At 62.9% G+C, this 41,993-nt stretch carries 42 protein-coding genes, 1 tRNA gene and 1 riboswitch (1 of these 44 cut by a window edge); of the genes, 14 read left to right on the top strand and 29 right to left on the bottom strand.

All coding sequences use genetic code 11. The features are described 5' to 3' along the window. Positions 1-2: 2 nt before the first annotated feature. Positions 3-75, bottom strand: a tRNA-Val gene (locus tag AC07PQ_RS20650). A gap of 160 nt (positions 76-235) precedes the next feature. On the opposite strand from AC07PQ_RS20650, the gene rdgC reads away from it, so the two are divergent. From rdgC to sugE, 3 genes are all read left to right on the top strand, one after another. Beyond that, the gene (gene rdgC, locus AC07PQ_RS20645; RefSeq protein ID WP_009045083.1) at positions 236-1,156 is read left to right on the top strand and encodes a recombination-associated protein RdgC; all 921 of its coding nucleotides are present in this window, start codon (positions 236-238) and stop codon (positions 1,154-1,156) included. Between the two features lie 125 nt (positions 1,157-1,281). Then, complete coding sequence (locus tag AC07PQ_RS20640) at positions 1,282-2,247, top strand: bile acid:sodium symporter family protein (RefSeq protein WP_087092417.1); 966 nt, start codon at positions 1,282-1,284, stop codon at positions 2,245-2,247. A 118-nt stretch (positions 2,248-2,365) separates the two neighbouring features. After that, complete coding sequence (gene sugE / locus AC07PQ_RS20635) at positions 2,366-2,683, top strand: quaternary ammonium compound efflux SMR transporter SugE (RefSeq protein ID WP_007927818.1); 318 nt, start codon at positions 2,366-2,368, stop codon at positions 2,681-2,683. A gap of 64 nt (positions 2,684-2,747) precedes the next feature. On the opposite strand, the gene AC07PQ_RS20630 is transcribed toward sugE, so the two are convergent. The 3 genes from AC07PQ_RS20630 to AC07PQ_RS20620 all read right to left on the bottom strand — a co-directional run bounded on the left by AC07PQ_RS20630 (position 2,748) and on the right by AC07PQ_RS20620 (position 7,212). Beyond that, positions 2,748-4,622 carry an MFS transporter gene (locus tag AC07PQ_RS20630; RefSeq protein WP_493186017.1) on the bottom strand — a complete coding sequence of 625 codons (1,875 nt, stop codon included), beginning with the start codon at positions 4,620-4,622 and terminating at the stop codon, positions 2,748-2,750. Between the two features lie 84 nt (positions 4,623-4,706). Continuing rightward, entirely contained in the window at positions 4,707-5,855 is a 1,149-nt protein-coding gene (locus tag AC07PQ_RS20625; RefSeq protein WP_493186018.1) for a TDT family transporter, read from the bottom strand. A 151-nt stretch (positions 5,856-6,006) separates the two neighbouring features. Next, entirely contained in the window at positions 6,007-7,212 is a 1,206-nt protein-coding gene (locus tag AC07PQ_RS20620) for an MFS transporter (RefSeq protein ID WP_493186019.1), read from the bottom strand. Positions 7,213-7,303: 91 nt separating this feature from the next. Between AC07PQ_RS20620 and AC07PQ_RS20615 the strand changes: the two genes are divergently transcribed. Together AC07PQ_RS20615 and AC07PQ_RS20610 are read left to right on the top strand one after the other, a co-directional pair. Beyond that, on the top strand, positions 7,304-7,849 hold the full coding sequence (locus tag AC07PQ_RS20615) for a TetR/AcrR family transcriptional regulator (RefSeq protein ID WP_493186020.1): 546 nt from the start codon (positions 7,304-7,306) through the stop codon (positions 7,847-7,849). Between the two features lie 199 nt (positions 7,850-8,048). Continuing rightward, positions 8,049-11,519, top strand: coding sequence for a hybrid sensor histidine kinase/response regulator (locus tag AC07PQ_RS20610; RefSeq protein ID WP_007927812.1), 3,471 nt, complete (start codon positions 8,049-8,051; stop codon positions 11,517-11,519). Between the two features lie 15 nt (positions 11,520-11,534). Here the strand turns inward: AC07PQ_RS20610 and AC07PQ_RS20605 are convergent, their stop codons facing one another. Both AC07PQ_RS20605 and AC07PQ_RS20600 read right to left on the bottom strand, forming a co-directional pair. Further along, positions 11,535-12,902, bottom strand: coding sequence for a DNA recombination protein RmuC (locus AC07PQ_RS20605; protein ID WP_162136176.1), 1,368 nt, complete (start codon positions 12,900-12,902; stop codon positions 11,535-11,537). 175 nt (positions 12,903-13,077) lie between these two features. Further along, on the bottom strand, positions 13,078-13,401 hold the full coding sequence (locus AC07PQ_RS20600) for an SEL1-like repeat protein (protein WP_037035088.1): 324 nt from the start codon (positions 13,399-13,401) through the stop codon (positions 13,078-13,080). A gap of 941 nt (positions 13,402-14,342) precedes the next feature. Here AC07PQ_RS20600 and AC07PQ_RS20595 point away from each other — a divergent pair. The 3 genes from AC07PQ_RS20595 to AC07PQ_RS20585 all read left to right on the top strand — a co-directional run bounded on the left by AC07PQ_RS20595 (position 14,343) and on the right by AC07PQ_RS20585 (position 16,752). Further along, positions 14,343-14,567 (top strand): hypothetical protein, encoded by a 225-nt coding sequence (locus tag AC07PQ_RS20595; RefSeq protein ID WP_007927809.1) that lies wholly within the window; start codon positions 14,343-14,345, stop codon positions 14,565-14,567. Between the two features lie 273 nt (positions 14,568-14,840). Then, a complete protein-coding gene (locus AC07PQ_RS20590; RefSeq protein WP_007927808.1) occupies positions 14,841-15,323 on the top strand; it encodes a hypothetical protein in 483 nt (160 codons plus the stop codon). A gap of 145 nt (positions 15,324-15,468) precedes the next feature. Beyond that, on the top strand, positions 15,469-16,752 hold the full coding sequence (locus AC07PQ_RS20585; protein ID WP_493186021.1) for an OmpP1/FadL family transporter: 1,284 nt from the start codon (positions 15,469-15,471) through the stop codon (positions 16,750-16,752). Between the two features lie 73 nt (positions 16,753-16,825). Here the strand turns inward: AC07PQ_RS20585 and AC07PQ_RS20580 are convergent, their stop codons facing one another. The 14 genes from AC07PQ_RS20580 to cobO all read right to left on the bottom strand — a co-directional run bounded on the left by AC07PQ_RS20580 (position 16,826) and on the right by cobO (position 28,166). After that, a complete protein-coding gene (locus tag AC07PQ_RS20580; protein WP_007927806.1) occupies positions 16,826-17,377 on the bottom strand; it encodes a glutathione peroxidase in 552 nt (183 codons plus the stop codon). Positions 17,378-17,407: 30 nt separating this feature from the next. Continuing rightward, a complete protein-coding gene (locus AC07PQ_RS20575; protein WP_007927805.1) occupies positions 17,408-17,569 on the bottom strand; it encodes a hypothetical protein in 162 nt (53 codons plus the stop codon). Then, entirely contained in the window at positions 17,566-18,768 is a 1,203-nt protein-coding gene (locus tag AC07PQ_RS20570) for an MFS transporter (RefSeq protein ID WP_007927804.1), read from the bottom strand. Before AC07PQ_RS20570 ends, AC07PQ_RS20575 begins: the two co-directional genes overlap by 4 nt. A gap of 51 nt (positions 18,769-18,819) precedes the next feature. Continuing rightward, positions 18,820-19,224 carry a MarR family winged helix-turn-helix transcriptional regulator gene (locus tag AC07PQ_RS20565; RefSeq protein WP_007927803.1) on the bottom strand — a complete coding sequence of 135 codons (405 nt, stop codon included), beginning with the start codon at positions 19,222-19,224 and terminating at the stop codon, positions 18,820-18,822. Positions 19,225-19,306: 82 nt separating this feature from the next. After that, on the bottom strand, positions 19,307-20,038 hold the full coding sequence (locus AC07PQ_RS20560; RefSeq protein ID WP_493186022.1) for an adenosylcobinamide-GDP ribazoletransferase: 732 nt from the start codon (positions 20,036-20,038) through the stop codon (positions 19,307-19,309). 2 nt (positions 20,039-20,040) lie between these two features. Further along, the gene (gene cobC / locus AC07PQ_RS20555) at positions 20,041-20,616 is read right to left on the bottom strand and encodes an alpha-ribazole phosphatase family protein (protein ID WP_007927801.1); all 576 of its coding nucleotides are present in this window, start codon (positions 20,614-20,616) and stop codon (positions 20,041-20,043) included. After that, the gene (gene cobT / locus AC07PQ_RS20550) at positions 20,613-21,668 is read right to left on the bottom strand and encodes a nicotinate-nucleotide--dimethylbenzimidazole phosphoribosyltransferase (RefSeq protein ID WP_007927799.1); all 1,056 of its coding nucleotides are present in this window, start codon (positions 21,666-21,668) and stop codon (positions 20,613-20,615) included. Before cobT ends, cobC begins: the two co-directional genes overlap by 4 nt. Next, entirely contained in the window at positions 21,665-22,186 is a 522-nt protein-coding gene (gene cobU / locus AC07PQ_RS20545; RefSeq protein ID WP_007927797.1) for a bifunctional adenosylcobinamide kinase/adenosylcobinamide-phosphate guanylyltransferase, read from the bottom strand. The genes cobT and cobU overlap by 4 nt, the downstream gene beginning before the upstream one ends. A gap of 61 nt (positions 22,187-22,247) precedes the next feature. Further along, the gene (locus tag AC07PQ_RS20540; RefSeq protein WP_493186023.1) at positions 22,248-23,699 is read right to left on the bottom strand and encodes a cobyric acid synthase; all 1,452 of its coding nucleotides are present in this window, start codon (positions 23,697-23,699) and stop codon (positions 22,248-22,250) included. After that, positions 23,696-24,688: a threonine-phosphate decarboxylase CobD gene (cobD, locus tag AC07PQ_RS20535; protein ID WP_007927793.1), complete on the bottom strand. Its 993-nt coding sequence runs from the start codon at positions 24,686-24,688 to the stop codon at positions 23,696-23,698. The genes AC07PQ_RS20540 and cobD overlap by 4 nt, the downstream gene beginning before the upstream one ends. Next, positions 24,681-25,589: an adenosylcobinamide-phosphate synthase CbiB gene (gene cbiB / locus AC07PQ_RS20530; protein ID WP_007927792.1), complete on the bottom strand. Its 909-nt coding sequence runs from the start codon at positions 25,587-25,589 to the stop codon at positions 24,681-24,683. The genes cobD and cbiB overlap by 8 nt, the downstream gene beginning before the upstream one ends. Then, positions 25,586-26,236, bottom strand: coding sequence for a 5,6-dimethylbenzimidazole synthase (gene bluB / locus AC07PQ_RS20525; protein WP_493186024.1), 651 nt, complete (start codon positions 26,234-26,236; stop codon positions 25,586-25,588). The genes cbiB and bluB overlap by 4 nt, the downstream gene beginning before the upstream one ends. Continuing rightward, positions 26,233-27,558: a cobyrinic acid a,c-diamide synthase CobB gene (locus AC07PQ_RS20520; protein ID WP_007927788.1), complete on the bottom strand. Its 1,326-nt coding sequence runs from the start codon at positions 27,556-27,558 to the stop codon at positions 26,233-26,235. The genes bluB and AC07PQ_RS20520 overlap by 4 nt, the downstream gene beginning before the upstream one ends. Then, positions 27,555-28,166, bottom strand: a complete 612-nt coding sequence (gene cobO / locus AC07PQ_RS20515) for a cob(I)yrinic acid a,c-diamide adenosyltransferase (RefSeq protein WP_007927786.1) — start codon at positions 28,164-28,166, stop codon at positions 27,555-27,557. Before cobO ends, AC07PQ_RS20520 begins: the two co-directional genes overlap by 4 nt. 80 nt (positions 28,167-28,246) lie before the next feature. Then, a riboswitch (cobalamin riboswitch) is annotated at positions 28,247-28,482 on the bottom strand. A gap of 163 nt (positions 28,483-28,645) precedes the next feature. On the opposite strand from cobO, the gene AC07PQ_RS20510 reads away from it, so the two are divergent. Both AC07PQ_RS20510 and AC07PQ_RS20505 read left to right on the top strand, forming a co-directional pair. Then, a complete protein-coding gene (locus AC07PQ_RS20510) occupies positions 28,646-29,227 on the top strand; it encodes a hypothetical protein (protein WP_007927784.1) in 582 nt (193 codons plus the stop codon). Between the two features lie 72 nt (positions 29,228-29,299). Further along, the gene (locus tag AC07PQ_RS20505; protein ID WP_493186025.1) at positions 29,300-30,619 is read left to right on the top strand and encodes a PQQ-dependent sugar dehydrogenase; all 1,320 of its coding nucleotides are present in this window, start codon (positions 29,300-29,302) and stop codon (positions 30,617-30,619) included. A 2-nt stretch (positions 30,620-30,621) separates the two neighbouring features. On the opposite strand, the gene AC07PQ_RS20500 is transcribed toward AC07PQ_RS20505, so the two are convergent. The 6 genes from AC07PQ_RS20500 to AC07PQ_RS20475 form a co-directional block, all read right to left on the bottom strand. Next, entirely contained in the window at positions 30,622-31,284 is a 663-nt protein-coding gene (locus AC07PQ_RS20500) for a class I SAM-dependent methyltransferase (RefSeq protein WP_007927780.1), read from the bottom strand. A gap of 24 nt (positions 31,285-31,308) precedes the next feature. After that, positions 31,309-31,842 (bottom strand): C40 family peptidase, encoded by a 534-nt coding sequence (locus AC07PQ_RS20495; RefSeq protein ID WP_007927778.1) that lies wholly within the window; start codon positions 31,840-31,842, stop codon positions 31,309-31,311. Positions 31,843-32,007: 165 nt separating this feature from the next. Then, on the bottom strand, positions 32,008-32,631 hold the full coding sequence (locus AC07PQ_RS20490) for a C40 family peptidase (RefSeq protein ID WP_025805656.1): 624 nt from the start codon (positions 32,629-32,631) through the stop codon (positions 32,008-32,010). Positions 32,632-32,844: 213 nt separating this feature from the next. Beyond that, positions 32,845-33,549 carry a DnaA regulatory inactivator Hda gene (gene hda, locus AC07PQ_RS20485; protein ID WP_007898944.1) on the bottom strand — a complete coding sequence of 235 codons (705 nt, stop codon included), beginning with the start codon at positions 33,547-33,549 and terminating at the stop codon, positions 32,845-32,847. Positions 33,550-33,777: 228 nt separating this feature from the next. Further along, positions 33,778-34,851, bottom strand: a complete 1,074-nt coding sequence (locus AC07PQ_RS20480; protein ID WP_493186026.1) for an AI-2E family transporter — start codon at positions 34,849-34,851, stop codon at positions 33,778-33,780. 32 nt (positions 34,852-34,883) lie between these two features. Next, the gene (locus AC07PQ_RS20475; RefSeq protein WP_493186027.1) at positions 34,884-35,915 is read right to left on the bottom strand and encodes a DUF2066 domain-containing protein; all 1,032 of its coding nucleotides are present in this window, start codon (positions 35,913-35,915) and stop codon (positions 34,884-34,886) included. Between the two features lie 386 nt (positions 35,916-36,301). Between AC07PQ_RS20475 and purM the strand changes: the two genes are divergently transcribed. The 4 genes from purM (at position 36,302) to AC07PQ_RS20455 (ending at position 39,262) form a co-directional block, all read left to right on the top strand. Beyond that, a complete protein-coding gene (purM, locus tag AC07PQ_RS20470) occupies positions 36,302-37,360 on the top strand; it encodes a phosphoribosylformylglycinamidine cyclo-ligase (protein WP_007927774.1) in 1,059 nt (352 codons plus the stop codon). Between the two features lie 11 nt (positions 37,361-37,371). Next, entirely contained in the window at positions 37,372-38,022 is a 651-nt protein-coding gene (gene purN / locus AC07PQ_RS20465) for a phosphoribosylglycinamide formyltransferase (protein ID WP_493186166.1), read from the top strand. An 8-nt stretch (positions 38,023-38,030) separates the two neighbouring features. Next, on the top strand, positions 38,031-38,744 hold the full coding sequence (locus AC07PQ_RS20460) for a DUF3108 domain-containing protein (protein ID WP_007927772.1): 714 nt from the start codon (positions 38,031-38,033) through the stop codon (positions 38,742-38,744). Between the two features lie 329 nt (positions 38,745-39,073). After that, positions 39,074-39,262: a hypothetical protein gene (locus AC07PQ_RS20455; protein WP_025805664.1), complete on the top strand. Its 189-nt coding sequence runs from the start codon at positions 39,074-39,076 to the stop codon at positions 39,260-39,262. Between the two features lie 94 nt (positions 39,263-39,356). Here AC07PQ_RS20455 and AC07PQ_RS20450 read toward each other — a convergent pair whose 3' ends face one another. The 3 genes from AC07PQ_RS20450 to relA form a co-directional block, all read right to left on the bottom strand. After that, positions 39,357-39,896 carry a DUF2058 domain-containing protein gene (locus AC07PQ_RS20450; protein ID WP_007927770.1) on the bottom strand — a complete coding sequence of 180 codons (540 nt, stop codon included), beginning with the start codon at positions 39,894-39,896 and terminating at the stop codon, positions 39,357-39,359. Between the two features lie 27 nt (positions 39,897-39,923). After that, complete coding sequence (mazG, locus tag AC07PQ_RS20445) at positions 39,924-40,757, bottom strand: nucleoside triphosphate pyrophosphohydrolase (protein WP_493186028.1); 834 nt, start codon at positions 40,755-40,757, stop codon at positions 39,924-39,926. Positions 40,758-40,883: 126 nt separating this feature from the next. Next, a protein-coding gene (gene relA, locus AC07PQ_RS20440; protein ID WP_007927768.1) for a GTP diphosphokinase crosses the window boundary here: on the bottom strand, positions 40,884-41,993 show its 3' end. It continues 1,134 nt past the right edge of the window; the window shows 1,110 of its 2,244 coding nt (coding positions 1,135-2,244); the start codon falls outside the window, past its right edge; its stop codon occupies positions 40,884-40,886.

Here is a 41,993-nt window from a genome sequence, read left to right as displayed (position 1 = left end):
GGTGGGTGATGACGGGATCGAACCGCCGACCCTCTGCTTGTAAGGCAGATGCTCTCCCGGCTGAGCTAATCACCCTTCACGTTCGGTGTGGCGCGCATTCTACGGAGCGCCCCCTACTCTGGCAAGCACTTTTTAAAATAATTTTTTCAGGCCTTCCAAAGGCTTAGCGGAGGGTTGGCCTATGGAGCTGCGCGGAGAATAATGCCCCCCTTTGTATAAAGGAGAGATTCACCCCATGTGGTTCAAGAACCTGCTTATCTATCGCCTGACCCAAGATCTGCCCTTTGATGCTGAGGCGCTGGAAACCGCACTGGCCACCAAACTGGCGCGTCCATGTGCAAGCCAGGAGTTGACCACTTACGGTTTCGTCGCGCCATTCGGCAAAGGCGAAGATGCGCCGCTGGTGCACGTCAGCCAGGACTTCCTGCTGGTCGCCGCGCGCAAGGAAGAACGTATTCTGCCTGGCAGCGTGGTGCGCGACGCGGTCAAGGAAAAGGTCGAAGAGATCGAAGCCGAGCAAATGCGCAAGGTCTATAAAAAGGAACGCGATCAGATCAAGGATGAAATCATCCAGGCATTCCTGCCGCGCGCCTTTATCCGCCGCTCCTCGACTTTCGCCGCCATAGCGCCGAAACAGGGCCTGATCCTGGTCAACTCGGCCAGCCCGAAACGCGCCGAAGACCTGCTCTCCACCCTGCGCGAAGTGCTTGGCACCCTGCCGGTGCGTCCGCTGACCGTGAAGACCGCGCCGACCGCGATCATGACCGACTGGGTGAAAACCCAACAAGCCGCCGACGACTTCTTCGTGCTCGACGAGTGCGAGCTGCGCGACACCCATGAAGACGGCGGTATCGTCCGTTGCAAGCGCCAGGACCTGACCAGCGAAGAAATCCAGCTACATCTGAGCACCGGCAAGGTGGTCACCCAATTGTCCCTGGCCTGGCAGGACAAACTGTCCTTCATGCTCGACGACAAGATGACGGTCAAGCGCCTGAAGTTCGAAGACCTGCTGCAGGATCAGGCGGAGCAGGACGGTGGCGACGAAGCCCTCGGCCAGCTGGATGCCAGCTTTACCCTGATGATGCTGACCTTCGGCGATTTCCTCCCGGCGCTGTTCGAAGCCCTGGGTGGCGAAGAGATTCCACAAGGCATCTAACCTTGTAGCAGCCCGCTTGCTGGCGACGGGCCGCCTCCGGCCTAATCGCCAACTCGCTCGCTCCTGCAGGAGCACCACAGACGCCACCGCTTTCGGTGGCGTTTTCATATAAGAAGGAACAGGCCATGCGTGCACTGGCAGCATTAAGTCGTTTTGTCGGCAATACTTTTGCCTACTGGGTTCTGATTTTCGCGGTGGTGGCGTTCTTGCAGCCGGACTGGTTCATCGGCCTCAAGGGCGCCATCGTGCCGCTGCTGGGCCTGGTGATGTTCGGCATGGGCCTGACCCTGAAGCTCGAAGACTTCGCCGAAGTCGCGCGCCATCCGTGGCGTGTGGCCCTGGGCGTGGTCGCGCACTTCGTGATCATGCCGGGCGTGGCCTGGTTGCTGTGCCAGGTATTCCACCTGCCGCCAGAAATCGCCGTCGGCGTGATCCTGGTCGGCTGCTGCCCGAGCGGTACGTCGTCCAACGTCATGACCTGGCTGGCCCGCGGCGATCTGGCGCTGTCAGTGGCGATCGCCGCCGTCACCACCCTGCTGGCGCCGCTGCTGACCCCGGCCCTGATCTGGCTGCTGGCCTCAGCCTGGCTGCCGGTCTCGTTCATGGAGTTGTTCTGGTCGATCCTGCAAGTGGTACTGCTGCCGATCGTGCTCGGGGTGATTGCCCAGCGTGTGCTTGGCGACCGGGTACGGCATGCGGTGGAGGTATTGCCGCTGGTGTCGGTGGTCAGCATCGTGATCATCGTCACCGCGGTGGTGGCCGCCAGCCAGGCGAAAATCGCCGAGTCCGGCCTGCTGATCATGGCCGTGGTGATGCTGCATAACAGCTTCGGTTACCTGCTGGGTTACTTCACCGGCCGCCTGTTCAAGCTGCCGTTGGCGCAACGCAAATCCCTGGCCCTGGAAGTCGGCATGCAGAACTCCGGCCTCGGCGCCGCCCTGGCCAGTGCGCACTTCTCGCCGCTGGCGGCGGTGCCGAGCGCATTGTTCAGCGTCTGGCACAACATTTCCGGGGCGCTGCTTTCCACTTGGTTCCGCCGCATGAGCGAAAAGGACGACCGCGCACTGGCTGCCCAGCAGGCGAGCGACTGAGGAGAAACCTTGATCCCCGGATTAATGATGGGCACTATACTGCGCAACGCGGGGACGACCCCGCGGCTCGATCGAGTCATTAATCTGGGGACGACCCCGTCAATCGATGGAGGTCATCATGTCCTGGATCATTCTGTTTTTCGCCGGCCTGTTTGAAGTGGGCTGGGCCGTCGGCCTCAAGTACACCGACGGTTTCAGTCGCCCTCTCCCCACCGCCCTGACCATCGCCGCCATGGCGGTCAGCCTCGGCCTGCTGGGGCTGGCCATGAAAGAGCTGCCGCTGGGCACTGCCTATGCCATCTGGACCGGGGTCGGCGCGGTCGGCACGGTGATCGCCGGGATCATTCTGTTCGGTGAGTCCATGGCGCTGTTCCGCCTGGCCAGCGTGGCGCTGATCATTACCGGGCTGATCGGCTTGAAGGTCAGCGCGGCCTGATACAAGCAAACGCCCCAACCAAAACGCCCACAACTCTGTGGGCGCTTTTATAGGCGCTGGAAACCTAGCGCACGCTACCGCGCAGCTCACCGACCAGGGTTTGCAAACGGGCCGGTTCGGCACTGTCGGCGGTCACGGCCGAACCCGCCACCAGGGTCACTCGCGACCACAGGCGGCGGAACAGTCCCTTGCTTGGATCGCGGCTGAAAAAGCTGCCCCACAGCCCCCGCAACGCCAGCGGAATCACCGGCACCGGCGTCTCTTCGAGAATCCGCGTCAGCCCGCCCTTGAACTCATTGATCTCGCCATCGGCGGTCAGCTTGCCTTCCGGGAAGATACACACCAGCTCGCCATCCTTGAGGTAGCGGGCAATCTGGGTGAACGCCCTTTCGTAGATCTGGATGTCCTCGTTGCGCCCGGCAATCGGAATGGTCCCGGCGGTACGGAAGATGAAGTTGAGCACCGGCAGGTTGTAGATCTTGTAATACATCACGAAACGAATCGGCCGCCGCACCGCGCCGCCGATCAGCAAGGCATCGACGAAGGACACGTGATTGCATACCAGCAACGCCGCGCCTTCGTCCGGGATCGCCTCCAGGTTGCGGTGCTCGACCCGATACATGGAATGGCTGAGCAGCCAGATCATGAAACGCATGCTGAACTCGGGGACGATCTTGAAGATGTAGGCGTTGACCGCGATGTTCAGCAGCGACACCACCAGGAACAGCTGCGGGATCGACAGTTTGGCCAGGCTCAGCAAGACGATCGAGACAATCGCCGACACCACCATGAACAGCGCGTTGAGAATGTTGTTCGCGGCAATCACCCGCGCCCGCTCGTTCTCCGGGGTCCGCGACTGAATCAGTGCATACAGCGGCACGATGTAGAAACCACCGAAGATGCCCAGGCCGAGAATATCGATCAGCACCCACCAGGCATGGCCATGACCGAGTACCTCGAGCCAGCTGTACCCCGCCTCGCTTGGCGGGATCCCGCCGGAATGCCACCACAGCAGCAGACCGAACACCGTCAGGCCGAACGAGCCAAAAGGTACCAGGCCGATCTCGACCTTACGCCCCGAGAGTTTCTCGCACAGCATGGAACCGGCGGCGATGCCCACCGAGAACACCGTGAGGATCAGCGTGACCACTGTCTCGTCGCCGTGCATCCACTCCTTGGCATAGGCCGGAATCTGCGTCAGGTAGATCGCCCCGACAAACCAGAACCACGAGTTGCCGACGATCGAGCGCGACACGGCCGGCGTCTGCCCTAGGCCCAGGCGCAGGGTGGCCCAGGACTGGCTGAAGATGTTCCAGTTCAGACGCATGTCCGGGGTGGCCGCCGCAGCCCGGGGGATGCCCCGGCTGGCGAGGTAACCAAGCACGGCGACAGCAATGATCGCCGTCGAGACAATCGGTGCGTAATGGGCGGAGGACATCATGATCCCGGCGCCTATGGTGCCAGCGAGAATCGCCAGGAAAGTGCCCATTTCCACCAGGCCGTTGCCCCCCACCAGCTCTTCCTCTCGTAGCGCCTGGGGCAGGATCGAATATTTCACCGGGCCGAACAGCGCCGAGTGGGTGCCCATGGCGAACAGCGCCAGCAGCATCAGCGACAGGTGATCGAAGACAAACCCCACCGCCCCCACGGCCATGATCACGATCTCGCCGAGCTTGATCAGGCGGATCAACGCATCCTTGGCGAACTTCTCGCCGAATTGCCCGGCCAGCGCCGAGAACAGGAAGAACGGCAGGATAAACAGCAAGGCGCAGAGGTTGACCCAGATCGAGCGGTCACCCTCGATGGCCAGCTTGTAGAGAATGGCGAGGATCAGCGACTGCTTGAAGATGTTGTCGTTGAACGCACCGAGGGACTGGGTAATGAAGAACGGCAGGAAACGCCGCGTACGAAGCAAGGTGAACTGTGAGGGGTGACTCATCTTCCATGTCCCTGAGTGGCTTGGATGCTGTTATTGGATTATCGATCTTCGATCCAGGCCACAACCTTACCTAAAGTTCGCGGATTATTTCGCTAATCCTGCGATGCAAGGCGAAACGAACAACTCACCCCGATAAGCGCCCAGCAGCGTGCGCTTGCCCACCAACAGCCACATCAGTGCCAGCGCCAGGACCAACAGGCTGCCGAACACCGCGAAAAACGTCAGGTTCAGGGTAGCGGCCAGTTTCAGGGTGGTCAGGGCATAGACCCCCAGCGGGAAGGTGAACCCCCACCAGCCGAGGTTGAACGGAATGCCGTCGCGCAGGTAACGCAGGGTGATCAGCAGCGCCGTCAGCATCCACCACAGGCCGAAACCCCACAGGGTGATACCGGCCACCAGGCCCAGGCCCTCGGCGATTTCGCCCATTGCGGCCATGCCGTTGGCGGCGAAGATCGCTGGAGCGTCCGCGCCCAGCAGCAACATGCCCAGGGCCCCCGTGCCGATCGGCCCCAGGGCCAGCCAGCTCGAGGCAGCCATGCTTTCGTGAGGCAGCTTATGCAAGGCCATGCGCAGCAGGAGAATGGTCAGGATGCTGAAAGCCACCGGCAGCGAGAAGGCCCAGAGCACATAGCTGGTCACCAGCATCACCAGTTGCGAATGCGCGTCCACCAGATGCGGCGCCAGCAGCCCGCCACTGGCGGCAGCGACTTCGGCCGCGACCACCGGCAATAGCCAGACCGCGGTCATCTGGTCGATACGGTGCTCCTGGCGGGTGAACATCATGTAGGGAATCAACACCCCGCAAGCCAGCGACAGCGCCACATCCAGCCACCACAGCAGCTCGGCCAACTGCACCACGCCGTCACCCCAGCGCGGTACGCCGAACAGCAGGAAACCGTTGATGATGGTGGCCAGGCCCATGGGGATGGTGCCGAAGAACATCGAGACCGTGGAATGCCCGAAAATCCGCCGGGCTTCGTCGAAGAACATTACCCAGCGTGCCGCATAGGCCGCGCTGAACACTACGAACAGCCCGATGGTGAACAGCCACAGTCCCTCGGCCAACAGGTGCAGGCCCGGGATCCGCAGCGGCAACTGGGCCAGCGCCAGAGCCAGCACGCCGGTGCCCATGGTGGCCGCGAACCAGTTGGGGGTGAAATGGCGGATGGCTTCGCGAGGATGTTGCAGCTGGCTCAAGGGCCGTCCGGTTCTGAGGGTATTGGGGCATGTCATGGTGTGATCTCCTGTCCTCCGATGAGGTGGAGCCCATGGTAGAACCGGATCGAATATCTATATAACGGGTAATTTCTCTATCTGTTATCTATTTTATAAATAAAAGGGCTAGACACTGTCTGCACTTCAACCATCGGCACCCGCGTCGCGCTCAACTTTCCTGGGCGACACAGGCCTTGGCGGTTCGCTGACGCAGCAACCCCAGCAAAGCGCCAAGGGACAACAGGATCAACACCGCGCCATAACCATCGGTGGTCGCGATCAGGCCGAAACTGCGCGTCAGGTTTCCCGCCAACAGGGATGGCAGGCAGAACGCCAGATAACTCAGGACATAAAACGCCGACATCAACCCCGCCCGCTCATGGGGCAAGGCCAGCGGCATCACACTGCGCAGAGCGCCGAGGAACCCGGAGCCAAAACCTCCGCCCGTGACCAGGGTGCCAAGGAAGAACAGCGGCAGGCTGGCGGTATGCACGGCGATGAGAATTAGGCTGATGCCGACGGCCAACAGGCTCGCGCCCAACCGCAAAACCTTGTCGGCCGGACGATGGCGCAGGGAAACAATCATCAGGGCACCGCTCAGCGTCAGCACCGCCACCAGGCCGCCGCCGATCAGGTTCGAGGTCGAGCCCGTCGCAGCGCGCACCAGCGATGGCGCCAATGACAGAAAGAACCCGCCCACGGCCCACACCGCCACATCCACCGGTAACGCCAACCACAGCGCCCGTCGCGCCTGGGGCGGTACATGCAGCGAGGGCCGCAGGGAAGCCCAGACACCGGCCTGGGCAGTGACCGTCTCCGGCAAACGCCAGACGTACAGCGCCTGGGCGACAAACAGCCCCAGCAGCAACCAGTAGGCCAGTTGCAGCGGCAACGGCGCATATTCCACCAGCAAGCCACTGCCCATCGCCCCGCACGCCATGCCCAGCAAGGGCGCCACGCTGTTGACCAACGGCCCCTGCTGGCGGTCGGTATCCAGCAGCGCCGCCCCCAGCACACTGGTGGCCATGCCGGTGGCGAAGCCCTGCATCACCCGGGCAGCAATCAGCCAGGCCACGCTGTCGGCCTGGATGAACAGCAGCATCGCCAGTATGTCCAGCAGCAACGCCACGAAGATCACCGGCTTGCGTCCCAGATAATCCGAAAGCGAGCCGACGGTCAGCAGCGCCGCCAGCAGGCTCAAGGCGTAGACGCCGAAGATCAGGGTCAAGGTCGCCGACGAGAATTGCAGCACCTCCTGATACAGGTGATACATCGGCGTCGGCACACTGGAAGCGGCGAGAAAACTGAGTAAGGTGATCGCCAGAAACAACAGTCTGGAACGGTTTGACCGTGAAGAGTCGACACTACTGGACATGGGCACGCTCCATTAAAGCTAATTTTTTGCTTTTGCGGAGTGTGCTGCCGCCTCGCTCTTAAAGCAAATTCTTTGTGTTAAGGTTCGATCCATGGCTATTAAAGAAGGTTTACGCCCGGGCGGGCGCAGTGCCCGGGTGCAGGAATCCATCCACTCGGCAGTCAGGAAACTCCTCGAAGAACAGGAGCGCTCGACCCTGACCGTGCCGCAAATCGCCATCCGCGCCGGCGTTACGCCCTCGACCATCTACCGGCGCTGGGGCGACCTGTCGGCACTGCTGGCGGATGTAGCCCTGGAACGCATGCGCCCGGACAGCGAACCGGCCGCCACCGGCAGCCTGCGCGGCGACCTGCGGGCCTGGGCCGAACAGTACCTCGACGAAATGAGCTCCGAACCCGGGCGCAACATGATGCGCGACGTGCAATGCAGCAGCACGCCCGGCTATTGCGTGAGCATTCTCAGCGGGCAATTGCAGATCATCCTCGACCGTCACCGGCACAGCGAAGCGGCCCTGCCCAGCATCGACCGGCTGTTGAACATGCTGGTGGCGCCAACGGTGTTCCGCATCCTGTTCGCCGCGCAACCGCTTGAAGTGCAGGAACTGCATGAACTGATCGACATCGCGCTGCGGCCTTGAGGCCGCTCTCGCGCCGACCGGTTCCGAGCCACCTTCCATAGGCGCGCGCCTTCCGCGATAAAACCTGACAGGCAGCCCTCTTCCCCCTGCGACACCTGGCCGCGCCAATACCTTGGTCGACACTGACGAACCCCGAACATCGTGCGAGACTGTCTGACCGGGTTGAAGCGCCCGGCGCGCCTTTATGTTCGGAGTTTCCATGTCGCTGTCCAGCGGGCTGATCGCCATCGTCGCCCTGGCCTATATGGCCATCATGTTCGCCATCGCCTTTTACGGTGACCGTCGCAGCGCGCCCTTGCCGCCGCGGGTGCGTGCCTGGGTGTACAGCCTGTCGCTGGCGGTGTATTGCACCAGCTGGACCTTCTTCGGCGCCGTCGGCCAGGCCGCCGAGCAACTCTGGTCGTTCTTGCCAATCTACCTGGGGCCGATCCTGCTGCTGGTACTCGCGCCCTGGGTCCTGCAAAAGATGGTGATGATCAGCAAGCAGGAAAACATCACCTCCATCGCCGACTTCATCGCCGCGCGCTACGGCAAGTCCCAGACCCTGGCGGTGGTGGTGGCGCTGATCTGCCTGGTCGGCGTGCTTCCTTATATTGCCCTGCAGCTCAAGGGCATCGTGCTTGGCGTGGACCTGCTGATCGGCGCGGGTGCCGATACCATGGGCACCCGCGCCCAGGACACGGCGCTGATCGTGTCGCTGATCCTGGCGCTGTTCACCATCGTCTTCGGTACCCGCAACCTCGACGCCACCGAGCACCACCGCGGCATGGTGCTGGCGATTGCCTTCGAATCCCTGGTCAAGCTGCTGGCCTTTCTCGCGGTCGGCGCCTTTGTCACCTATGGCCTGTACGACGGTTTCGACGACCTGTTCAGCCAGGCCATGCTCGCCCCGCGCCTGGAGCAGTACTGGGAAGAAACCATCAACTGGCCGTCGATGGTGGTGCAGACCGGCGTCGCCATGATGGCGATCATCTGCCTGCCGCGGCAGTTCCACGTCACCGTGGTGGAGAACATCGAACCCCAGGACCTGCGCCTGGCCAAGTGGGTGTTTCCCGCCTACCTGGCCCTGGCCGCGCTGTTCGTGGTACCGATCGCCCTGGCCGGGCAGATGCTGCTGCCCAGCTCGGTGCTGCCGGATTCGTTCGTCATCAGCCTGCCCCTGGCCCAGGCCCATCCGGCCCTGGCCGTGCTGGCCTTCATCGGCGGCGCGTCGGCCGCCACCGGCATGGTGATCGTCGCCAGCGTGGCCCTGTCGACCATGGTCTCCAACGACATGCTGCTGCCCTGGCTGCTGCGCCGGCAGAGTGCCGAACGGCCCTTCGAAGTGTTCCGCCACTGGATGCTCTCGGTGCGCCGGGTCAGCATCGTGGTCATCCTGCTGCTGGCCTATGTCAGCTACCGCCTGCTGGGCTCCACCGCGAGCCTGGCGACCATCGGCCAGATCGCCTTCGCCGCGGTGACCCAACTGGCCCCGGCCATGCTCGGCGCGCTGTACTGGAAGCAGGCCAACCGCCGCGGCGTCTTCGCCGGATTGGCGGCCGGTACTTTCCTGTGGTTCTACACCCTGGTCCTGCCGATCGCCGCCCACAGCCTGGGCTGGTCGCTGAGCAGCTTCCCGGGCCTGGCCTGGCTGCACGGCAACCCGCTGAACCTGCCGATCACACCCTTGACCCAAGGTGTGGTGCTGTCGCTGGCCGGCAACTTCACCCTGTTCGCCTGGGTCTCGGTACTGTCGCGTACCCGGGTTTCGGAGCACTGGCAGGCCGGGCGCTTCATCGGTCAGGAAATCAGCGGCCGCCCCAGCTCTCGATCGATGCTCTCGGTGCAGATCGACGACCTGCTCAAGCTCGCCGCGCGATTTGTCGGGGAAGAACGGGCCCGCCAGAGCTTCATCCGCTTTGCCTACCGCCAGGGCAAAGGCTTCAACCCCAACCAGAACGCCGACGGCGAATGGATCGCCCACACCGAACGCCTGCTGGCCGGCGTGCTCGGCGCATCGTCCACCCGCGCGGTGGTCAAGGCCGCCATCGAAGGGCGGGAGATGCAGCTCGAAGACGTGGTGCGCATCGCCGACGAAGCCTCGGAAGTGCTGCAATTCAACCGGGCCTTGCTGCAAGGGGCGATCGAGAACATCAGCCAGGGCATCAGCGTGGTCGACCAGTCCCTCAGGCTGGTGGCCTGGAACCGTCGCTACCTGGAGCTGTTCAACTACCCCGACGGGCTGATCAGCGTCGGCCGGCCGATCGCCGACATCATCCGCCATAACGCCGAACGAGGCCTGTGCGGGCCGGGCGAGGCCGAAGTGCATGTCGCCCGCCGCCTGCACTGGATGCGTCAGGGCCGCGCCCACACCTCCGAACGGCTGTTCCCCAATGGCCGGGTGATCGAGTTGATCGGCAACCCGATGCCCGGCGGCGGCTTTGTCATGAGTTTCACCGACATCACCCCGTTCCGCGAGGCCGAACAGGCCCTCACTGAAGCCAACGAAGGCCTGGAGCAGCGGGTCGCCGAGCGGACCCACGAACTGTCGCAACTGAACGCCGCGCTGACCGAGGCCAAGGGCACCGCCGAGGCCGCCAACCAGTCCAAGACGCGTTTCCTGGCGGCGGTCAGTCACGACCTGATGCAACCACTGAATGCCGCCCGGCTGTTCTCTGCCGCCCTCTCCCACCAGGACGACGGTTTGTCCGCCGAAGCCCAGCAATTGGTCCAGCACCTGGACAGCTCCCTGCGCTCTGCCGAAGACCTGATCAGCGACCTGCTGGACATCTCCCGCCTGGAAAACGGCAAGATCAATCCGGAGCGCAAGCCGTTCGTGCTCAACGAACTGTTCGATACCCTGGGGGCTGAATTCAAGGTGCTGGCCCAGGAGCAAGGCTTGAAATTCCGCCTGCGCGGCAGCCGCCTCAGGGTCGACAGCGACATCAAGCTACTGCGTCGGGTTCTGCAGAATTTCCTGACCAATGCCTTCCGTTACGCCAAGGGGCCTGTGTTGCTGGGCGTGCGCCGCCGCGGCAATCAGCTGTGCCTGGAAGTCTGGGACCGTGGACCGGGGATTCCACTGGATAAGCAGCAAGTGATCTTCGAAGAATTCAAACGCCTCGACAGCCACCAGACCCGCGCCGAAAAAGGCCTGGGCCTCGGGTTGGCGATCGCCGACGGGCTGTGTCGCGTGCTCGGTCACGGCCTGCAAGTACGCTCCTGGCCGGGCAAGGGCAGCGTCTTCAGTGTCAGCGTGCCTTTGGCCAAGGCGGCCGTCAGCGCACCGAGGCAAGTGGCCGAACTTAACGGCCATCTGCTGTCCGGCGCCCAGGTACTGTGTGTCGACAACGAAGACAGCATCCTGATCGGCATGAACAGCCTGCTCAGCCGCTGGGGCTGCCAGGTCTGGACCGCGCGTAACCGCGAAGAATGCGCGGCGCTGCTCAATGATGGCGTGCGCCCGCAACTGGCATTGGTGGACTATCACCTGGACGATGGCGAAACCGGCACCGAGGTCATGGCCTGGCTGCGTACCCAGTTGGGTGACCCGGTGCCAGGCGTGGTGATCAGCGCCGACGGGCGCCCCGAGATGGTCGCCGAGGTGCACGCCGCTGGGCTGGACTACCTGGCCAAGCCGGTGAAGCCCGCGGCGTTGCGGGCGCTGCTGAGCCGGCACCTGCCGCTCTGATAGCCCGCTCTCGAATCAATCCGGCAGTTCAAGCAACGCGCCGTCGGCATCGGTCATCGCCCGCTCCAGCAGGTCCGCCGGCAGGCTCTTGCTGGCACGCGCCCCGAGCAACCGCAGTTGCTCGCTGCGGCTGACCAGGTTGCCACGCCCCTCGGTCAGCTTGTTGCGCGCGGCGCTGTAGGCCTTGTCCAGTTGCTGCAGACGATTGCCGACTTCATCCAGATCCTGAATGAACAACACGAACTTGTCGTACAGCCAACCGGCGCGCTCGGCGATTTCCCGGGCGTTCTGGCTCTGCCGCTCCTGCTTCCACAGGCTGTCGATCACTCGCAGGGTAGCCAGCAAGGTGGTCGGGCTGACGATCACGATATTGCGGTCGAAGGCTTCCTGGAACAGGTTGGGCTCGGCTTGCAAGGCAGCGGAAAAAGCTGCCTCGATGGGCACGAAGAGCAACACGAAATCCAGGCTGTGCAAGCCTTCCAGACGCTTGTAATCCTTACCGGCCAGGCCTTTGACGTGATTGCGCAAGGACAGTACGTGCTGCTTCAGCGCCGCCTGGCCGATCACTTCATCGTCCGCCGCGACAAACTGCTGGTAGGCGGTCAGGCTGACCTTGGAGTCCACCACCACCTGCTTGTCGCCGGGCAGCATGATCAGCACGTCGGGCTGGAAACGCTCGCCGTCGGGCCCTTTGAGGCTGACCTGGGTCTGGTACTCACGGCCCTTCTCCAGGCCGGCATGCTCCAGTACCCGCTCGAGAATCAGCTCGCCCCAGTTGCCCTGGGTTTTCTGGCCCTTGAGCGCACGGGTCAGGTTGGTCGCCTCGTCGCTCAAGCGCAGGTTCAGCTGTTGCAGGCGCTCGAGCTCCTTGCCGAGGGAAAAACGCTCGCGCGCTTCGGCCTGATAACTCTCTTCGACCCGCTTCTCGAAGGACTGGATGCGCTCCTTGAGCGGGTCGAGCAATTGTCCGAGACGCTGCTGGCTGTTCTCGGCAAAACGCTGCTCACGCTCGTCGAAGATCTTGCCCGCCAGCTCGGCGAACTGCGCCCGCAGCTCGTCCCGCGAGCCTTGCAGGTCGCTCAGGCGCTGCTGGTGGCTTTCCTGCTGCTCGCGCAACTCGGCATTCAATGACGCGGCCTGGGCGTCCAGGCGCCGCAGTTCAGCTTCCTTGTTGGTCCGTTCAAGGTTCCAGGCGTGGGCGGCATCACGGGCGTTGTCGCGCTCGATCTGCAACAACTCGACTTCTCGGCGCACCGCCGCCAGGTCGGCCTGCTTCACGGCATTGGCCTGGCCCAGGTCGCTGATCTCGTCGCGACAGGCATCCAGTTGGGCGTTCAAGCCATCCTGCGCCAACAACGCCGTGGCCAGGCGTTCCTCCAGCAGGGACAGTTCGGTTTGGCGGGAGCTCAGACGGCGTTGCAGTTGCCAGGCGAGCGCCACCAAGGGCAATGCCGCGCCTGCCAGACCGAGCAGTACGCTGGTCAAGTCCATAGCCATAGCCACTCCAGACAGTGAAATAAAGCTTGAAGGTTAACCAAGGGACCGAGGCTTGGACAGCTCAGTCTTCGATCTGGCCAAGCTCCAGCTGGGCGCGGCGATCGCCAGCCCGTGCCGCCTGGCGCAGCAGGTCATGACCGATCCGCCGATCGCGGGCGTTGCCGCATTCGCGGCACATCAGTTGGCCGAGACGGCTCTGCGCCGCCACTACCCCTTCCCGGGCAGGCTGCTTGAGCAAATGCCCGGCAAAGTGCTTGACGTTCCGGTTATCACCCAGGCGCGGGCTGTCGAGCAGCCACATGGCCACACGTAACGAAAAACGCTTGGGCTCGGTAACACTGGAAGAGGCAGAGGTAACAGAAGGTGACACTGAGCGAAACTTCATAAAGCACTGTAGGGCAGATCGGAAGGCGCGCCACTCTACTCCTTTTTTCACACGCGTAAAGTCGAAAAAACTCGGCACGCCCGTGCTAGAGCAAGCGCTTGGGACAATCCACAGAAGCTGTGGATAACTCAGTGGACAACCGCCCTACAAGTCTCCGAAAGCCGCATGGGACGGGGCCCGCAGTCAAACTGACGATTTTTTCACCAGTAAAAAAAACCGATGTTTTTCATTGACTTAAATTTTCATCGCAGGCATTGGAGGGCCCGACAGGTGAGGTGACAGGCCGGTGACAGTCCGCGCAACTATTGTGCACAAGTGCCCTTGATCCGGTTATATCGGTGCACCTTCTTCGCCCGTTCACGGGAGAACGGCAGCGAAGACCAAAGCTCCAGTAACAACTTTCTGCTCAACTACGGTGGAAAGGCCGGCCTGCCTCGTTCACGACCTCGCCCCTGTGACGCTCATAACCATTTTGCCTAACACACTTGCACCAGCTACATCAATCCGTTATCATCCACAGCGTTAGTACCAAGCTGAAAGTCAATTCTGGTCGAACAAGTCCCCCGGTTCAGCTTCCCTGAAGAGAAGTTTCTACCGACTACATGGGATCGACCACCTCGCTGGTTTCCAGGTAAAGCTTTCGCCGACACTGCCTTTGAACACATTGCAAAGGATGTCGCGAAGCCCTTTTTACTCTGACCGAACCAACCTGCAAATTGATCAGGATCTTCACCTGGGGCCCAGAACCTTAACCCCTGCTGTGATTGCCTGCCCTCCTAAGTACCTACCTGCCAGCCCTAGCGCGCACTTGATAAAGCGCTTCCAACTGGCTGCTTTGTTCCAGTCGGGTTCTTCGTTCGACCAATGGTGGTCGGCGTTACTGGAACGTTTTAACGTTGCACGGTTCTTAACCGTGTCATTTGTAGGAACACCCAATAACTATGTCTACTCAAATCCAGACTCAGGATGCCATTCGCACCCTTACCAATGCTTTTGCTCCAATGAACTGCCTGATCATGGCCGCTCGCAAAGGCTGCTTCAGCTTCACCCTGGTCAACGAACACGGTATCGCTCGTCACAGCGAACGCCTGTACCCCGATCAGTATTCCAGCGCCGAGCCGCTGCAAGCGGTGATCGAGCGCACCCGTCAGGCCCTGACCGCCTGAGACGCCAGAGCGCTGAAAACCCGAAGCCCCGCCTGAGTAGCGGGGCTTTTTATTACCTGTTATTTCGATTTTCCCGCCTTCGGCTAAAGCACCATCCGGTATAACGGTTATAACAGGAAGCCGGAAATATTTTAAAAACAGGCCTTTACAGCAACGATATGACACTACACTTCAACTCAAGCGGCATGATCCGCTTCCGGCGAGCCTGACCGATCCATCGCTGCCAAGCTCCCCCATCAGGCCTCGCCGGCCACTTCACGCTTCGAGGGCTTTATGGGTATCGCCGCCAGCGAACTGTGCCGCTACGTGATCCGCCCGACCCTGATCTATCTGGGCAATCACAGTCGCACCGCAGAATCATTGCTGCTAGGCATCGCCGCCAGTCAATCCGCCCTCGGCTCCGCCCTGCACGACCGCAGAGGCCACGGCCTCTACCGCATCGCCGAACCCCGCCACCAGGCACTCTGGGACCACTACCTGGCCCTGGACCCGGAACGCGCCAGCCTGGTTCGCGGCCTGGCCAGCCAGCATGCATTCCTCAGCGGGCCGCATCTGGAACTGACCGTCAACCTGCGTTACGCCACCGCCATCGCCTGGCTGCTGGTAGAAGAGCAGAACACCCCGCTCCCCGAAGCCGATGACCTGGTCGGCATGGCTCGTATCTGGAAGCAGATCTTCCAGCCACAAGGACGTCTGCGGGACTTCGCCGATGCCTGGCAGACCTGTGTTGCGCCACTGAATCAGGTCGCCTGCTGACCGGACTTTTTGCAAGATCGCGCAAACAAGCGCAATTTTGGTCGGATTGTCCTACAAAACCGCTCTATCTCAAGCCATACAGCCTATAGCGTTGAGGAGGAAATGTTGGTAATTTTCGCTCCGGTGATCACCAGGAGTTCTAATAATGAAAAAAGTAATACTCAAAACCAGTCTTAGCCTTGCCGTTACCATGGCATCCACCCAACTTTTCGCAAGCGGCTTTGCCCTGAACGAACAAAGCATCAGCGGCATGGGTACTGGTTTCGCCGGTCGATCCTCTGCTGCCGACGATGCAAGCACAGTTTTTGGTAACCCTGCCGGTATGTCGCGCCTGAAACGCCAGCAAGTCACTGGCGGTCTCGCGGCCATCGACGCGTCCACCGATATCAACGACGCCAGCGGTAGCCAGAGAGGGACCAACAAAGGCGATATGGTGCCGTTCACCGCCGTCCCAATGGCCTACTACGTCAACCCTATCGATGACCAGTGGGCCTTCGGCCTGGGTGTCTACGCCCCGTTCGGCCTGATCACCGACTATGAAAGCGGCTTCCAGGGCCGTAACTTCGGCAGCAAAAGCGAAGTTAAAGTCGTCACCTTCCAGCCAACCGTCAGCTATGCCTTCAACGACAAGGTGTCGATCGGTTTCGGCCCGACCATCAACCGCATCTCCGGCACCCTGGAATCCGCGCTGACCACGCCACTGTCGCCTAACGATGGCAATGTCCAGATCAAGGGTGACGATATCGGCTACGGCTACAACATCGGTGTGCTGGTCCAGGCGACCGATACCACTCGCGTGGGCCTGACTTATCACTCGAAGGTCAAGTACAAGCTGGAAGGCCACACCGAAGTCAGCCCAGGCGCCGGTACTCCGGGCGCCCTGCTGCGCGGTGCTCGCTACGACGCCTCGCTGGACATCACCACCCCTGAGTCGGCCGACCTGTCGGTGACCCAGGACCTCAACGATGCCTGGAAACTCTACGCCGGTGCGACCTGGACCCGCTGGAGCCGCCTGAAAGACATCACCGTACAAAACGAAGGCGTAACCGCCAGCGCCGGCGGTCTCCTGGCCCCAGGTGCCCTCAGCTCCATCAAGGAAGAACAGAACTGGCACGACACCTGGGCCTATGCCATCGGTACTTCCTACCAGTTGAACAAGCAGTGGGTATTGCGTACCGGCCTGAGCTTCGACCAGTCGCCGGCCAACAACACCAACCGTTCGCCACGCATCCCTACCGGCGACCGGACCATCTTCAGCCTCGGCGCCGGCTGGAGCCCAACTGAAGACCTGACCATCGACGTGGCTTACTCCTACCTCAAGGAAGAGAAGGTCAAGGTCAACAACCACAATACGCTCGGCCAGTCTTACAGCGCCGAGTACGAGAACAGCGCAAACGGCTTCGGCGTGGGTGCAACCTACCGCTTCTAAAGCCTGACGGCCTGAACGAAAAAGCCCCCGCATCCAAGGATGCCGGGGCTTTTTTATTGGCCGTGGATAAATCTCAAGGCTTGGACGCCAGCGCCTGTTCCACGGCCTCGATCAGTTCAGGACTGTCCGGCTTGGTCAGGCTGGAGAAATTGGCGATCACCTTGCCCTGGCGATCGACCACATACTTGTAGAAATTCCACTTCGGCGCACTGCTCTGCTCGGCCAGAACCTTGAACAGGTGCACCGCGTCCGGGCCTCGGACCTGCTGCGGCTCGGTCATGGTGAAGGTGACGCCGTAGTTCGCATAACAGACCTTGGCCGTCTCCGCGCCATCCTTGGACTCCTGCTTGAAGTCATTGGACGGCACGCCTACCAGCTCCAGCCCCTGATCCTTGTAACGCTGGTACAACGCCTCGAGCCCCTTGAACTGCGGGGCGAAGCCGCAAAAGCTCGCGGTATTGACCACCACCAGCGGCTTGCCGACAAAGCGTTGGCACAGGTCGATGGACTCCTTGGCGCGCAGCTTGGGCAGCGAACCCTGCAACAGCGACGGGCATTCGCCCGCCCAGGCCGAACCGGCAAACACCATGAGTACAGCTGGAACAGCAAGCCAGCGCACCAACATATTCAACTCCTTGAAAGTACCGTCAGGGGGTCAAACTACTCGCCCGGCGGACGCCCTAGCAAGCGCTTCCTGGCAAACGCCCATGCCCAACTGCATCAGCGCCAGCCCACCCTGGTGCCAGCCCCACCAGGCCACCGCCAACAGCGCGACGACAGCCACCAGGCTGACCCAGCGCAAGCCTGTCCGGCTCATGCCGCGCTCGCCTGCAGACGGGCAACCGGACGCTCGCGCACCGGCCAGTTCAGGGCCGCGGCCAGCAGACTGAGGAGAATCGCCACCTGCCAGATCAAGTCATAACTCCCGGTTCGATCGTAGACCACCCCGCCGAGCCAGCCGCCGAGGAACGAGCCCAACTGGTGAAACAGAAACACGATGCCGCCCAGCATGGACAGGTTGCGCACCCCGAACAAGGTGGCCACCGTGCCATTGGTCAGCGGCACCGTCGACAGCCACAGGAAGCCCATGGCCATGCCGAACAGATACGCACTGACTTGCGTCACCGGCAGCCAGAGAAACAGGCCGATGACCACCGCGCGTAACAGGTACAAACCGGTCAGCAAGCGCGGTTTGGACATGCGCCCACCCAGCCAGCCGGCGGTATAGGTACCGAAGATATTGAACAGGCCGATCAGCGCCAACACCGTGGTGCCCACCGTGGCCGGCAAGTGCTGGTCCACCAGGTAGGCCGGCAAATGCACGCCGATGAATACCACCTGGAAACCGCAGACGAAAAAGCCGAACGCCAGCAGCCAGAACCCGGAATGGGAACAGGCCTCACGCAAGGCCTCAGAGAGGCTCTGCTCATGGCCCAGGCTGGGCAGCGGCTTGTCCTTGAGCATGCTCACCAGCGGCACGATCAATGCCACCAGCAACCCCAGCACCAACAGTGCCGAGGACCAGCCGAGCCAGCCGATCAAACCCAGGGTACCCGGCAGCATGGCGAACTGACCGAACGAACCGGCCGCACTGGCGACTCCCATGCCCATGCTGCGTTTCTCCGCCGGCAGCGCGCGCCCCACCACGCCGAGAAGCACTGAAAACGAGGTCCCCGAAAGCCCGATACCGATCAGCAAGCCGGCGCTCAACGACAGCGACAGCGGCGAATCGGCCAACCCCATGAACAACAGGCCCACGGCGTACAGCACACCGCCGACCAGCACTACCTTGGCCGCACCGAAGCGGTCGGCCAGGGCTCCAGTGAAGGGCTGGGCCAGGCCCCAGATGAGGTTCTGCAGGGCAATGGCAAAGGCAAACACCTCGCGCCCCCAGCCGAACTCCGCGCTCATGGGCGGCAGAAACAGCCCGAAGCCATGTCTTATCCCCAGGGACAAGGCCAGGATCAGCGCACTCCCGAGAAGAACCCAACCGCTGGTACGCCACATCGAAGTCATTTTATTCTCCATTTACGGGTATATACCCGCTTATCATCGAACGAAAGGCCTTCACGCCAGTTCGTTCAGCAAGGCCAGCAAGGTTTCGCGTTTTTCTGCACCCAGACGATCGATCAAGCGCTGTTGCGCCGCTTCCCAGGCCGGCAAGGCCGCCAGCAGTCGCTGCTGGCCCTCATCGGTCAGCTGGACGATGCGATTGCGTTGATCCTCGCCTTCGGACAACCGGACCAGGCCCTCGCCTTCCAGCACCCGCAGGTTACGGCCCAGGGTACTGCGGTCCAGACCCATGGCCTCGGCCAGGCTGGAAATGCTCGGTTGGTCCAGGCGCTGCAGGTTACTCAGCAAGGAATACTGGGCAACGTTGATCCCGAAGCCGTCGAGAGCGCCGTCGTAGAACCTGCTGACGCCACGGGCGGCGCGCCGCAGGTTGGTGCACAGACATTGAGAAGGAAGCATGGTGCGTGTATATACCCGCGATTAAGGGAATGCAAGAAATTTGCATAGTTCAGGGCGCAAATAAAACCCGCGCTCCGCCTTTCTAGAACAGCGCCAACCCCACCAGGACCGCCACTTCCAACAATTCCAGCAGAGCGCCCGCCGTGTCCCCGGTGGTGCCGCCCAGACGGCGCAGCATCAACTGACGCAAACCGGCAAACACCAGGCCCGCCAGCAGCAACGCCAACACCGCGCTATAGCCACCGAGCACTACGCACACCAACACAGTAAGCGCCAGCACCCACTTGCCGGCCAGACGCGGCAGATGATTCGCCAGCGCCTGCCCAAGGCCACCAGGGCGCACATAAGGCGTGCAGAGGAACAGCCCCAGCAAGGCGCCGCGACCGATCAGTGGCGCCAGCAGCAAGGCAACGCCGGCCTGCTGCTCGATCAGCGCCACCAGCGCGGCGAACTTGAGCAGCAACACCAGCCCCAGGGTGACCACGGCAATCGGCCCGCTGCGCGGGTCCTTCATGATCGTCAGCGTGCGCTCGCGATCGCCGAAGCCGCCCAGCCAGGCATCCGCGCTGTCGGCCAGCCCGTCCAGATGCAAGGCACCACTGAGCAGCACCCAGACCGTCAGCAACAATGCCCCATGCAGCAACGGCGGCGCGCCCATCAACAACTGGTTCAGCCCCCAGAGCAGCAGCCCGAACAGCAGGCCGATCAACGGGTAGAACAACAACGACCGGCCCATTTCCTCGGGCGATGGCATGCCCGGCAAACGCACCGGAAAACTGCTGAGAAATTGCAGGGCGATCCAGAATGGCAGCACGCTCAGACTCCTTCGCTCAATACCAGGCCAGCCTCGACAGTCAGGGCGAACAAGGCACCGTGAGCAACCTCGACATTCAGTAACTGCTCGCGCGGCAAACCTCGGGCCCGGGCCAGCAACAAGCGCATCACCCCGCCATGACTGACCAGCAGCACCCGCTCGCCGGCATAACGCTGATGCAGACGTTCGACCGCCCCCAGCACCCGCGCGGAAAACGCCAGCACCGGCTCGCCCTGCGGCGGGGTAAAGGCATAGGGATCGGCCCAGAACCGCCCCAGCGCCTCAGCATCGGTCGCCATCAGCGCCGCCGCGCTCTGCCCTTCCCAGGCACCGAAATGCAGCTCCTGCAGATCCGGGTCCAGGGTCACCGGCAGCGCCAGGCGCGCCCCCTGCTCCTCGGCAAAACGCGCGCAGCGTTGCAAGGGCGAACTCACCAGCCGATCCCAGGGCCCCCGGCCTGCAACAGCAGCACGCATCTGCTGCCATCCGGCATCGGTCAGGGCATCGTCGAGGCTGCCGCGCAGGCCACCACCGAGCTCGGTTTCGCCGTGGCGCAGCAGGTCCAGGCGCAAGGTCATGCCGGACGATCCGCCACGGCCGCTTCGGCAAAAGTCGCCATCTGCCCGTGCAGGTCGCAGGCCAGGCGCAGCAACGGCACCGCCAGCGCCGCGCCACTGCCCTCACCCAGGCGCAGGCCGAGGTCCAGCAAAGGCTCGGCCTCGAGGGTTTGCAGGATATGCCGATGCCCCGGCTCGGCCCCACGGTGGCCGAACAGCAGCCACGGGCGGCACTCGGGGTTCAGCCGCACCGCCACCAGCGCCGCCACGCTGCAAATGAAACCATCGACCAGCACCGCGACGCCTTCCTGGGCACAGGCCAGGTAGGCCCCAACGAGCGCGGCGATCTCGAAACCGCCAAGGTTGAACAAAGTCTGCAAGGCATCGCCACGCTGGGCGGCATGCCGGCTCAAGGCCCGCTCGATCACCTGCGCCTTGTGGCTGACACCCGCCGCATCCAGGCCGGTGCCCGGCCCCGCGAGGTGCGCCACCGGAATATCCAGCAAGGCGCAGGCCACGGCGCTGGCCGCGGTGGTGTTGCCGATGCCCATCTCGCCGCCGATAAACAGTTCGCTGCCCTGCTCGACGGCCCGCAGCACACTGTCACGTCCGGCCTGCAGGGCCTGCTCGCCCTGGACCTGGGTCATGGCCGGCCCCTCGACGAGGTTCCGGGTGCCCGCCCCCAGGTTCAAATGCCGCACGCCGGGCAGGTTCAAGCCGGGCGTCACCGTGCCGAGATCGACCACTTCCAGGCGTGCCCGCAGCTGCCGCGCCAACACGCTGATGGCTGCGCCGCCGCTGACGAAGTTGTGCAGCATCTGCCCCGTGACTGCCTGCGGATAAGCCGAAACACCCTCGGCCACCACCCCGTGGTCGCCGGCGAAAATCGCAATCCACAGCTGCTCCAGGCCAGGCTTGACCCGCCCCTGCAAGCCGGCCAGCTGTACCGCGACCCGCTCCAGCTGCCCCAGCGAACCCGCGGGCTTGGTCAATTGCTGCTGACGCGACTGCGCCGCCTCCAGGGCTTGAGTGTCGAGCGCCTTGCACGGCCGCAGCCACCAGAAGTCATTCATAACGCAGTTCCTTTCAGAGTCAGGGGCAGGCCGGCCACCGTCAGCACTACCCGCTGACAACGCTCGGCCAGGGCTTGATGCAGCCAACCGGCTTCATCGACATAACGGCGAGTCAATTCGCCCAGCGGCACGACACCCATTCCGGTCTCGTTGCTGACAAAAATGATTTCGCCCGGCAGCGACGCCAGGCACTCCAGCAGCGCTTCGCGCTCACTGGCGAGCCGCTGGGCATCCTCCAGCAGCAACAGGTTGGTCAGCCACAAGGTCAGGCAATCCACCAGCAGGCAGCGCTCGGCGCTCGCGCTTTCGCGCAGCACCCGCGCCAATTCCAACGGCTCCTCGATCAATGCCCATTGGGCCGGACGCCGTTCGCGGTGATGCGCGATGCGCTGATTCATTTCGCCGTCCAGCGCCTGGCTGGTGGCGATATAGGTCACGGCCAGGCCGCTCCCGCCGGCGAGCTTTTCCGCCAGGCGACTCTTGCCGGAACGGGCACCGCCGAGGATCAGTTGCAACATGCTTGGAAACCCTTGAATTGAGGTACAGCCACAGCGGCGCGGCAATGCCGGCACCGACGCTCTAAAGCCCGCAAAGCTGGCGTAGGTGCTCGGTGTCCAGGTGCCGCTCCACCAGATCGGCCAGGCGCTCGATATCGCGCTCGCGCAAGGCGTGGTAGTCGACCGCCTGCACCTCGCGCAAACCCGCCCAGCGCAGCAACGCACTGCAGGCCGCCGGCGCCTCGAACAGACCGTGCAGGTAGGTGCCGAGAATCTGCCCGTCGTCGCTGCGCGCGCCGTCGCAGCGACCGTCGTCCAGGGTCACGGCGGCCAGTTCCAGCGCAGGCCCCGTCGTGACGCCGGCATGGATCTCATAACCGCTGACCTCGGCTTCCTCCAGCGCCAGACGTCCACGCACATTGCGCAGCTGCTTCTCTTGTTCCAGCACCGTTTCGAACGCCAGCAGCCCCAACCCCGCGCTGGAGCCTGGCGCGCCTTCCAACCCCAAAGGGTCGTGCAGCTGCTCGCCGAGCATCTGCAAACCGCCGCAGATGCCCAGCAGCTTGCCGCCGTAGCGCAGGTGCCGGGCGATGGCCGTGTCCCAGCCCTGGGCGCGCAGGTACGCCAGGTCGCTGCGCACGCTTTTCGAGCCGGGCAGGATGATCAGGTCGGCCGGCGCAATCGCCTGGCCGGGACCGATGAATTGCAGGTCCACCTGGGGGTGCAGGCGCAGCGGGTCGAAGTCGGTGTGATTGCTGATGCGCGGCAATACCGGCACCAGTACTTTCAGCACCTGCTCGGCCTTGTCGGCCTGACGCTGGTCGATACCGTCTTCGGCTTCCAGATGCAGGTCCAGCACATAGGGCAACACGCCGATCACCGGCTTGCCGGTACGCGCTTCGAGCCAGTCGAGGCCCGGTTGCAACAGGGCGATATCACCGCGAAAACGGTTGATGATGAAACCTTTGACCCGCGCCTGCTCGCTTGGCGACAACAGCTCCAGGGTGCCCACCAGATGGGCGAAAACCCCGCCACGGTTGATGTCAGCGATCAGCAGCACCGGGCAGTCCACCGCTTCGGCAAAGCCCATGTTGGCAATGTCGCCGGCCCGCAGATTGATCTCCGCCGGCGAGCCCGCGCCTTCCACCATCACCACCGGATAGGCCGCGCTCAGGCGTTGGTGAGAGGCCAGCACCGCCTGCATGGCGATAGCCTTGTAGTCGTGATAGGCCACGGCATTCATGGTGGTCACCGCGCGACCGTGAATGATCACCTGGGCCCCGGTGTCACTGTTGGGCTTGAGCAGCACCGGGTTCATGTCAGTGTGCGGCTCCAGGTGCGCGGCCTGGGCCTGTACTGCCTGGGCCCGGCCGATCTCGCCACCGTCGGCGGTCACCGCGCTGTTGAGGGCCATGTTCTGCGGTTTGAAGGGCACGACGCTGACGCCCTGGCGCGTCAGCCAGCGGCAGAGCGCCGTCACCAGGGTGCTTTTACCGGCGTCGGAAGTGGTGCCCTGCACCATCAGGGTGGTCATGGATGTTCCTTGGCGTAGGCGACGAAGGCCTGTTCGAGACGCGACCAGTCGGCTTCGTCGGCCGGCAGGCCGAAGCGCAGGCTGCTGTTGTGGGTGAACAGCCGCAGCAGGATGCCCCGGCGCGCCATGAACTCATGCAACAGCTCGGCGCGATCGGTGATCAGCCACTGGAACAGCGCACAGCCACCCTGGGGTTTCAGGCCGTGGCGCTCGAGCAGTTGCGCCAGGCGCAGGCTCGCCGCTTCGCTGCGCACGCGTTGCCGCTCATGGCCTTGGCTGTCACGCAGGCACACCTGGCCCAGCACCCGGGTCGGCCCACTGACGGCCCAGGGGCCGACCTGCTCGGCCAGCAGCTTGAGCAGCTTGCGCTCGGCCAGCACGAAGCCCAGGCGCACCCCGGCCAGGCCGAAAAACTTGCCGAAGGAACGCAGGACGATCAACCCCACCTGATCGGCCTGGGCCGCCAGGCTCAGCTGGGGAGTGTTGTCCATGAAGGCTTCGTCGACCACCAGCCAGCCACCGCGCTGCGCCAGGCGCGCATGCCAGTCCAGCAGGCGCTCCGGGGTCAGGCTCAAGCCCGTGGGGTTGTTCGGGTTGACCACCACCAGCACGTCCAGGCTGTCGAGGAAAAAGTCCACTTCCTGTTCCAGCACTTCCCGCACGATGTAGCCGCTGCGGCGCCAGGCTTCGGCGTGCTCGGCATAACAGGGCGACAGCACGCCGACCTTGCCGGCGCGGCGCAAACGCGGGAGCAGCTGGATCGCAGCCTGGGAACCGGGCACCGGCAACACATGGGCCGCGCCGTAGTAGTCGCGGGCCGCCTGCTCCAGGCCATCGTCGGTTTCCGGCAGGCGCGCCCAGGCCCGCATCCCGATCTCGGGAATCGGCCACGGCCAGGGTGCCAGGCCGCTGGACAGGTCCAGCCAGTCGGCCTCGGCGATGCCGTATTGCTCGGCCGCCTTGCGCAGGCGGCCACCGTGCTCAAGCATAGAACTCAGCTCCCACGCAGAGAATCAGCAGCCATAACCAGACCCCGCGCTGCACCAGTTGCCAGCCGCGATCGATGGACGAGGCATCGGCCGCCACGCCTTCGCCCAATTGCGGGCGCTGATGCAGCTCGCCGTGATAGATCGCCGCGCCGCCTAGCTCGACGCCCAGGGCCCCGGCCCCGGCCGCCATCACCGGCCCGGCATTCGGGCTGTCCCAGGTCGGCCCCTGGCGGCGCCAGCATTTCAGCGCCAGGCGGGTCTTGCCCAGCAACGCGTAAGTCAGGGCTACCAGGCGGGCTGGAATGTAGTTGAGCAGGTCGTCGATCTTCGCCGCCGCCCAGCCGAAACGCTCGAAGCGTTCATTACGATAGCCCCACATCGCATCCAGGGTATTGCTCAGGCGATAGAGCACCACGCCCGGCGCACCGGCCACGGCAAACCAGAACAAGGCGGCGAACACCGCATCGCTGCCGTTTTCCAGCACCGACTCGGTGGCGGCGCGGGCGACTTCGGTGGCATCCAGCTCGCTGGTCTGCCGGCTCACCAGATAACCGACCCGCTGCCGCGCCTGGTCCAGGTCGTCGCTGCGCAAGGCCTGGGCCACCGGCTCGACATGCTCGCCGAGGCTGCGCAGGCCAAGGGCGCAATACAGCGCCAGGATCTCGAACAACCAGCCGATGTAGGGCAGCCAGGAAAACAGGGTTGCCAGCAGGGTCAGCGGCAGCACCGCGATGACCCAGGCGGTGACGCCATGACTGCGCCAGCCGCGGCCACCGGAGTTGAAGCGTTGCTCGATGCGATCGGCAAAACGACCGAACGCCACCAGTGGATGCCAGCGCTTGGGTTCGCCCAGCAACGCATCCAGCGCCACTCCGGCGACACTCAGCAACGCCACACTCATTGACTCACTCCCCAGTAATTTTCATACAGCAATTCACTCAGCGGACGCTCCCGCGCCCAGCCTTCGAGCACCAGCATCGGCGCCGGGTAAAACTCGCCGACCGGGCCCAGGCACAGCACCGCCAGCGGCTTGGCCCCGGCCGGCAGGCCGAGCAGCTCAGCCAAGGCAGCAGGCTCGAACAGCGACACCCAGCCCATGCCCAACCCTTCGGCCCGGGCCGCCAGCCACAGGTTCTGAATCGCGCAGGAAAGCGAGGCCAGGTCCATTTCCGGCAGGGTGCGGCGGCCAAAAATATGCCGCTCACGGTCGTCCATCAGCGCCGCCACCAGGACCTCGGCGCAGTCGTTGATGCCTTCGACCTTGAGCTTCATGAACTCATCGGAGCGTTCGCCCAGGGCCTCGGCGGTGCGTACCCGCTCCTCTTCCACCAGTTGCTGGATTTGCCCGCGCAACGACCGGTCACTGATACGGATGAACCGCCAGGGCTGCATCAGGCCGACGCTGGGCGCCTGGTGCGCCGCCTCCAGCAGGCGACACAAGACCTGCGGCTCGACCGAGCCACCGACGAAGTGACGCATGTCACGACGCTCGGCGATCGCGCGATAGACCGCGTCGCGCTCGGCCGCGGAAAAGGCGTTGTCGCTCATGGGCGCCGCGCGAGCACGCTCGCTCCTGCCGGCGCCAGCAGGGACGCCACCGCTTCGGGGTTGGACGGAAAATAGAAATGCACATAAGAGGCGGTCATCCGCCCTTCGCGGTAAACCGCTTCCGCGCCGCGCCCGCCATTCGGGCTCAGGCCGCGAGCGATCGGCGCAAGCTCGGTGCTGGTCAACGAATGATGATAGGTATGCCCGCGCAACGAACCTTCCGGCAACTCCACCGCCTGCAAGGCCAGGGCCGCCAGGCGCTTTTGCATCACCGCATCGCCGGGCAACAGGCCCAGCAGTTCGGCGCGCTCGCCGTCGACGTCGGTCAGGGAATCCAGCAGATACAACATGCCGCCACACTCGGCGAGCAAGGGTTTGCCTGCGGCGTGATGCGCGCGGATCGCGCTGAGCATCGAGCCGTTCGCCGCCAGCGCCCGGTGATGCAGTTCCGGGTAACCGCCCGGCAGGTACAGGCTGTCTGCCTCAGGCAGCGTCGCGTCATGGATCGGCGAGAAAAAGACCAGCTCGGCGCCCATGGCCCGCAGCAGATCCAGGCTCGCGCCATAGGTAAAGGCAAAGGCTTCGTCGCGGGCCACGGCAATGCGCACGCCGGCCAACAACGGCTCAACGGCAACCACCTGGGGAGCGGCGAATGCCACGGCGGGCGGCAAGGCCACTTCGCAGCTGTCCGCCAGGGCTGCGGCCGCGGCGTCGAGACGCAGATCCAGATCGTTGAGTTCGCTGGCCTGCACCAACCCCAGATGGCGGCTGGGCAGTTCGATGCCGGTCTCCCGGGACAGCGCGCCGTACCAGCGCAAGCCCTCGGTCAGGCTGCCTTCGAGCAACTGCGCATGCCGCAGGGTGCCGACGCGGTTGGCCAGCACGCCGGCGAACGGCAAGTCCGGCTGATAACGCGCCAGCCCCAGCGCCAGGGCGCCGAAGGTCTGGGCCATGGCCGTGCCATCAATCACCGCGAGCACCGGCACGCCGAAATGCCGCGCCAGGTCGGCGCTGGACGGCGTGCCGTCGAACAACCCCATCACGCCTTCGATCAGGATCAGGTCTGCCTCGCCGGCGGCCTCCCACAACAGGCGGCGGCTTTCCTGCTCGCCGACCATCCACATGTCCAGTTGATACACCGGCGCACCGCTGGCGCGCTCGAGGATCATCGGGTCGAGAAAGTCCGGGCCGCACTTGAACACGCGCACCTTGCGTCCCTGATTGCGATGCAGGCGGGCGAGCGCGGCGGTCACGGTGGTCTTGCCCTGACCGGAAGCCGGCGCGGCAATCAATACCGCCGGGCAATGACGGGCATCACTCACAGTTCGACGCCTTTTTGCGCTTTGATCCCGGCCTGGAAGGCATGCTTGACCATGCCCATTTCGGTGACGGTGTCGGCCAGCTCGATCATCTCTGGCTTGGCGCCACGTCCGGTGACCACCACATGCTGCATCGGCGGTCGCGCCTGCAGGTCGCTGAGCACCTGATCCAGGTCCAGATAGCCGTGCTTGAGGGCGATGTTCAGTTCATCGAGCACCACCAGGCCGATCGTCGGATCGCTCAGCAGTTCGCGGGAAACCGCCCAGGCCGCTTCGGCCGCGGCGATGTCGCGCTGGCGGTCCTGGGTTTCCCAGGTGAAGCCTTCGCCCATGACATGGAAACGCACCTGCTCCGGGAAGCGCCGGAAGAACAATTCCTCGCCAGTGCTGTTGCGGCCCTTGATGAACTGCACCACGCCGCATTGCATGCCGTGGCCCATGGCCCGCGCGAGCATGCCGAAGGCCGAGCTGCTTTTGCCTTTGCCGTTGCCGGTCAGCACCAGCAGCAAACCGCACTCGTTCGGCGAGTTGGCGATGCGTTCATCGATCACGGCTTTTTTGCGCAACATGCGCGCCAGATGGCGTTCGTCACGATCGGGGGATTCAGTCATGGGGCAGCTCTCCGTTGGGGCTGGATAACGGGGGGCAGGAATAGGAATAGACGGCGCAAGCCTGGCATCGCCCACCGTGATGCCGTTGGATGGATCAGGCCGGTCTCCGGGCTTGTGAGTGGCTGGGATGCCCAACTGCGCGCCTTCCCATGTCGACAGTCGACACAGTGGCATCAGGCGCAGTCTTGACTCACTTACCGTTGCGGGGGCAGCGCCGGAATCGTCGTGCGTGCGCCTTCGGCACGCGTACTCACCGGCTTCCCTGTTTCACTCTGTCGACCCAAGGCCACAGAGCACCTGAAACAAGTCGCGAAGGTTAGAGGGTTGGGGGTGGAGCGTCAATTAAAGCCCCGCAGATCGGCGAATGCTGCATATCGGAAAAATGACGCCAATCTTGTGCCACACTCAGTGCAGTGATATCAAATAGCCATAATCTCGTTAAAAAACTCCAATATCTGAACAATAATAGGAAAAGTCCGATGCAAGGCATGATCATCAGCAATCCGAAACTGGAATTCCTGCGCCCTGCCCTGGAACGCTGGTTCGATTGCATCGACCGCTACAACACCGTGCGCGGCGATAACGAAAGCCCGTACTGGTTCGACGAAAAAGCCAACCTGGGAATGCTCTCGGCGGCAGCCTGGATGGCGGAGATGGTCACCCTGGAACACGCACCGAGCAAAAAACAGCTCGAGGACGGCGACCGCAGCGGCCGCACCGACCTGTACATCGCCACGCAGGAGGAACGCGTCTATATCCAGACCACCCAGCGTTGGCCCCGGGTCAACAGCCTGCACCTGACCCAACCGTTGCTGGATGCCGCCAGCGACGCGAAAAAAGCCAGCTACCCCAGCGACCTGAAACTTGGCTGCCTGTTCGTCACGCCACAGAAAACCCAGCACAGTGCCACTCCGGAAGAATTGCAGGACATGGTCGACGACCTGCAAAAGGAACACTGCTGCGCCGTGGCCTGGTACTTCCCCTATGCGTACCGCAAATTGCGCAACGAAGCCGGCAACTATCACCCCGGCGTTGCCGTGCTGTTCAAGGAAGCACGCTGAGCAGGTGGAACCATCGTCCATCTGTGCTTCTCTATGACTACACCGACTTCGTGCATTCATAGGGAAATCAGCATGCTCAAGCTTCGATACGCAATCCTTGTCGCCGTCGCCGCAGGCCTCGCCGCCTGTGGCGAGACCTCCACCCTCCAGGTCTCCGACGGCACCGGCCCCTCGCCGAAACTGCCCGAACCGAACAAAACCCTGTTCCCGACCGTGAACATCGCGCCCGCAATCGGCTGGCCGCAAGGCGCCAAACCGGTGGCCGCCGCCGGCACCCAGGTCGCCGCATTCGCCGAAAGCCTGGACCATCCGCGCTGGTTGTACGTGCTGCCCAACGGAGACGTACTGGTGGCGGAGACCAACGCCCCACCCTCCCCCGATGACAGCAAAGGTATTCGTGGCTGGATAGCCAGCAAGATCATGAGCCGCGCCGGGGCCGGCGTGCCCAGCCCGAACCGCATCACCCTGCTGCGGGACAAGGATCACGATGGCGTGGCGGAAACCCGTACGGCATTCCTGGAAAACCTCAACTCGCCGTTCGGCATGACCCTGGTAGGCAATGACCTGTACGTCGCCGATACCGATCGCCTGCTGCGCTTCCCCTACAAGGACGGCGACACCAGGATCAGCGCCCAGCCGACCAAGGTGGTGGACCTGCCTGGTGGCAAGCTGAACCACCACTGGACCAAAAACGTGATTGCCAGCAAGGACGGCAGCAAGTTGTACGTCACGGTCGGCTCCAACAGCAACGTCGGCGAAAACGGCATGGACCAGGAAGAAGGCCGTGCCGCCATCTGGGAAGTCGACCGCGCCAGCGGCAAGCAACGGATTTTCGCCTCAGGCCTGCGCAACCCCAACGGCATGGCCTGGGAGCCGCAAAGCGGCCAGCTGTGGACCGCGGTCAACGAGCGCGACGAGATCGGCAGCGACCTGGTGCCGGACTACATCACCTCGGTCAAGGACGGCGCCTTCTATGGCTGGCCATTCAGTTATTACGGCCAGCATGTGGACGTGCGAGTCACTCCGCAAAACCCGGACCTGGTGGCCAAGGCCATCGCCCCGGATTATGCCGTCGGCCCGCATACCGCCTCCCTGGGCCTGGCCTTCGCCGAAGGCAGCAAGCTGCCGGCGCCGTTCACCCAAGGCGTGTTCATCGGCCAGCATGGCTCGTGGAACCGCAAGCCCCACAGCGGCTACAAAGTGATCTTCGTACCCTTCGCCAACGGCAAGCCGGTAGGCCAACCGGTGGACGTCCTGACCGGTTTCCTCAACGCTGACGAGAAAGCCATGGGCCGCCCGGTCGGCGTAGTGATCGACAAGCAAGGGGATCTACTGGTAGCCGATGATGTCGGCAACAAAGTCTGGCGCGTGTCAGCAACCAAGGCGCAATAGGTTCAGCGCTTGCGGCACAGGGTCAAGCCGTCCCCCAGGGGCAGCAGCGACAGGTCGACACGCGGGTCATCCTTCAAGGCGCGATTGAGTGCCTGGATGGCCCGGGTGTCTTCACTCTGGGGATTTTCCTCCAGCACCCGACCGCTCCACAGCGTGTTATCGAACACCGCCAACCCGCCCACGCGTAGCAGGCGCAGGGCACTTTCCAGGTAAGCCGGGTAATTGGCCTTGTCGGCGTCGATGAAGACCAGGTCGAAACCACCCTCGCCCTCCTCCTGCTCGATCCTGGCCAAGGTCTCCAGGGCCGGTGCCAGGCGTAACTCGATCCGTCCGGCGACACCTGCTTCCTGCCAGTAACGGCGCGCGGTGGCGTTGTAGTCGCCCGGGATGTCACAGCAGATCAGTTGACCATCCTCCGGCAAGGCCGCGGCCATGGACAAGGCGCTGTAGCCGGTGAAGGTCCCCACCTCCAGCACACGCCGGGCACCGATCAGCTTGATCAGCAACGCCAGGAACTGACCCTGCTCGGGCGCCACCTGCCAGCGCGCCATGGGCAGCGCCTGGGTTTCGTCACGCAGACGGCGCAACAGCGGCGTTTCGCGCAGGGAAACGTCGAGCAGGTAGTGATAGAGGGCGTCGTCGAGGTTGAGGGTACGAGCGGTCATGGCAACCTCGACGCAGAGACAGGACTAAGGATTGTGCGCCAGATGCTCTGGCTGCAGCACGCGCTTGGCGCTCAGGTAGGCTTTTTGCCAATAGGCCTTGGACAGACTGTCCAGCTTCACCGTGCCGCCGGTGGCCGGCGCATGGACGAAGCGGCCTTCGCCGACATAGATGCCCGCATGGCTGACCTGGGAACCGCCATTGGTGGCAAAAAATATCAGGTCGCCGGTCTGCAAGGCGTTCTTGCCGACATTCGGTGCCCGCATGCCGATCATTTCGCGGGTCGAGCGCGGCAGCGAGATACCGGCTGCGTCGCGATAGACGTAGCCGATCAGGCCACTGCAATCGAAACCGGAGTCGGGCGTGTTGCCGCCCCAGCGATAAGGCGTGCCCACCAGGCCCAACGCACGAAACAGCACGTCTTCGGCAGCCGGCGAGAAGGTCTGGGGAGTGTTGAATACGGGAGCACGTACCACGGGCGCGGGTGGCGGGGTACGACTGGCGCACGCGCTGAGCAGCGCGGCGAGAACGATCAATGCAAGGCGGGCCGACGTCGACATATGCAGAACAATCCTGATCTGGATGCGGCTTTCTCTGCCGTGAGGCCGAAAACAAAACCGCGTAAGCAGGGCTTACGCGGTTAGTTTTCAACAATAGATCAGGATTCTAGCGTCTACGCGCCAAACTTCAAGTAAGACTTTAACTTCACCTTACAAAAAGTCCGCTTACTTGCGTGCGGTGACCACGGTCGGGGCCATGGCGAGGGCGCGCTTGGCTTCGATGAAGGTCTTGCTCCAGTAGCTGTCGCCCAGGCTGTCCACCCGCACGCCACCGCTGCGGCGGCTGCTGGAGTGGATGAACTGGTCATCGCCCAGGTAGATGCCAGCGTGGCTTACGCGACCGCGGCGGCCATTGGTGGCGAAGAACAGCAGATCGCCCGGCTGCAGCTTGTTACGCGCAACCAGCGGAGCATCAACGTTGATCATTTCACGGGTGGAGCGCGGCAGATTCATGCCGGCTTCTTCACGGAACAGATAGCCGATGAAACCGCTGCAATCGAAACCGGCTTCAGAGGTACCGCCGAAACGGTAACGGGTACCGATCAGGGACATGCCACGCTCGAGAATACTGTCAGCCAGCACTGGCAGTTGGTAAGGCTTGCTGTCAGCGAACTCGGCGAGTTCTTTTTCGGTTGCCAGCTCTTCCTGGAAAATAGCGGAAGACTGGGCTTTTGAAGAGTTTTGAACCTGTTGTTGCTGCTCTTGTTGGCTCACCGGAGAGTGGGTGGCGCAACCAAACAACAGGGTAACGAGTGCAAGAGGCACGAGGGGTGCGAAGCGCTTCAGCATGGGCACGACCGTGGCTTAAAGTTATAAAGAAGCCGCGACTATGCCTTCTATCGCTCTAATTTGCAAATTCAATCGATTGAAATGTGACTTATCGGTTTCTACTCAACATCTAAGGCCTTAAGCCCATTTTAAACGCACGCGCCTTTGGAACCGCTTCCGGATGCGGGTTTCTGGCGCCTGGAATATGCCAAAAAGCCACTACCGCCCGCGGTTTTACCAGCCCAGGGTTTCTTTGAGAAAGGGAATGGTCAGCTTGCGCTGAGCCTGCAAGGACGCCTGATCGAGGCGCTCCAGCAGCTCGAACAAGGCACTCATGCTGCGGGTACCGCGCGTCAGGATAAAGTGCCCGACTTCGTCGGTCAGATGCAGCCCGCGACGCGAGGCGCGCAACTGCAATGCACGCAATTTGTCTTCATCGGAGAGCGGGCGCATCTGGAAGATCAGCGCCAGAGTCAGGCGGGATTTGAGGTCCGCCAGCTTCACCGGCAGCTCTCGTGGAGAGGTCGAAGCCGCGATCAACAGGCGCCGGCCGCTGTCACGCAAGCGGTTGAACAGATGAAACAGCGCCTCTTCCCAGTCAGCTTTGCCCGCCACCGCTTGCAAGTCGTCCAGGCAGACCAGTTCGTACTGTTCCAGGTTGTCGAGGATTTCGATGCCGCGGTCCAGCAATTCCGCCAGGGGCAAATAGACCGCTGGCTCCCCCAACTGCTCGAACCGCAGGCAGGCCGCCTGCAGCAAGTGCGTACGCCCTACCCCATCCTTGCCCCAGAGGTAGATCAGGCTTTCGGTCCAGCCGGCGTCGGCTTCGCAAAGCCGCTCGACATAGCCGAGTGCAGCGGCATTGGCGCCTGGGTAGTAGTTGATGAAGGTGGCGTCATCACGCAGACGCACACCTAGGGGCAGCTGAATCGGTTTCATGCTGACTGAACAGTTCCAAACGAACCGTTAGTGGCCTCTGTGTAAAGTTTGCAAAGTTTATACCCGTGACGCCGGGCGCACAATGTAGCAGACCACAAGCAAAATCAAAGGTTTGCGTTAGCCTGATGAAATCACGGGGGTTTCTTTGACGGTGGATGTGACAGCTGTAAACACTCTCGATGGCACCCGCCCGAAACGCAGGCGCCCCGAAAGCGTTAACCGTGGACGTTACAGCTCGGACTCCTCTACACCGCTATAGATGTCCGAATCCTTGTACAAGTCGTGCACATGGCGCACCAGCACCATGATTACCGCCGCCACCGGTAAGGCCAGCAGGATGCCGGTGAAACCGAACAGCTCGCCACCGGCGAGAATCGAGAAGATCACCGCCACCGGGTGCAGGCCGATCCGGTCGCCCACCAGCAAGGGGGTCAGCACCATGCCCTCCAGGGCCTGGCCGACCATGAACACGGCCACGATGCCGATCATCGGGTACAGGTCGCCGCCGAACTGGAACAACCCGGCAATCAGCGCCGCGCCGATGCCGATGACAAACCCCATGTACGGCACGATGGCCGCCAGGCCGGCAATCAGACCGATCAACAGCCCCAGTTCCAGCCCGACCAGCATCAGGCCCGCCGCATAGATCATCCCCAGGGCCACCATCACCAGCAGCTGACCACGGACGAACGCCCCCAGCACTTCATGGCATTCCCCCGCCAGCGCCACTACACGCTCCTCGCGATCACGGGGCAACAGGCTGCGGATCTTCGCCATCATCAGGTCCCAGTCGCGCAGCAGGTAAAAGCTGACCACCGGAATCAGCACCAGGTTGGCCAGCCAGCCAATCAGCGCCAGGCTGGAGGCCGTTGCCTGGCTCAGGACCACGCCGACGATATCGGTGGTCTGCCCCATGTGCTCGCTGATCGCCGCCTTGACCTTGTCGAACTTCCAGAAACCATCGGACAAGCCCAGCTTGGACTGCGCCCAGGGCATTGCCGTGTGCTGCAGCCAATCGAGCATCTGCGGCGCCAGTTCGTACAGGCGCAGCAGTTGCTTGGCGAGCATAGGCACCAGCACCAGCAACAACGCCATGACGATCAGGGTGAACAGGGCAAATACCGCCACCACGCCCCAGGTGCGCGACAACCCGAGCTTTTCCAGGCGGTCCACCAGCGGATCGAACAGATAGGCCAACAGCAAGGCCACCAGGAACGGCGTCAGGATCGGATGCAACAGGTACACAAATCCACAAAGCAGGACCAACCCACCCAACCAGACCCATCGACGCGTATCAGCCATGAACCACTCCATTGCTTCTATATAAAGAAAACCTACCAGCGAAACCGCAGCTGCGCGGCCGGTGCAGGCGCAGGTGTCGCGCCTTCGACAGTCGGCTGGACAGGCACAGCGCCCGCCGGGACTTCCTGCAACCGTGCCAGGCTCAGTTGCGCACGCAACTGCTCGGCGCTGCCGCTGACCCGGTACACCGAACGATCACCATCGACACTCTGCAAACGCCCACCGAAGGGCTCGAGCAAACGACCCAACGCCGCATAGCGCTCCAGGTTCATGCCCTGCACTTCCAGCAACTGCTCGCTGGATGCGCCCGGCTTGACCGCGAAACGCGGGGCCAGGCGCTGGCTGACCGCCAACAGCACGGCATCGGCCAAGGCCGGCACATCAGCTCCCTGGACGCTGCCCTGTTCCTTCTGGTCACCCAGCCACAGGCGCCATTTGGCCTGCCACTGACCGCCCTCTTCACTGGCATGCACCGCCAGCAGGGCGTCCGCGCCGTAACGCTCCGACGCGGCGCGCAATGGCGCCGGATCGGAACCTTCGAGATTCGGCGCCGTAGCGACAATCTGCTCATTCAGGTCACCCAGCGGCAAACGCAGCGGCAGGCCGCGGTGCAGGGCAGCGCGGCGCAACGGTGTGGCGCTGGCCTGGCCATCGCCCACCAGGCTGGAACCTTCACTGGAGTCGGTCAGCCACCAGCCGAGAATCGACGGGCGATTACTGCCCCACAGCGACAGGCCAGCCTGGCGCAACGCCCGGTCGGTGCTGGCCGGGTCGAAGTCGACCTGCAGGCTTTCGGGAGGACCGGCGTCGTAGCCGTACTGGCTGATGATCTGCTGCGGGTCCTTGCGGATCGCCGCCAGTCCCGGGTTCTGCAGGGCCTTGCTATCGCCGGTCAGGCGCAATACCAGGGTCTCCAGGGCCCGCTGGGTGGCCTGGTCGCGCTCGCCAGGGGACTGGCTGCTGACCGGTTCGCGGACCTGATACAGGTTATTGAGGGTTTCGGCATGACTCGCCAGGCTGACCAATGACAAACAGCCCACAAAAAGAAATTTACCCAAACGCATGGAGGATTCCCGACGACAAAAGGCGGCTGGAACAGACCGCATGAACAGGATTGACCCAGGCTGTGACCACAAAGCCTGGGCAAACATTCACCCGGTCGATGGAAGTTTTCGTGCTGTCATAACGACAGCGGGTACAAGGCTATACCTTATACAGCCCCGAGCGGCGCGATCGACACGCGCAATTGCGGTTTTTTTTAAGCGGATATGCCCTGCCCGTCGGCCCGAGGATGGCCGCTACACCTCAAGCCTGATAAAATCGCGCGCCTTCGCAGACCGGCAACAGCCGGGGTCGCTGAAATGATTGCGCAGCATTGCCGCCGCGACTGTTTCAATGGCCTCCCTGGACTCGGTCGATACCCCCTGAATCCCCCCTAAAGGCCTGGATCATGAGCAAGCAACCCTCCCTGAGCTACAAAGACGCCGGTGTAGACATCGACGCCGGTGAAGCATTGGTCGAACGCATCAAGAGCGTCGCCAAGCGCACTGCGCGCCCGGAAGTCATGGGCGGCCTGGGCGGTTTCGGCGCCCTCTGCGAAATCCCGGCCGGCTACAAGCAGCCAGTACTGGTCTCCGGTACCGACGGCGTGGGCACCAAGCTGCGCCTGGCACTGAACCTGAACAAACACGACAGCATCGGCCAGGACCTGGTCGCCATGTGCGTCAACGACCTGGTGGTCTGCGGTGCCGAGCCGCTGTTCTTCCTCGACTACTACGCCACCGGCAAACTGAACGTCGACGTTGCCGCCACCGTGGTTACCGGTATCGGTGCGGGCTGCGAACTGGCTGGCTGCTCCCTGGTCGGCGGTGAAACCGCTGAAATGCCCGGCATGTACGAAGGCGAAGACTACGACCTGGCCGGCTTCTGCGTCGGCGTGGTGGAAAAAGCCGAAATCATCGACGGCTCCAAGGTTGCCACCGGCGACGCCCTGCTCGCCCTGCCATCGTCCGGCCCGCACTCCAACGGCTACTCGCTGATCCGCAAGATCATCGAAGTCTCCGGTGCCGATATCGAAACCGTCCAGCTCGACGGCAAGCCGCTGACCGAACTGCTGATGGCCCCGACCCGCATCTACGTCAAGCCACTGCTCAAGCTGATCAAGGACACTGGCGCGGTCAAGGCCATGGCCCACATCACCGGCGGCGGCCTGCTGGACAACATTCCGCGTGTCCTGCCAAAAGGCGCCCAGGCCGTGGTCGACGTGGCCAGCTGGCAGCGCCCGGCGGTATTCGACTGGCTGCAAGAGAAAGGCAACGTCGACGAACACGAAATGCACCGCGTGCTGAACTGCGGCGTGGGCATGGTGATCTGCGTGGCTCAGGAGCACGTTGAAAGCGCCCTGAACGTCCTGCGCGAAGCCGGCGAACAACCTTGGGTCATTGGTCAGATCGCTAGCGCCGCCGAAGGCGCTGCCCAGGTCGAGCTGAAAAACCTCAAGGCACATTGATGCAAGAGCTGATGCCAGCCACCTGCGATGTAGTGGTGCTGTTGTCCGGTACCGGCAGCAACTTGCAGGCCCTGATCGACAGTACCGAGGGCGACGACAGCCCGGTACGCATCCGCGCGGTGATATCCAACCGCGCCGACGCCTACGGCCTGCAACGCGCCCAGGACGCGGGTATCGATACCCGCGCCCTCGATCACAAGGCATTCGAAGGCCGCGAGGCCTTCGATGCCGCACTGATCGAACTGATCGACGCCTTCCAGCCCAAGCTCGTGGTGCTTGCCGGATTCATGCGCATTCTCAGCGCGGACTTCGTGCGGCACTATCAGGGTCGCCTGCTCAATATCCATCCTTCGCTGCTACCCAAATACAAAGGGTTACACACTCATCAGCGAGCGCTGGAGGCCGGAGACACCGAGCACGGCTGCAGCGTGCACTTTGTGACAGAGGAACTCGATGGCGGACCACTGGTCGTACAGGCAGTGATCCCGGTAGAGTTGCACGACTCGCCGCAAAGCCTGGCGCAGCGGGTCCACGTCCAGGAACACCGAATTTACCCGATGGCCGTACGCTGGTTTGCCGAAGGTCGACTCACACTCGGCGAACAGGGTGCTTTACTGGATGGTCAGTTACTGGCCGCCAGTGGCCACTTGATTCGTAATTAGGAGATTTTATGCGTCGCGCCCTGCTCTTCGCTTGTGCTCTGCTCGCCCTGCCCTTCGCGCAGGCTGCGGACCTTCAACCCTTCTCCGCCAGCTATACCGCCGACTGGAAACAGCTGCCGATGAGCGGTACCGCCGAACGCAGCCTGGAAAAGAAAGGCGATGGCACCTGGAAGCTGAGCTTCAAGGCTTCGATGATGATCGCCAGCCTGACTGAAGAAAGCACCCTGACGCTCGACAAGGACACCCTGCTGCCGCAGTCCTATCACTTCGAGCGCGGCGGCCTGGGCAAAGCCAAGAAGGCCGATCTGGACTTCGACTGGAATGCCAAGATGGTCACCGGCACCGATCGCGGCGATGCAGTCAAGATCCCGCTCAATCGCGGCATGGTCGACAAATCCACCTACCAGCTCGCTCTGCAGCACGATGTAGCCGCCGGCAAGAAAAGCATGAGCTACCAGGTCGTCGATGATGGCGAAGTCGATACCTACGACTTCCGTGTCCTGGGCTCGGAAAAAGTCGACACCAAGGCCGGCCAGATCGATGCGATCAAGGTCGAGCGCGTGCGCGACCCGACACAAAGCAAACGCATCACCGTCATGTGGTTCGCCAAGGACTGGGATTACCTGCTGGTTCGCCTGCAACAGGTCGAAACCGACGGCAAGGAGTACAACATCATGCTCCTGAACGGCACCGTCAACGGCAAGACCGTCAAAGGCAGCTAAGCCGCACGACAATGAAAAAGCCCCGCCGATGCGGGGCTTTTTTTCGCCTGGTGCTTCCATTTAGCCGCTCAAGCACAGCCCTCCTGGCGACCCAACAGGCTCTCTCGCCGGGCAAAAACACCCAGTACGACAGCCGCCCAACATGAAACTTTTGTCATAAAACTCCGGCCCCTGCGACCGAATGCCACAGTTTCCGCGGCCTGCGGGACTGTTTCGAAATCTGCAAAAGATTGTTGCATTTGAAAGCAATTTACTTAGCCAGCTAACAAAATATATAACGGAGTCCTGCACACGCCTTGCTGCAGATCAATAGAGATTGGAGCTAGCAGATGACTGTAAAAGTAACTGAACGCGACGATTCACACATGTCCCATGAAGGCGTAGCCGCAGGTGTACGGATCTGGGACGTGCATCAACAAGACATGCTGGTGGGAATGTTTCATTCCGAGAGCGATGCCCATAATTACAAGGCCGAACTGGAGAAGCTGGAGCAGAACCGCGCACCGCAAAGCTCCTGATCTCACACTGACTGCCGCGCCTGCCGCCACGCATCGGCAGGCGCTTCAGAAACAACAAACCCCGCTCATGGCGGGGTTTGTTGTTTCTGCGGGTTTACCACATCAGATCGTCAGGGATCTGGTAGGCCGCGTACGGATCGTCCTCGTCCGGCGCCTCGGTCGGCGTGTTGAGCTGAACGATGCGCCGTGGATCGCGCTCCTGGATCTTCAGCGCGGCTTCACGCGGGATGACCTCATAACCGCCGGCATGGTGCACGATGGCCAGCGAGCCGCTGCTCAGCTTGTTGCGCATCAGGGTGTTCACCGACAGGCGCTTGACCTTCTTGTCATCGACGAAGTTGTAGTAGTCCTCGGTGGTCAGCTTCGGCAGGCGCGACACTTCGATCAGTTGCTTGATCTGCGCGGCACGGGCCTTCTGCTCGGCCTTCTCCTGCTGCTGGCGGTTGAGTTCCTGGTCGCGCTTGACCTTCTCGGCCTGCGCCTCCTGGGCCAGGCGCGCCTGGGTATCGTCCGCCTCGACCTGGCCTTTATGGACCAGACGTTGCTGCTTCTGCTTCTCTTTGCTGACCTGTTTGGCCTGCTTTTGGTTGACCAGCCCTGCTTTGAGCAACTGGTCGCGAAGGGAAAGGCTCATTGGTGCTCACTCACTTAGGCAACAGCCTCAGCCACAGCTGGGCAAATTCTTTTCCTGACGTTTGGCTTCGCCCCACAAGGCGTCCAACTCTTCGAGGGTGCAATCTTCCATGGGTCGGCGGGTATCGCGCAATGCCTGCTCGATAAATCGGAACCGTCGCTCGAACTTGGCATTGGCGCCACGCAGGGTGGTTTCCGGATCGACCTTCAGATGTCGGGCCAGGTTGACCACGGCGAACAGCAAGTCGCCCACCTCGTCGGCGATCGCCTGCGGGTCATTCTCGGACATGGCTTCGAGCACTTCATCGAGCTCTTCGCGGATCTTGTCCACCACCGGCAAGGCGTCCGGCCAGTCAAAACCGACCTGGGCCGCGCGTTTTTGCAGCTTGGCCGAACGGGACAGGGCCGGCAGCGCCGTGGGCACATCGTCGAGCAAGGACAACTGCAAAGGCTGCGCCGACTTCTCGGCACGCTCCTCGGCCTTGATCTCTTCCCAGCGCTGCTTGACCTGTTCTTCATCCAGCCGCGGAATATCCAGCGGCGCGTACAGGTCCCCGGTAGGGAATACATGGGGATGGCGACGGATCAGCTTGTGGGTGATGCTGTCGACCACGCCATCGAACTCGAAACGCCCCTCCTCCCGCGCCAGCTGGCTGTAATACACCACCTGGAACAGCAGATCGCCCAGCTCACCCTGCAAATGCTCGAAATCGCCTCGTTCGATGGCATCGGCCACTTCGTAGGCTTCTTCCAGGGTGTGGGGGACGATGGTGGCGTAGCTCTGCTTGATATCCCAAGGGCAGCCGTACTGCGGGTCCCGCAGCCGCGCCATCAGGTGCAACAGGTCTTCAAGGCTGTACATCGCTCACTCTCATTGCCAAACCATGTTTTCTGTAGAAGCGAGGCTTGCCCGCGATAGCGGTATGTCAGACAAATCGCCACCGCGGGCAAGCCGGATCGCCGTCCGCTCGCTCCTACGCTCCGACTTTCAAGGGGTACGGTTACGGCGGGTCTCGATGATGTTCGGCAACTGGGAAATACGCCCCAGCAACCGCCCCAACGCGTCCAGCCCCGGAATCTCGATGGTCAGGGACATCAGCGCAGTGTTGTCCTCCTTGTTCGAGCGGGTGTTGACCGCCAGCACGTTGATCCGCTCGTTGAGCAGCACCTGGGACACGTCACGCAGCAGGCCGGAGCGGTCGTAGGCGCGAATGATGATGTCCACCGGATAGGTTTGCACCGGCACCGGGCCCCAACTGACCTGGATGATCCGCTCCGGCTCGCGGCCGGCCAGTTGCAGCACCGAGGCACAGTCCTGGCGGTGAATGCTCACCCCACGGCCCTGGGTGATGTAACCGACGATCGCATCCCCCGGCAGCGGCTGGCAGCAGCCGGCCATCTGGGTCAGCAGGTTGCCGACGCCCTGGATCTGGATGTCGCCGCGCTTGCCGGGCTTGTAGCCGGTGGCCTTGCGCGGGATCAGTTCCAGCTGTTCGTTGCCGCGTTCCGGCTCCACCAGTTGCTGAGCCAGGTTGACCAGTTGCGCCAGACGCAGGTCGCCCGCGCCCAGGGCGGCAAACATGTCCTCGGCGGTTTTCATGTTGGCCTTGTCGGCCAGCTTGTCGAAATCCACCTGCGGCAGGTCGAGGCGATTGAGTTCGCGTTCGAGCAGGGTCTTGCCCGCCGCCACGTTCTGATCCCGCGCCTGCAGCTTGAACCAGTGGACGATCTTCGCCCGCGCCCGCGAGGTGGTGACATACCCCAGGTTCGGGTTCAGCCAGTCGCGGCTCGGCGTGCCGTGCTTGCTGGTGATGATCTCGACCTGCTCGCCGGTCTGCAGGCTGTAGTTGAGCGGCACGATGCGCCCGTTGATCTTCGCGCCCCGGCAGTTATGACCGATCTCGGTGTGCACGCGGTAGGCGAAGTCCAGCGGGGTCGCGCCTTTCGGCAAGTCGATGGCGTGACCGTCGGGGGTGAAGATGTAGACCCGGTCCGGCTCGATATCCACCCGCAGTTGCTCGGCCAGGCCGCCGATATCCCCCAGTTCCTCATGCCACTCGAGCACCTGACGCAGCCAGGAGATTTTCTCTTCGTAGTG

Source organism: Pseudomonas sp. GW821-FHT09E12, from assembly GCF_059416085.1.
Note: the sequence above shows the minus strand (reverse complement) of the source record. Positions and strands in the feature narration are given on the sequence as shown.

Bases quoted from the DNA above. Each gene is read 5' to 3' on its own strand.
- AC07PQ_RS20585 (WP_493186021.1), top strand. From the start codon at position 15,469: ATGAAAAAAGTAATACTCAAAACCAGTCTTAGCCTTGCCGTTACCATG.
- AC07PQ_RS20625 (WP_493186018.1), bottom strand. From the start codon at position 5,855: ATGACATGCCCCAATACCCTCAGAACCGGACGGCCCTTGAGCCAGCTG.
- AC07PQ_RS20480 (WP_493186026.1), bottom strand. From the start codon at position 34,851: ATGGCTGATACGCGTCGATGGGTCTGGTTGGGTGGGTTGGTCCTGCTT.
- AC07PQ_RS20540 (WP_493186023.1), bottom strand. From the start codon at position 23,699: ATGACCACCCTGATGGTGCAGGGCACCACTTCCGACGCCGGTAAAAGC.
- AC07PQ_RS20490 (WP_025805656.1), bottom strand. From the start codon at position 32,631: ATGCTGAAGCGCTTCGCACCCCTCGTGCCTCTTGCACTCGTTACCCTG.
- bluB (WP_493186024.1), bottom strand. From the start codon at position 26,236: ATGAGCGACAACGCCTTTTCCGCGGCCGAGCGCGACGCGGTCTATCGC.
- AC07PQ_RS20475 (WP_493186027.1), bottom strand. From the start codon at position 35,915: ATGCGTTTGGGTAAATTTCTTTTTGTGGGCTGTTTGTCATTGGTCAGC.
- AC07PQ_RS20590 (WP_007927808.1), top strand. From the start codon at position 14,841: ATGGGTATCGCCGCCAGCGAACTGTGCCGCTACGTGATCCGCCCGACC.
- AC07PQ_RS20565 (WP_007927803.1), bottom strand. From the start codon at position 19,224: ATGCTTCCTTCTCAATGTCTGTGCACCAACCTGCGGCGCGCCGCCCGT.
- AC07PQ_RS20610 (WP_007927812.1), top strand. From the start codon at position 8,049: ATGTCGCTGTCCAGCGGGCTGATCGCCATCGTCGCCCTGGCCTATATG.
- AC07PQ_RS20570 (WP_007927804.1), bottom strand. From the start codon at position 18,768: ATGACTTCGATGTGGCGTACCAGCGGTTGGGTTCTTCTCGGGAGTGCG.
- cbiB (WP_007927792.1), bottom strand. From the start codon at position 25,589: ATGAGTGTGGCGTTGCTGAGTGTCGCCGGAGTGGCGCTGGATGCGTTG.
- AC07PQ_RS20510 (WP_007927784.1), top strand. From the start codon at position 28,646: ATGCAAGGCATGATCATCAGCAATCCGAAACTGGAATTCCTGCGCCCT.
- mazG (WP_493186028.1), bottom strand. From the start codon at position 40,757: ATGTACAGCCTTGAAGACCTGTTGCACCTGATGGCGCGGCTGCGGGAC.
- AC07PQ_RS20500 (WP_007927780.1), bottom strand. From the start codon at position 31,284: ATGACCGCTCGTACCCTCAACCTCGACGACGCCCTCTATCACTACCTG.
- AC07PQ_RS20595 (WP_007927809.1), top strand. From the start codon at position 14,343: ATGTCTACTCAAATCCAGACTCAGGATGCCATTCGCACCCTTACCAAT.
- sugE (WP_007927818.1), top strand. From the start codon at position 2,366: ATGTCCTGGATCATTCTGTTTTTCGCCGGCCTGTTTGAAGTGGGCTGG.
- cobT (WP_007927799.1), bottom strand. From the start codon at position 21,668: ATGAATGACTTCTGGTGGCTGCGGCCGTGCAAGGCGCTCGACACTCAA.
- AC07PQ_RS20455 (WP_025805664.1), top strand. From the start codon at position 39,074: ATGACTGTAAAAGTAACTGAACGCGACGATTCACACATGTCCCATGAA.
- AC07PQ_RS20630 (WP_493186017.1), bottom strand. From the start codon at position 4,622: ATGAGTCACCCCTCACAGTTCACCTTGCTTCGTACGCGGCGTTTCCTG.
- rdgC (WP_009045083.1), top strand. From the start codon at position 236: ATGTGGTTCAAGAACCTGCTTATCTATCGCCTGACCCAAGATCTGCCC.
- purN (WP_493186166.1), top strand. From the start codon at position 37,372: ATGCCAGCCACCTGCGATGTAGTGGTGCTGTTGTCCGGTACCGGCAGC.
- AC07PQ_RS20505 (WP_493186025.1), top strand. From the start codon at position 29,300: ATGCTCAAGCTTCGATACGCAATCCTTGTCGCCGTCGCCGCAGGCCTC.
- AC07PQ_RS20620 (WP_493186019.1), bottom strand. From the start codon at position 7,212: ATGTCCAGTAGTGTCGACTCTTCACGGTCAAACCGTTCCAGACTGTTG.
- AC07PQ_RS20615 (WP_493186020.1), top strand. From the start codon at position 7,304: ATGGCTATTAAAGAAGGTTTACGCCCGGGCGGGCGCAGTGCCCGGGTG.
- AC07PQ_RS20460 (WP_007927772.1), top strand. From the start codon at position 38,031: ATGCGTCGCGCCCTGCTCTTCGCTTGTGCTCTGCTCGCCCTGCCCTTC.
- AC07PQ_RS20450 (WP_007927770.1), bottom strand. From the start codon at position 39,896: ATGAGCCTTTCCCTTCGCGACCAGTTGCTCAAAGCAGGGCTGGTCAAC.
- cobC (WP_007927801.1), bottom strand. From the start codon at position 20,616: ATGACCTTGCGCCTGGACCTGCTGCGCCACGGCGAAACCGAGCTCGGT.
- hda (WP_007898944.1), bottom strand. From the start codon at position 33,549: ATGAAACCGATTCAGCTGCCCCTAGGTGTGCGTCTGCGTGATGACGCC.
- cobU (WP_007927797.1), bottom strand. From the start codon at position 22,186: ATGTTGCAACTGATCCTCGGCGGTGCCCGTTCCGGCAAGAGTCGCCTG.
- AC07PQ_RS20495 (WP_007927778.1), bottom strand. From the start codon at position 31,842: ATGTCGACGTCGGCCCGCCTTGCATTGATCGTTCTCGCCGCGCTGCTC.
- purM (WP_007927774.1), top strand. From the start codon at position 36,302: ATGAGCAAGCAACCCTCCCTGAGCTACAAAGACGCCGGTGTAGACATC.
- AC07PQ_RS20640 (WP_087092417.1), top strand. From the start codon at position 1,282: ATGCGTGCACTGGCAGCATTAAGTCGTTTTGTCGGCAATACTTTTGCC.
- cobO (WP_007927786.1), bottom strand. From the start codon at position 28,166: ATGACTGAATCCCCCGATCGTGACGAACGCCATCTGGCGCGCATGTTG.
- AC07PQ_RS20575 (WP_007927805.1), bottom strand. From the start codon at position 17,569: ATGAGCCGGACAGGCTTGCGCTGGGTCAGCCTGGTGGCTGTCGTCGCG.
- AC07PQ_RS20580 (WP_007927806.1), bottom strand. From the start codon at position 17,377: ATGTTGGTGCGCTGGCTTGCTGTTCCAGCTGTACTCATGGTGTTTGCC.
- AC07PQ_RS20600 (WP_037035088.1), bottom strand. From the start codon at position 13,401: ATGAAGTTTCGCTCAGTGTCACCTTCTGTTACCTCTGCCTCTTCCAGT.
- cobD (WP_007927793.1), bottom strand. From the start codon at position 24,688: ATGCTTGAGCACGGTGGCCGCCTGCGCAAGGCGGCCGAGCAATACGGC.